59 protein-coding genes (1 of these 59 running past the window's edge) are annotated in these 55472 nt (G+C 59.5%); 40 read left to right on the plus strand and 19 right to left on the minus strand.

Annotated features, from left to right (window positions below; genetic code table 11):
- Positions 1–47: 47 nt before the first annotated feature.
- A complete protein-coding gene (gene rnt / locus L8I05_RS09005) occupies positions 48–719 on the minus strand; it encodes a ribonuclease T (protein ID WP_010564138.1) in 672 nt (223 codons plus the stop codon).
- Positions 716–1762 carry a dihydroorotase gene (gene pyrC, locus L8I05_RS09010; protein WP_242168439.1) on the minus strand — a complete coding sequence of 349 codons (1047 nt, stop codon included), beginning with the start codon at positions 1760–1762 and terminating at the stop codon, positions 716–718. Before pyrC ends, rnt begins: the two co-directional genes overlap by 4 nt.
- A gap of 156 nt (positions 1763–1918) precedes the next feature.
- On the opposite strand from pyrC, the gene L8I05_RS09015 reads away from it, so the two are divergent.
- The 3 genes from L8I05_RS09015 (at position 1919) to L8I05_RS09025 (ending at position 5444) form a co-directional block, all read left to right on the plus strand.
- Positions 1919–2827, plus strand: a complete 909-nt coding sequence (locus tag L8I05_RS09015) for an OmpA family protein (RefSeq protein WP_242168441.1) — start codon at positions 1919–1921, stop codon at positions 2825–2827.
- Between the two features lie 129 nt (positions 2828–2956).
- Positions 2957–4174 (plus strand): argininosuccinate synthase, encoded by a 1218-nt coding sequence (locus L8I05_RS09020; protein WP_159954499.1) that lies wholly within the window; start codon positions 2957–2959, stop codon positions 4172–4174.
- 637 nt (positions 4175–4811) lie between these two features.
- Positions 4812–5444 carry a response regulator transcription factor gene (locus L8I05_RS09025; RefSeq protein ID WP_053254650.1) on the plus strand — a complete coding sequence of 211 codons (633 nt, stop codon included), beginning with the start codon at positions 4812–4814 and terminating at the stop codon, positions 5442–5444.
- 83 nt (positions 5445–5527) lie between these two features.
- Here the strand turns inward: L8I05_RS09025 and L8I05_RS09030 are convergent, their stop codons facing one another.
- The 4 genes from L8I05_RS09030 to metG all read right to left on the minus strand — a co-directional run bounded on the left by L8I05_RS09030 (position 5528) and on the right by metG (position 10046).
- Entirely contained in the window at positions 5528–5707 is a 180-nt protein-coding gene (locus L8I05_RS09030; RefSeq protein WP_242168443.1) for a hypothetical protein, read from the minus strand.
- 107 nt (positions 5708–5814) lie between these two features.
- The gene (gene nth / locus L8I05_RS09035) at positions 5815–6453 is read right to left on the minus strand and encodes an endonuclease III (RefSeq protein ID WP_197624630.1); all 639 of its coding nucleotides are present in this window, start codon (positions 6451–6453) and stop codon (positions 5815–5817) included.
- A 102-nt stretch (positions 6454–6555) separates the two neighbouring features.
- On the minus strand, positions 6556–7719 hold the full coding sequence (gene rsxB / locus L8I05_RS09040; protein ID WP_242168445.1) for an electron transport complex subunit RsxB: 1164 nt from the start codon (positions 7717–7719) through the stop codon (positions 6556–6558).
- Between the two features lie 275 nt (positions 7720–7994).
- Complete coding sequence (gene metG, locus L8I05_RS09045; RefSeq protein WP_159954502.1) at positions 7995–10046, minus strand: methionine--tRNA ligase; 2052 nt, start codon at positions 10044–10046, stop codon at positions 7995–7997.
- Positions 10047–10218: 172 nt separating this feature from the next.
- On the opposite strand from metG, the gene apbC reads away from it, so the two are divergent.
- Complete coding sequence (apbC, locus tag L8I05_RS09050; RefSeq protein WP_159954503.1) at positions 10219–11313, plus strand: iron-sulfur cluster carrier protein ApbC; 1095 nt, start codon at positions 10219–10221, stop codon at positions 11311–11313.
- Positions 11314–11811: 498 nt separating this feature from the next.
- Here the strand turns inward: apbC and fdxA are convergent, their stop codons facing one another.
- From fdxA to L8I05_RS09065, 3 genes are all read right to left on the minus strand, one after another.
- A complete protein-coding gene (fdxA, locus tag L8I05_RS09055) occupies positions 11812–12135 on the minus strand; it encodes a ferredoxin FdxA (protein ID WP_159954504.1) in 324 nt (107 codons plus the stop codon).
- Positions 12136–12277: 142 nt separating this feature from the next.
- A complete protein-coding gene (gene mutS, locus L8I05_RS09060) occupies positions 12278–14869 on the minus strand; it encodes a DNA mismatch repair protein MutS (RefSeq protein WP_177016322.1) in 2592 nt (863 codons plus the stop codon).
- Positions 14870–15211: 342 nt separating this feature from the next.
- Positions 15212–15493 (minus strand): DUF3077 domain-containing protein, encoded by a 282-nt coding sequence (locus L8I05_RS09065; RefSeq protein ID WP_069552179.1) that lies wholly within the window; start codon positions 15491–15493, stop codon positions 15212–15214.
- Between the two features lie 720 nt (positions 15494–16213).
- Between L8I05_RS09065 and L8I05_RS09070 the strand changes: the two genes are divergently transcribed.
- The 24 genes from L8I05_RS09070 to recX all read left to right on the plus strand — a co-directional run bounded on the left by L8I05_RS09070 (position 16214) and on the right by recX (position 33454).
- Positions 16214–16576 (plus strand): DUF1413 domain-containing protein, encoded by a 363-nt coding sequence (locus L8I05_RS09070; RefSeq protein ID WP_242168447.1) that lies wholly within the window; start codon positions 16214–16216, stop codon positions 16574–16576.
- A 101-nt stretch (positions 16577–16677) separates the two neighbouring features.
- Entirely contained in the window at positions 16678–16899 is a 222-nt protein-coding gene (locus L8I05_RS09075; protein ID WP_242168449.1) for a hypothetical protein, read from the plus strand.
- Positions 16900–17948: 1049 nt separating this feature from the next.
- Positions 17949–18692 carry an XRE family transcriptional regulator gene (locus L8I05_RS09080; RefSeq protein WP_242169341.1) on the plus strand — a complete coding sequence of 248 codons (744 nt, stop codon included), beginning with the start codon at positions 17949–17951 and terminating at the stop codon, positions 18690–18692.
- A 600-nt stretch (positions 18693–19292) separates the two neighbouring features.
- On the plus strand, positions 19293–19631 hold the full coding sequence (locus L8I05_RS09085; protein ID WP_159954583.1) for a phage holin family protein: 339 nt from the start codon (positions 19293–19295) through the stop codon (positions 19629–19631).
- A gap of 23 nt (positions 19632–19654) precedes the next feature.
- Complete coding sequence (locus L8I05_RS09090; RefSeq protein ID WP_177016318.1) at positions 19655–20170, plus strand: hypothetical protein; 516 nt, start codon at positions 19655–19657, stop codon at positions 20168–20170.
- Positions 20171–20173: 3 nt separating this feature from the next.
- Positions 20174–20782 carry a phage baseplate assembly protein V gene (locus L8I05_RS09095; protein WP_242168452.1) on the plus strand — a complete coding sequence of 203 codons (609 nt, stop codon included), beginning with the start codon at positions 20174–20176 and terminating at the stop codon, positions 20780–20782.
- 12 nt (positions 20783–20794) lie between these two features.
- The gene (locus tag L8I05_RS09100; RefSeq protein ID WP_028619075.1) at positions 20795–21127 is read left to right on the plus strand and encodes a phage baseplate protein; all 333 of its coding nucleotides are present in this window, start codon (positions 20795–20797) and stop codon (positions 21125–21127) included.
- The gene (locus tag L8I05_RS09105; protein WP_242168455.1) at positions 21124–22119 is read left to right on the plus strand and encodes a baseplate J/gp47 family protein; all 996 of its coding nucleotides are present in this window, start codon (positions 21124–21126) and stop codon (positions 22117–22119) included. The genes L8I05_RS09100 and L8I05_RS09105 overlap by 4 nt, the downstream gene beginning before the upstream one ends.
- A complete protein-coding gene (locus L8I05_RS09110; protein WP_242168457.1) occupies positions 22116–22754 on the plus strand; it encodes a phage tail protein I in 639 nt (212 codons plus the stop codon). Before L8I05_RS09105 ends, L8I05_RS09110 begins: the two co-directional genes overlap by 4 nt.
- Positions 22751–23281, plus strand: coding sequence for a hypothetical protein (locus tag L8I05_RS09115; RefSeq protein ID WP_242168459.1), 531 nt, complete (start codon positions 22751–22753; stop codon positions 23279–23281). Before L8I05_RS09110 ends, L8I05_RS09115 begins: the two co-directional genes overlap by 4 nt.
- A 51-nt stretch (positions 23282–23332) precedes the next feature.
- Complete coding sequence (locus L8I05_RS09120; protein WP_242168460.1) at positions 23333–24175, plus strand: hypothetical protein; 843 nt, start codon at positions 23333–23335, stop codon at positions 24173–24175.
- Positions 24176–24186: 11 nt separating this feature from the next.
- Positions 24187–24507: a tail fiber assembly protein gene (locus tag L8I05_RS09125; RefSeq protein WP_242168462.1), complete on the plus strand. Its 321-nt coding sequence runs from the start codon at positions 24187–24189 to the stop codon at positions 24505–24507.
- Between the two features lie 8 nt (positions 24508–24515).
- Positions 24516–24767, plus strand: a complete 252-nt coding sequence (locus tag L8I05_RS09130) for a hypothetical protein (protein ID WP_242169372.1) — start codon at positions 24516–24518, stop codon at positions 24765–24767.
- Between the two features lie 2 nt (positions 24768–24769).
- The gene (locus L8I05_RS09135; RefSeq protein WP_242168464.1) at positions 24770–25936 is read left to right on the plus strand and encodes a phage tail protein; all 1167 of its coding nucleotides are present in this window, start codon (positions 24770–24772) and stop codon (positions 25934–25936) included.
- Positions 25936–26442 (plus strand): phage major tail tube protein, encoded by a 507-nt coding sequence (locus tag L8I05_RS09140; protein WP_242168466.1) that lies wholly within the window; start codon positions 25936–25938, stop codon positions 26440–26442. The genes L8I05_RS09135 and L8I05_RS09140 overlap by 1 nt, the downstream gene beginning before the upstream one ends.
- Positions 26443–26623: 181 nt before the next feature.
- Entirely contained in the window at positions 26624–27196 is a 573-nt protein-coding gene (locus L8I05_RS09145) for a phage tail assembly protein (RefSeq protein ID WP_242168469.1), read from the plus strand.
- A gap of 127 nt (positions 27197–27323) precedes the next feature.
- Positions 27324–29027: a phage tail tape measure protein gene (locus L8I05_RS09150; RefSeq protein ID WP_242168471.1), complete on the plus strand. Its 1704-nt coding sequence runs from the start codon at positions 27324–27326 to the stop codon at positions 29025–29027.
- Entirely contained in the window at positions 29027–29410 is a 384-nt protein-coding gene (locus L8I05_RS09155; protein ID WP_242168473.1) for a phage tail protein, read from the plus strand. Before L8I05_RS09150 ends, L8I05_RS09155 begins: the two co-directional genes overlap by 1 nt.
- Positions 29403–29615, plus strand: a complete 213-nt coding sequence (locus tag L8I05_RS09160) for a tail protein X (RefSeq protein WP_159954595.1) — start codon at positions 29403–29405, stop codon at positions 29613–29615. The genes L8I05_RS09155 and L8I05_RS09160 overlap by 8 nt, the downstream gene beginning before the upstream one ends.
- Before the next feature lie 9 nt (positions 29616–29624).
- Complete coding sequence (locus L8I05_RS09165; RefSeq protein WP_242168475.1) at positions 29625–30635, plus strand: contractile injection system protein, VgrG/Pvc8 family; 1011 nt, start codon at positions 29625–29627, stop codon at positions 30633–30635.
- A gap of 22 nt (positions 30636–30657) precedes the next feature.
- Positions 30658–31215 carry a glycoside hydrolase family 19 protein gene (locus L8I05_RS09170; RefSeq protein ID WP_242168477.1) on the plus strand — a complete coding sequence of 186 codons (558 nt, stop codon included), beginning with the start codon at positions 30658–30660 and terminating at the stop codon, positions 31213–31215.
- Positions 31216–31335: 120 nt separating this feature from the next.
- Positions 31336–31836, plus strand: a complete 501-nt coding sequence (locus tag L8I05_RS09175) for a CinA family protein (protein WP_242168479.1) — start codon at positions 31336–31338, stop codon at positions 31834–31836.
- 83 nt (positions 31837–31919) lie between these two features.
- Positions 31920–32978: a recombinase RecA gene (recA, locus tag L8I05_RS09180; protein ID WP_003189042.1), complete on the plus strand. Its 1059-nt coding sequence runs from the start codon at positions 31920–31922 to the stop codon at positions 32976–32978.
- Between the two features lie 8 nt (positions 32979–32986).
- Positions 32987–33454 (plus strand): recombination regulator RecX, encoded by a 468-nt coding sequence (gene recX / locus L8I05_RS09185; protein ID WP_242168481.1) that lies wholly within the window; start codon positions 32987–32989, stop codon positions 33452–33454.
- 205 nt (positions 33455–33659) lie between these two features.
- Here recX and L8I05_RS09190 read toward each other — a convergent pair whose 3' ends face one another.
- On the minus strand, positions 33660–34772 hold the full coding sequence (locus L8I05_RS09190) for a TIGR00730 family Rossman fold protein (protein ID WP_242168482.1): 1113 nt from the start codon (positions 34770–34772) through the stop codon (positions 33660–33662).
- Between the two features lie 377 nt (positions 34773–35149).
- Positions 35150–35590, minus strand: coding sequence for a PA3611 family quorum-sensing-regulated virulence factor (locus L8I05_RS09195; protein ID WP_159954600.1), 441 nt, complete (start codon positions 35588–35590; stop codon positions 35150–35152).
- A 199-nt stretch (positions 35591–35789) separates the two neighbouring features.
- On the opposite strand from L8I05_RS09195, the gene L8I05_RS09200 reads away from it, so the two are divergent.
- The 3 genes from L8I05_RS09200 (at position 35790) to L8I05_RS09210 (ending at position 37850) form a co-directional block, all read left to right on the plus strand.
- On the plus strand, positions 35790–36509 hold the full coding sequence (locus L8I05_RS09200; protein WP_242168484.1) for a tRNA-uridine aminocarboxypropyltransferase: 720 nt from the start codon (positions 35790–35792) through the stop codon (positions 36507–36509).
- A 252-nt stretch (positions 36510–36761) separates the two neighbouring features.
- The gene (gene erdR / locus L8I05_RS09205) at positions 36762–37412 is read left to right on the plus strand and encodes a response regulator transcription factor ErdR (RefSeq protein WP_242168486.1); all 651 of its coding nucleotides are present in this window, start codon (positions 36762–36764) and stop codon (positions 37410–37412) included.
- 75 nt (positions 37413–37487) lie between these two features.
- Positions 37488–37850, plus strand: a complete 363-nt coding sequence (locus L8I05_RS09210; RefSeq protein ID WP_094949927.1) for a diacylglycerol kinase — start codon at positions 37488–37490, stop codon at positions 37848–37850.
- 3 nt (positions 37851–37853) lie between these two features.
- On the opposite strand, the gene L8I05_RS09215 is transcribed toward L8I05_RS09210, so the two are convergent.
- Positions 37854–38780 (minus strand): LysR family transcriptional regulator, encoded by a 927-nt coding sequence (locus L8I05_RS09215; RefSeq protein ID WP_057012105.1) that lies wholly within the window; start codon positions 38778–38780, stop codon positions 37854–37856.
- 124 nt (positions 38781–38904) lie between these two features.
- Here L8I05_RS09215 and fpr point away from each other — a divergent pair, with 124 nt between their 5' ends.
- Positions 38905–39684, plus strand: a complete 780-nt coding sequence (gene fpr / locus L8I05_RS09220) for a ferredoxin-NADP reductase (RefSeq protein ID WP_003189055.1) — start codon at positions 38905–38907, stop codon at positions 39682–39684.
- Positions 39685–39834: 150 nt separating this feature from the next.
- Here fpr and tsaA read toward each other — a convergent pair whose 3' ends face one another.
- The 6 genes from tsaA to L8I05_RS09250 all read right to left on the minus strand — a co-directional run bounded on the left by tsaA (position 39835) and on the right by L8I05_RS09250 (position 44441).
- Positions 39835–40530 carry a tRNA (N6-threonylcarbamoyladenosine(37)-N6)-methyltransferase TrmO gene (tsaA, locus tag L8I05_RS09225; RefSeq protein WP_242168489.1) on the minus strand — a complete coding sequence of 232 codons (696 nt, stop codon included), beginning with the start codon at positions 40528–40530 and terminating at the stop codon, positions 39835–39837.
- A gap of 3 nt (positions 40531–40533) precedes the next feature.
- Positions 40534–40995, minus strand: coding sequence for a DUF1456 family protein (locus L8I05_RS09230; protein ID WP_005785469.1), 462 nt, complete (start codon positions 40993–40995; stop codon positions 40534–40536).
- 69 nt (positions 40996–41064) lie between these two features.
- Positions 41065–41775 (minus strand): rRNA pseudouridine synthase, encoded by a 711-nt coding sequence (locus L8I05_RS09235; RefSeq protein ID WP_242168491.1) that lies wholly within the window; start codon positions 41773–41775, stop codon positions 41065–41067.
- Between the two features lie 239 nt (positions 41776–42014).
- The gene (locus L8I05_RS09240; protein WP_159954605.1) at positions 42015–42482 is read right to left on the minus strand and encodes a GNAT family N-acetyltransferase; all 468 of its coding nucleotides are present in this window, start codon (positions 42480–42482) and stop codon (positions 42015–42017) included.
- A gap of 101 nt (positions 42483–42583) precedes the next feature.
- Positions 42584–43912, minus strand: coding sequence for a 30S ribosomal protein S12 methylthiotransferase RimO (gene rimO, locus L8I05_RS09245; protein WP_174245668.1), 1329 nt, complete (start codon positions 43910–43912; stop codon positions 42584–42586).
- A gap of 193 nt (positions 43913–44105) precedes the next feature.
- Positions 44106–44441: an addiction module antidote protein gene (locus tag L8I05_RS09250; protein ID WP_242168493.1), complete on the minus strand. Its 336-nt coding sequence runs from the start codon at positions 44439–44441 to the stop codon at positions 44106–44108.
- Between the two features lie 309 nt (positions 44442–44750).
- On the opposite strand from L8I05_RS09250, the gene L8I05_RS09255 reads away from it, so the two are divergent.
- From L8I05_RS09255 to L8I05_RS09265, 3 genes are all read left to right on the plus strand, one after another.
- Entirely contained in the window at positions 44751–46652 is a 1902-nt protein-coding gene (locus L8I05_RS09255) for a potassium transporter Kup (RefSeq protein ID WP_242168496.1), read from the plus strand.
- 126 nt (positions 46653–46778) lie between these two features.
- Complete coding sequence (locus tag L8I05_RS09260; RefSeq protein ID WP_177016296.1) at positions 46779–47885, plus strand: NADH:flavin oxidoreductase/NADH oxidase; 1107 nt, start codon at positions 46779–46781, stop codon at positions 47883–47885.
- A gap of 341 nt (positions 47886–48226) precedes the next feature.
- Positions 48227–48412: a hypothetical protein gene (locus tag L8I05_RS09265; protein ID WP_242168498.1), complete on the plus strand. Its 186-nt coding sequence runs from the start codon at positions 48227–48229 to the stop codon at positions 48410–48412.
- A gap of 149 nt (positions 48413–48561) precedes the next feature.
- Here the strand turns inward: L8I05_RS09265 and L8I05_RS09270 are convergent, their stop codons facing one another.
- Positions 48562–50187 (minus strand): glucan biosynthesis protein D, encoded by a 1626-nt coding sequence (locus L8I05_RS09270; RefSeq protein ID WP_242168500.1) that lies wholly within the window; start codon positions 50185–50187, stop codon positions 48562–48564.
- A 304-nt stretch (positions 50188–50491) separates the two neighbouring features.
- On the opposite strand from L8I05_RS09270, the gene L8I05_RS09275 reads away from it, so the two are divergent.
- From L8I05_RS09275 to L8I05_RS09295, 5 genes are all read left to right on the plus strand, one after another.
- The gene (locus L8I05_RS09275) at positions 50492–51199 is read left to right on the plus strand and encodes a tellurite resistance TerB family protein (RefSeq protein WP_242168502.1); all 708 of its coding nucleotides are present in this window, start codon (positions 50492–50494) and stop codon (positions 51197–51199) included.
- Positions 51200–51414: 215 nt separating this feature from the next.
- Complete coding sequence (locus tag L8I05_RS09280; protein WP_242168504.1) at positions 51415–53037, plus strand: methyl-accepting chemotaxis protein; 1623 nt, start codon at positions 51415–51417, stop codon at positions 53035–53037.
- Positions 53037–53549, plus strand: coding sequence for a chemotaxis protein CheW (locus L8I05_RS09285; RefSeq protein WP_242168506.1), 513 nt, complete (start codon positions 53037–53039; stop codon positions 53547–53549). The genes L8I05_RS09280 and L8I05_RS09285 overlap by 1 nt, the downstream gene beginning before the upstream one ends.
- Complete coding sequence (locus tag L8I05_RS09290; RefSeq protein WP_242168508.1) at positions 53546–54829, plus strand: protein-glutamate O-methyltransferase CheR; 1284 nt, start codon at positions 53546–53548, stop codon at positions 54827–54829. The genes L8I05_RS09285 and L8I05_RS09290 overlap by 4 nt, the downstream gene beginning before the upstream one ends.
- Positions 54826–55472, plus strand: partial view of a chemotaxis protein CheW gene (locus tag L8I05_RS09295; protein ID WP_159954616.1) — the 5' portion only. It continues 55 nt past the right edge of the window; 647 of the gene's 702 nt are visible here — the first part of the coding sequence; the start codon lies at positions 54826–54828; the stop codon falls past the right edge of the window. The genes L8I05_RS09290 and L8I05_RS09295 overlap by 4 nt, the downstream gene beginning before the upstream one ends.

The raw sequence follows: 55472 nt of genomic DNA on the forward strand, positions 1-55472 counted from the left end.
GGCTTGCCACAATGAGCCCGTTCGCCACAACAGCGTTCGGGCAAACCTCAGTCGTTGAAATCTTCCCAGCCGCCCATCTGCTTCCACCGATTGACGATGCCGCAGAACAGCTCGGCCGTTTTCTCGGTGTCGTAGCGAGCCGAGTGGGCCTCGCGGCCGTCGAAGTCGATACCGGCCGCCTGGCAGGCTTTCGCCAGCACGGTCTGGCCATACGCCAGGCCTGCGAGGGTGGCGGTGTCGAAGCTGGAGAACGGGTGAAACGGGTTACGTTTCATGTCCAGCCGCGCCACGGCAGCGTTCAGGAAGCCCAGGTCGAAGCTGCTGTTGTGCCCGACCAGGATCGCGCGTTTGCAGCCATTGGCTTTTAACGCCTTGCGCACACCGCGGAAGATATCGGTCAGCGCCGCTTCTTCACTCACTGCCATGCGCAGCGGGTGATCCAGTTTGATCCCGGTGAACTCCAGGGCCGCTGCTTCAATGTTCGCGCCTTCAAACGGCTCAACGCGGAAGAAGTGAGTGTGTTCCGGGAACACAAAACCCTGCTCGTCCATGCCGATGGTAGTCGCGGCGATTTCCAGCAAGGCGTCGGTGGCGCAATTGAAACCACCGGTTTCTACGTCGATGACAACCGGCAGATAGCCGCGAAACCGCTCGGCCATCGGGTGACGGGAACCGCCACCACTGTGCTCGTGTTCGTCATCGTAATGGTCTTCACTCACTTGCTTTCCTCCAGCAGGCGCCAGCGCAGTGTTTCACCGGCGCGCAGCGGGATAACGGTCAGCTCGCCAAACGGCAGGCTGGCAGGGGCGGTCCAGTCTTCACGGACCAGGGTAATGCGGTCGGTATTCGCCGGCAGGCCGTAGACACGCGGGCCATTGAGGCTGGCGAAGCCTTCGAGCTTGTCCAGGGCATTGCGTTGTTCAAACGCTTCGGCGTACAGCTCGATCGCCGCATACGCGGTGTAGCAACCGGCACAGCCACATGCCGCTTCTTTGGCGTGTTGGGCGTGAGGTGCGGAGTCGGTGCCGAGGAAGAACTTCGGGCTGCCGCTGGTGGCGGCATCCAGCAAGGCCACCTGGTGGGTGTTGCGCTTGAGGATCGGCAGGCAATAGAAGTGCGGCCGAATCCCGCCCACCAGCATGTGGTTGCGGTTGTAGAGCAGGTGATGCGCGGTGATGGTCGCGCCCACGTTGGCCGAAGCCTCGCTGACGAACTGCACGGCGTCGGCGGTGGTGATGTGTTCAAACACCACTTTCAGCGTCGGGAACAGCTCGACCACACGGCGCATGTGCTCGTCGATGAAGACCTTCTCGCGATCGAACACATCCACGTCGCCACGGGTGACTTCACCGTGAATCAGCAGCGGCATGCCGACTTCAGCCATGGCTTCGATGGCCGGCAGGATCTTGTCGATACTGGTCACGCCGGAATCGGAGTTGGTGGTCGCGCCGGCCGGGTAGAGCTTGGCGGCGTGCACGAAGCCGGTCGCTTTGGCAGCGCGAATTTCTTCAGGCTGGGTGCGGTCGGTGAGGTAGAGCACCATCAGCGGTTCGAAGCGGCTGCCGGCCGGTCGTGCAGCGAGGATGCGCTGGCGATAGGCGTCGGCTTCAGCGGCATTACGCACCGGAGGCACCAGGTTAGGCATGATGATGGCGCGGCCAAACGTGCGCGCTACATCGGCCACAGTTTGGGGTAACGCAGCACCATCGCGAAGATGAATATGCCAGTCGTCGGGACGCAGCAGGGTCAGGCGGTCGGACATTGGGGATTCCAGGCGGGTCAATCTGGTGGGAATGCTACCGGAAAAGACTCTTGCAGGCACTCGCTATCAAGTTTTGCAGGACGCTACCGATATCCCTGGGTATGCCTTAACGACGTATGACGCTTTGAAGTGTTGTAGAAACCAGTGGAGCCTCCCGTGCGCCAGCATTATCTAGCCCTGCTCAGTGTGTTCGCCAGCCTGCCTGCGATGGCCCTCACGTTCCAGACACGTCTGGAGAATATTGAGTGGAAGGTGGAAGGCGACCAGTTTGAGTGCCGCCTCACCCAGCCGATCACCGATTTCGGCTCGGGCGAGTTCGTGCGCCGGGCCGGCGAGCAGGCTACATTTCGCCTCAAAGCCTACAACGGTGCGCTGGGCGCGGGCTCGGCAACCTTATTGGCGGCCGCCGCACCCTGGCAGCCGGGCCGTGGCGATATCAACCTTGGCGCCGTGCGTGTCGGCAGTGGCGACGTCTTGTTCAACAGCTCCCAGGCCCAGGCCGGGCGGCTGTTCACCGGTTTGCTCGAAGGGCGCAGCCCGACCGTGCGGCATTACGGGCGTGAAGGCGGCTACTCGGAAGTTCGCCTGTTGCCGGTCAAGTTCAACAAGGCCTTCAACGACTATCAACTGTGCACCACCAAGCTGCTGCCGATGAATTACGACCAGGTCAAACAGACCGAAGTCGGCTTCCCAGGCGGTGGTATCGAGCTGGACGCAGCGGCGAAGAAGAAGCTGGACGTGATTCTCGCGTTCATGAAAGCCGACCCTACCGTCAACCACATCGAGTTGAACGGCCATTCGGACAACAGTGGCAACCGCCTCACCAACCGTGACGTCTCGCGCCGTCGGGCGCTGGCGGTCACGGACTACTTCAAGGCCAATGGCATCCCGGAATCGCAGATCACCATGCGTTTCCACGGCGAAAGCTACCCGCTGGCGCCGAACACCAATGCCGCCAACCGGGCGCGCAATCGGCGTGTGAACATTCAGCTCGAACGCGTCGCAGTGCCTGAGAAGCCGGCGCCACAGGCCACTGCGCCAAGCAACGCCGCCCACACATCCTGAGGTGCGACCATCGGTCGCCCGCTCGACATAATCTGTCGCTTTATCTTCATTTGCTGTCGCGCCTCTGTAAATTCACGGTTTTGGTCGGTAGAATCGACGGCTTTCCGTACAACCCCGTGGAGTGATGGCATGGCCGACGTAAACAAGGTCGTTCTCGCGTATTCCGGCGGCCTGGACACTTCGGTGATCCTCAAGTGGCTGCAGGATACTTATAACTGTGAAGTGGTGACCTTCACCGCTGACCTGGGTCAGGGCGAAGAGGTCGAACCTGCACGTGCCAAGGCGCAAGCCATGGGCGTGAAAGAGATCTACATTGACGACCTGCGCGAAGAATTCGTCCGCGATTTCGTCTACCCGATGTTTCGCGCCAACACCGTCTACGAAGGCGAGTACCTGCTGGGTACTTCCATCGCACGTCCGCTGATCGCCAAACGCCTGATCGAAATCGCCAACGAAACCGGCGCCGACGCCATTTCCCATGGCGCCACCGGCAAGGGTAACGACCAGGTGCGTTTCGAACTGGGTGCCTACGCGCTCAAGCCAGGCGTGAAAGTGATTGCTCCTTGGCGTGAATGGGACCTGCTGTCGCGCGAAAAGCTGATGGATTACGCTGAAAAGCACGCCATCCCAATCGAGCGTCACGGCAAGAAGAAGTCCCCGTATTCGATGGATGCCAACCTGCTGCACATCTCCTATGAAGGCGGCGTGCTGGAAGACACCTGGACCGAACACGAAGAAGACATGTGGAAATGGACCGTCTCCCCGGAGAACGCTCCAGACAAGGCCCAGTACCTGGAACTGACCTACCGCAACGGCGACATCGTCGCGCTGGACGGCGTTGAGATGACGCCGGCCACCGTGCTGGCGACCCTGAACCGTATCGGTGGCGAACACGGTATCGGCCGTCTCGACATCGTCGAGAACCGTTACGTGGGCATGAAGTCCCGTGGCTGCTACGAAACCCCAGGTGGCACCATCATGTTGCGCGCCCACCGCGCCATCGAGTCCATCACCCTGGACCGTGAAGTCGCTCACCTCAAAGACGAGCTGATGCCCAAGTACGCCAGCCTGATCTACACCGGCTACTGGTGGAGCCCTGAGCGTCTGATGCTGCAACAGATGATCGACGCCTCCCAAGTCCACGTGAACGGTGTGGTTCGCCTGAAGCTGTACAAGGGCAATGTGATCGTCACCGGTCGCAAGTCCGATGAGTCGCTGTTCGACGCCAACATCGCCACCTTCGAAGAAGATGGCGGCGCCTACAACCAGGCGGATGCTGCGGGCTTCATCAAGTTGAATGCGCTGCGCATGCGCATCGCGGCCAACAAGGGTCGCAAGCTGTTCTGAGTGATCCCCTCGCTGTGAAAAAGTGGCCCCTGTTTAAGGGGCCATTTTTTTTTGCTTGAATATTCAAGGCACTAGCCAGAAGTACGGCGTGATGTTTAAAAGCGTTTGGTAAATGTTTATGGTCTGTCAGTGAAAAAGTTATGGACTGTGTTTTTGTTTTGGAGTTTTATTTTTTACGTCGGTGAATGATTTTTTAACACCTGCCTAGGAACTATGTCTTACAGAAGATTCACTATATAAGTGCGAATGGTATGTAAGACTAAGAAAATTCTGTAGGAATTAGGGATGTTAGAAAATATGTGGAATGGAACTAAAAGAGTCGGAATTTTCTCACCTGTTCACTCGCCTGACGGCGCCGCGCAATGGGCATTTCCTGAAAGTCTTGTGCGGCACGTTTACCTTGATCCCCTTATACGGCGGATATTTCACTCAAGATATGTATGCCCACGGAAAGGTCTGAAAGTCTGCATAAAATCGGACGCGTCTGGGTTAATGTTTTTTTGTAGGTTAATTCCTATATCGTTGTGGGTTGGGTCTCTGCTTGCTGTTGCTTGGGGGGGAGCGCTATGCCAACTAGGAAACGACTAGGCTATTGTGCTTGCTCTAAATAATTCGAACAGCGAAATTGGACTTTCTCATGAATAAAGTGCTGATCGTGGATGATCATCCCGTCATTCGTCTTGCTGTGCGCATGCTCATGGAGCGTCATGGTTATGAAGTCGTTGCGGAGACTGATAACGGCGTCGATGCGTTGCAACTTGCACGCGAGCATGTGCCGGACATTGTTATATTGGATATCGGAATTCCCAAACTCGATGGCCTGGAGGTTATCTGCCGCCTGGCCTCCACCAAGCAACCTGCGCCTGTGAAGGTGTTGGTGCTGACGTCCCAGGCGCCCGGGCATTTTTCCATGCGCTGCATGCAGGCGGGCGCGGCGGGCTACGTGTGCAAGCAGCAGGACCTGACTGAGTTGTTGAGCGCCATCAAGGCGGTGCTCTCCGGCTACAGCTATTTCCCCAACCAGGCGCTCAACTCCGTGCGCTCCACCATGGGTAACGCCAGTGAGGCGGACATGGTCGAACGCTTGTCGGGGCGCGAAATGATGGTGTTGCAGCAACTGGCGCGTGGCAAAACCAACAAAGAGATTGCTGATGGCATGTTCCTCAGCAACAAGACCGTGAGTACCTACAAGACGCGCCTGCTGCTCAAGCTCAATGCGCGTTCCCTCGTCGACCTGATTGAGCTGGCCCAACGCAACGGCCTGGTATAACGGCGGCGGGCGTCCCGCAGGCGCTCGTAGAACCGGCAAAAAAAAGCCTCCGTCAGGGAGGCTTCCGGTCGAAGGCGGCTCGATCAGAGATCGAAGTCGTAATCGGCCAGCTGTTTTTGCAAGCGTCGCTCTTCCAGAAGGTTATCGATAGTGCGGCGTTTGCTCAAATTGGTCTTGGCCACCTCAACAACCGGGGCTTCCCCGTCGTCGTCCGCATCAACGAGCTCGTCGTCTACTTCCAGTTGTTCTTTGCCAGTGCTCATAAGGTTAACTCCAGGCTAAGACTGCCATTGGCGCTCCTTATAACGATAAACCACGACAGGGTAAAAAAGATTTTTTCAATCGACTGATCGAGAAAACCAATGAACCCTCAATCGTCTGACGTCTTGTCCTTGTATTCGCACAGGTCTTCGATGCGGCAACTGCCGCAGCGCGGTTTGCGCGCCTGACAAACGTAGCGTCCGTGAAGGATCAGCCAGTGATGGGAGTCGAGCAAATACGGCTTGGGCACGAACTTCATCAACTGCTTTTCCACTTCCACCACGTTCTTGCCGCGCGCGATGCCGGTTCGGTTGCTGACGCGAAAAATATGCGTGTCCACCGCCATGGTCAGTTGCCGGAACGCGGTATTGAGCACCACATTCGCGGTTTTACGCCCCACCCCTGGAAGCGCTTCCAGTGCCTCGCGGGTCTGTGGGACTTCGCCGCCATGCAACTCGACGAGCAGGCGGCAGGTCTCGATAACATTCTTGGCTTTGCTGTTGTACAGGCCGATGGTCTTGATGTATTCCGACAACCCCTCCACGCCCAAGGCATAGATGGCCTGCGGCGTATTGGCCACCGGATACAGTTTGGCCGTGGCCTTGTTGACGCCAACGTCCGTGGACTGGGCTGACAGGATCACCGCAATCAGCAATTCGAACGGCGACGAGTAGGCCAGCTCGGTTTTGGGTTCCGGATTGTCTTCGTGAAGCCTGCGGAAAATTTCCAGGCGTTTTGCGGCGTTCATGGGGCAGGCATTTCCTTGCGGGCGGTCAGCGTGAGGGGCAACGTAGGGCCGAGCGTTGCAGGATAAACCATCGTCACCGTGCCCGGCAGCGCCGGTTGCGGCTCAAGCGCCGGTATGGGCATCGACTTGGCGCTGCGCTTCGTCCAGTTTGAGTTGTGCGGCGTTCAGTTCATCCGCGCTGACGTCCGACTGGCGTTGCAGCTTGCTGACATCGGCGCGGGCATAGGCCAGGGCGGTTTTCAACTGACGCAGTTGGGCGTCGACGGGGCGTTTTTCCACGCGCTGCAAGTCGGGCCGGGGCTGTTCGCTGATCGCCTCGGCGTCATGCAGCGCCTGTTCGGCGTTGGACAGTGCGGCGCTCAGCGTTGCCAGTTGCTGCTCGTCGGCATTCAGGTCCTGAGCTTTTTTCAATTCGGCGCGGCGCATGGCCAGCTGGATTTTTGCGCGCTTGAGCTCAGGGTCTTTGGTGGTTGGAGGTGGCGGCGGGCTGTTGACTTCCAGCGCCGCAAGCGCCTGCTCCGCCGCTTCGAACTGCTGCTGCAGGGCAACCAACTGCGACTGCTGCTCAAAGGTCGGCGGGTGGCCGAACGCTTTCAGGGATTTGTGCAGTTGGGCGCGACTCATGGCGACCGTGATCTTGGCTTTCTTGACGGCGGCGTCCCTGGCGGCCGCGGCGGAATCGGCCAGCACGGGCGCAATCGGCGCCGAGCGTTTGGCCCGCGCCAGGCGTTCAGCGAGCTTATGCGCTTCTTCGCGCTGCAAGCGTGCGTTGCGCTGCTCATAACGCCGGCGTGCGCGGTCGCGCTTGAGGCCGCGTTCATGGCGCTGGCGATCGTTGGCCGCCAGGCCGCCCACAATCGGCAGCACGGTGGTCGCAGGGCGCATTTCGATGCAGTCAACAGGGCATGGCGCGACGCACAGGTCGCAACCGGTGCACTCATCGATGATCACCGTGTGCATCAACTTGGCCGCGCCGACAATCGCATCCACCGGGCAGGCCTGGATGCACTTGGTGCAGCCGATGCACTCGGCCTCGCGGATATAGGCGACTTGGGCGGGGGCTTCACCCCGGCTGGTGTCCAGTTCTAGCACCGGCACGCGCAGCAACTGCGCAAGGCCTGCGATGGTTTCCTGCCCACCGGGCGGGCACTTGTTGATCGCCTCGCCCTGAGCGATGCCTTCGGCGTAAGGCTTGCAGCCCGGGTGCCCGCATTTGCCGCATTGGGTCTGCGGCAGCAGCGCGTCGATACGTTGAATCAGGTTCATGGGGTGATCATTGGCGTGCCGGTTAAACAAACAGGACCTGTCGCGGTAAGCAGGCTTGTTGTGGTGAGCGGGCTTGTTGTGGCGAGCGGGCTTGCCCCGCGTTGGGGCGCGCAGCGGCCCTAGACCAGGCGCCTCGTTCTACCTGTAAAAACGCGGTGGTCCTGGTGGGGCTGCTTCGCAGCCCAACGCGGGGCTAGCCCGCTCGCCACAACGAGCCCGTCCACTACAACAGGCCAACTCACTTCAACAAGCCCGCGCCACTCAGCCAGACAGGCTTACTTGATCCGCTGACCCGGCTTGGCGCCGCTGTCAGGGCTCAACAGGTAGATCTCTTCGCCACCAGGGCCTGCGGCCATCACCATGCCTTCAGAGATGCCGAACTTCATTTTCCGTGGCTTGAGGTTGGCGATCATCATGGTCAGGCGGCCATCGAGCTTGGACGGGTCCGGGTAAGCGCTCTTGATGCCGGAGAACACGTTACGTTGCTCGCCGCCCAGGTCCAGGGTCAGGCGCAGCAGCTTGTCGGCACCTTCCACGGCTTCGGCTTTGACGATCAGCGCGACACGCAGGTCCACGGCAGCAAAGGCGTCGAAATCGATTTCGGCCGAAATCGGGTCCTTGTCCAGTTCGCCGTTGCCGGCCGGTGCTGCGTCGCCGGTGTCGGTCTGGCTGGCGACCAGGTCTTCTTTCGAAGCGTCGGTCATCGCCTGCACCTTGACCGGGTCGATACGGGTCATAAGCGGCTTGAACTCGTTCAATTGATGGTTGCTGAGCAAGGTGGCGTGGTCGTTCCAGGTCAGCGGCGCGACGTTGAGGAACGCCTCGGCGTCAGCCGCCAGCAATGGCAGCACCGGCTTGAGGAAGATCACCAACTGCCGGAACAGGTTGACGCCCGTGGCGCAGATCGCCTGGACTTCAGCCTGCTTGCCTTCCTGCTTGTTCAGCGACCACGGTGCCTTGTCGGCGATCCAGGCGTTGGCACGGTCGGCCAGGCCCATGATCTCGCGCATGGCGCGGGCAAAGTCGCGGGCTTCATAGGCGTCGGCGATGCTCGGCGCAGCGGCCAGGAAGGCTTCGGTCAGTTCCGGTGCGGCGTTTTCCGCTACCAGCACGCCGGCATTGCCTTTGTGGATAAAGCCGGCGCAACGGCTGGCGATGTTGACGACTTTGCCGACCAGGTCCGAGTTGACCTTCTGTACGAAGTCTTCCAGGTTCAGGTCGAGGTCGTCGACGCCACGGCCCAGCTTGGAGGCGTAGTAGTAGCGCAGGTATTCCGGCGACAGATGGTCCAGGTAGGTGCGCGCCTTGATAAAGGTGCCACGGGACTTGGACATCTTCTGGCCGTTGACCGTCAGGTAGCCGTGTACGGCAATGCCGGTTGGCTTGCGGTAGCCCGAACCTTCGAGCATCGCCGGCCAGAACAGCGCGTGGAAGTTGACGATGTCCTTGCCGATGAAGTGGTACAGCTCGGCGGTGGAATCCTTGGCCCAGAACGCGTCGAAATCCAGCTCCGGCGTGCGGTCGCACAGGTTCTTGAAGCTGGCCATGTAGCCGATTGGCGCGTCCAGCCACACATAGAAATACTTGCCCGGCTCGTCCGGAATCTCGAAGCCGAAGTACGGCGCATCGCGGGAAATGTCCCACTGTTGCAAGCCGGCATCCAGCCATTCGGCGATCTTGTTGGCCACGGCGTCTTGCAGGGTGCCGCTGCGGGTCCAGGTTTGCAGCATTTGCTGGAAATCCGGGAGCTTGAAGAAGAAGTGCTGGGAATCCTTGAGCACCGGAATGGCGCCGGAAATGGCCGAGCGCGGGTTCTTCAGGTCAGTCGGGGCGTAGGTGGCGCCGCACTTCTCGCAGTTGTCACCGTACTGGTCCTCGGTGCCGCATTTCGGGCAGGTGCCCTTGATGAAGCGGTCGGCCAGGAACATTTTCTTTTCCGGGTCGAAATACTGCGTGATCGAGCGCGTGGCAATGTGCCCGGCGTCGCGCAAGCGCGTGTAGATCTGGCTCGACAGCTCGCGGTTTTCGTCGGAGTGGGTCGAGTGGAAGTTGTCGAAATCGACCAGGAACTCGGCAAAGTCGGCGCTGTGTTCAGCCTGCACATTGGCGATCAGTTGTTCCGGAGTGATCCCTTCCTTTTCGGCGCGCAACATGATGGCCGAACCGTGGGCGTCGTCCGCGCAGACATAAATGCATTGATTGCCGCGATGCTTCTGGAAGCGCACCCACATATCGGTCTGGATGTACTCAAGCATATGGCCAAGATGGATAGAACCATTGGCATAGGGCAGGGCGCTGGTGACGAGGATCTTGCGTGGCTCGGACATGGGGCTCGGCTACTTGATGAAACGGAGGTCGGCCACTATAAAGCGCCGGGAAATTTATTTCACCCCGTGAGGCTGTTTCAACCACCCCCCAACCTTCGAAAGCATGCCGCTGGGCGGCTGGAACGGTTAGGATAGCCGCCTGTTTCAGTCAGTCTTTTTTCGGGAGTAGCCCATGAGCGCCGTCAATCGCGCAGCGGTGGAAGCCGTTCTTCGCCAATACACCGACCCCTATTTGAACCAGGACCCGGTCAGTGCCGGCTGTGTACGCGCCATCGAGGTCCAGGGCGACACGGTGTCGGTCCAGCTGGAGCTGGGTTATGCCGCCGGTCTGTTCAAGAGCGGTTGGGCGCAGATGCTGCAAATGGCTATCGAGGGTCTCGACGGCGTGGGTTCCGCCAAGGTCGACATCCAGTGCGTGATCGCCGCGCACAAGGCCCAGGCGCAAATCCCTGGCCTGGCCAACGTCAAGAACGTCGTGGCCGTGGCGTCGGGCAAAGGCGGCGTGGGTAAATCCACCACGGCGGCCAACCTGGCGCTGGCGCTGGCCCGTGAAGGTGCGCGCGTGGGGATTCTCGACGCCGACATTTATGGCCCAAGCCAAGGTGTGATGTTCGGCATCGCCGAAGGCACCCGGCCGAAGGTCAAGGACCAGAAGTGGTTCGTGCCGATTGAGTCGATGGGCGTGGAAGTCATGTCCATGGCCTTCCTCACCGATGACAACACGCCGATGGTCTGGCGCGGGCCGATGGTCTCCGGCGCCTTGCTGCAACTGGTCACCCAGACCGCCTGGGGCGACCTGGATTATCTGGTGATCGACATGCCGCCAGGCACCGGCGATATCCAGCTGACCCTGGCGCAGAAAGTCCCGGTGGCCGGTTCAGTGATCGTGACCACGCCGCAGGACCTGGCGCTGCTCGACGCGCGAAAAGGCGTGGAGATGTTCCGCAAGGTCAACATCCCGGTGCTGGGCGTGGTGGAAAACATGGCGGTACACATCTGCTCCAACTGCGGGCATGCCGAGCACCTGTTTGGCGAAGGCGGCGGTGCGAAGCTGGCCACCCAATACGGCGTTGAAGTGCTGGCCTCGTTGCCACTGGCGATGGAGATTCGCGAGCAGGCTGACGGCGGCAAACCCACCGTGGCCGCCGAGCCCGATGGGCAGATCGCTCTGATTTACCAGGAGCTGGCGCGGCATGTGGGCGCGCGTATCGTCCTTCAAGAAGCGGCTGCGCCGGCAATGCCGACGATTACGGTCAGCGACGACTGATCCGCCTGAAGGAAAACAAGCCTCGACTGGGTCGGGGCTTTTTCTTGCCTGCGAATAGGTCAACAAGGTGTTACTGCGCTTTTACACAATTGCGCGTGTAAGCATTCGCTTACTTTTCCGTAAGTGTTTGGGTTTTTTGCCGGGGCGGGACGTCTCGAATTGACGAGAGTATTTTCTATCCTGTTGAAATATAACAATTATTTATATTTGTTTGAGCGTTCAAGTCTGTCAGCCCGCCGCTTGGATCCCGTTGAACTTACGTTGGAAGTCTCTAAGATCAGCCCTGTGTCCACGGATTGACACAGCCATCAAGGAACGATGGTTGAAGGAACGTCGCAGGATGCGATTCATCAGGACGATGAAAAGGAATACAGGGACTAGGGAAAAAATGTGGGCGGGTCATACCGCCCCTTTTTTTTGCCTGCAGAAAAGTGAAACCCGCCACACAGAAACGCAAAAAGGCCCGCAAGGGGCCTTTTTTATTGGGCGGCGGCGCTGTTAGCGCTCCAGGTCTGCAAGCTTGCCTTTCTTGCCATCCCACTGCGCTGCATCCGGCATCGGATCCTTGCGCTCAGTGATGTTCGGCCAGATTTCCGCCAGCTCGACGTTCAACTGAATGAATTCCTGCATCTCTGCCGGGACTTCGTCCTCGGAGAAAATAGCGACGGCCGGGCACTCTGGTTCACACAGGGCGCAGTCGATGCACTCGTCCGGGTGGATAACCAGGAAGTTCGGGCCTTCGTAGAAGCAGTCCACCGGACACACTTCGACGCAGTCGGTGTACTTGCACTTGATGCAGTTGTCGGTAACGACGAAGGTCATTTCTAATTTTCTCCTCAGGCGGCGGCAGCGAAACCCTTTGTGGCAGGGCTCGCGAGGTTCGGGAGCGATAGTCTGCAGGCCAGGCTAAAAGCCTGCAGCATCCCAAACCGCGCGAGAGTCTACCAGCTTGCAAGCGTCTGCGTTATATCCGAACTTGCAGTGCATATAACATTTCTAGCGCTTTTCGCGGCGTCAATCCGTCCAGATCAAGTTTGGCCAGCTCATCCAGCACCGGATGCGGCAGGCTGGCGAACATGTCGCTCTGGTGCGGCGCGGCGGGTTTGCTGCTGGCTTTGGCCGGGCTGGCCACGGGAATATCGTGGGGCAGCGCGGTTTCTTCCAGGCGGCTCAAATGCTCGCGGGCACGGGTGATGACCTCGCTCGGCACACCCGCCAGCTGCGCCACGGCCAGGCCGTAACTCTGGCTGGCCGGCCCCGGCAGCACGTGGTGCAGGAACACAATGCGCTCGTTGTGCTCGGTGGCATTGAGGTGCACGTTGGCCACCAGCGGCTCGCTTTCCGGCAGTACGGTCAGCTCGAAATAGTGCGTGGCGAACAGCGTATAGGCACGCAAATGCGCCAAACGCTCGGCCGCCGCCCATGCCAGCGACAAACCGTCGAAGGTGCTGGTGCCGCGACCGACTTCGTCCATCAGCACCAGGCTGCGCTCGGTGGCGTTGTGCAGGATGTTGGCGGTTTCGCTCATTTCCACCATAAAGGTCGAACGGCCACCGGCCAGGTCATCGCTGGAACCGATCCGCGTGAAAATGCGGTCCACCAGCGACAACTCGCAACTGGCCGCCGGCACAAAGCTGCCGATATGCGCCAGCAACACGATCAAGGCGGTCTGGCGCATGTAGGTGGATTTACCGCCCATGTTCGGACCGGTGATCACCAGCATGCGGGTGTCGTCATCCAGCGACAGGTCATTGGCGACGAACGGCGTGGTCAACACCTGCTCCACCACCGGGTGACGGCCTTGCACGATGCGCATGCACGGCTCGCTGACAAACCGCGGGCAGTTCAAATCAAGGTTCAGCGCGCGCTCGGCCAGGTTGCTCAACACATCCAGTTCCGCCAGGGCGGCGGCGGTGTCCTGCAACGGCGCCAAGCGGCTGATCAAGTCTTCGAGCAGCGCTTCATAAAGCATTTTCTCGCGCGCCAGAGCGCGGCTCTTGGCCGACAGCGCCTTGTCTTCAAACTCTTTCAGCTCCGGCGTGATGAAACGCTCGGCACCTTTAAGGGTTTGACGACGCTGATAGTCGATCGGCGCCGACTCGGCCTGCTTGCTCGGCAACTCAATAAAGTAGCCGTGCACGCGGTTGTAACCGACCTTCAAGTTGGCTAGGCCGGTGCGGGCCTTTTCGCGGGCTTCCAGATCAATCAAGAACTGCCCGGCGTTTTCGCTCAGGGATTGCAGCTCATCCAGCTCGGTGTCGTAACCGGTTTTCAGCACGCCGCCGTCACGGATGATCGCCGGCGGGTTGTCGATAATGGCTTTTTCCAGCAGCGCCGCGAGGTCCGGGTAAGTACCGGCGGTCACGGCCAGCTGTTGCAGGTGCGGCGTATCGAGGTGGGCCATCGCAGCCTGCAATTGCGGCAGCGCGCTCAAGGCATCGCGCAGGCGCGCCAGGTCACGCGGCCGCGCATTGCGCAGGCCGATGCGCGCCAGGATGCGCTCGATATCGCCGATTTCTTTCAGCTGCGGCTGCAGCGTTTCAAAGCGATAGCCATCCAGAAGGCAGGTAATAGACGTCTGGCGCGCTTGCAGCACAGTCAAGTCGCGCAGCGGGCGGTTCAGCCAGCGGGTCAGCAAACGGCTGCCCATGGCAGTCTGGCAACGGTCCACCACCGATTGCAGCGTGTTATCGCGGCCACCGGCCAGGTTAGTGTCCAACTCCAGGTTGCGACGGCTCGCGCCATCCAGCACCACGGTATCGTCCAGGCGTTCATGGCGCAGGCTGCGCAAATGCGGCAGGGCGGTGCGCTGGGTTTCCTTGGCATAGCCGAGCAAGCAACCGGCGGCGCCGATGGCCAGGGTCAGGTTTTCGCAACCGAAACCTTTGAGGTCTTGCACCGAGAATTGCTGGCACAGACTTTTCAGCGCCGAATCACGCTCAAAATCCCACGGCGCACGACGCTTGGTCCCACGACGCTTTTCTGCCGGCAAATCCTTTGGCCAATCATCCGGAATCAACAACTCCACCGGGTTAATGCGCTCCAGCTCCGCCAGCAGGTTCTCCCAGCCCTTGATCTCCAGCACACTGAAATTGCCGCTGGTGATATCCAGCACCGACAGGCCGAACAAACGCTCATCGCCCAACACCGCCGCGATCAGGTTGTCACGACGCTCATCCAGCAGCGCCTCATCACTCACCGTACCCGGCGTAATAATGCGCACCACCTGACGTTCAACCGGCCCCTTGCTGGTCGCCGGGTCGCCGATCTGCTCACAAATCACCACCGACTCGCCCAGCTTCACCAGCTTGACCAGGTAGCCTTCCAACGAATGGTAAGGAATCCCACACATTGGAATCGACTGCCCCGCCGACTGCCCGCGCGCGGTCAAAGTGATGTCCAGCAACTTGGCGGCCTTCTTCGCGTCTTCATAGAAGATCTCGTAGAAGTCGCCCATGCGATAGAACATCAACTGATCAGGGTGCTGGTTTTTCAGACGCCAGTACTGCTGCATCATCGGCGTGTGGGAAGACAGATCGGACGTGTTTTTACTCATTGGATAGTAGGCAAATTCGTTGAAAGTGATGGGGCAAAGGGGGCGCTTGGTCCAGTGTCGATCAGTTGCGCAGCGCAGGTTTCCAAACGACGCAGGCCGAATGTGGGAGCTGTCGAGCCTGGCAGGCCGCAGCCCCTGCATCGCTGAAGTTCGAAAGCTCAACATCGTGCCCAGTCGTGGTCGCTTAACTGATCGGCATTGGGCGCTTGGCCCAGCATTTTTGCGATGGGCGCAAGGTTAACACGCGAAGTCGGGGCTTCGCAGGTCGCAAACGGTTAGGTAAAACACAAAAAAGGGCGGTGCATTTAACTAAATGCGCCGCCCCTTTCTTTCTTCCGGCTGTTACTGAAGGTTACCGGGCGAATCCAACACCTTCACCACATCATCCACCACCGCCTTCACCATCTCCTGCAAGTAATGCGACGCCCAGGCGTAACGATCCGTCTCCTTGGTCATCGCCGCATCTTCTGCGAGCTGCTTGGCAACGTGAAGGAGGTCGGATGCGTGATGCAAGGCTTCGTGCAGGGAAACACCGCTGTTGACGCGGAATAGAGGTTGGTCGGAGTGGAAGGAGAAGGGGGTGACGCCGAGGGTGGTTAACGCAGACGGATTTGTAGCGGTCATCGGTAAAACTCCCATATCAATTGAGAGCTACCACATTCGTTATCAGGCGAATTGGGTGGCAGCTGTGCGCAGGCTGATAAACCGGAGATACAGGAACCCGGCAGACCCGAAGGTCTCCCACGCACAGCCGCCATTGCACGAAATGAAAGGCGAAAAAAAACGCCTGCAAATCGGGTTTTGGGGGCGCTTGGTGCGCCTGCATCTTGCCGGGTTATCAGGCCCGGTCGCTGAATTGGCAGCGACGGAGGGAGGGTAGCGTGGTGGTGGGGTGGGTGCAACTGGGAAAAAGGGGACTCTCTTTGCTTTGCCAGCTGCCAACGGACCCATGCAGGAGGATGTGCCCAGGAAATGATCACCTAAAGATGTAAGACCCCTGGTCAGTGGCTCAAAGGTGAAGGCAGCTTTCGGCCAAGAGCGGCCGGTCGATTCTACAAATAAATACGTCCCCACCTTTTTTCCTCTGTGGTGGCCAGGCTGATGGTGGCAACTGGCTATGTTGAGACAGTGACACCCAACCTTGGCCAAGCCTGTCTTGATCAGGGCAAGCCCAACTTGACTGCCGATCAAGCGGCGATTCGTTAGGTATTTGAGTCACCATTTTTTTATACGGTAGACCAGGGGAAAGATCATCCTTTAGTATTCATTGTTGAAATGAGTTGCGTTCATTTTAACGCTCATTTATATTCATGTTTAAAATAATCTCGATGAGGATCCCCGAAAATGCTAGTCAATATCCAGATCAAAGAGGATTTACTCCTCGCGTTACTCACTCTAGCTCGAAAGAACGGCTCAACGGTTGAGGTCGCTATTGACGACATATTGCGGGAAGCCCTCGATGACCCTGATTTAGAAAGCAAATCGCTTGGTGCCTTCCTTCACGTGGCGATACGTGGGGTAGAAGCAATCGAAAAAAACGCTGAATTTACACTCGATGACGTTTTGGGTTATGAGGATTGGAATCGTCTGAGTGGTGGTGACCGTAAATCGCTTGGCCGAAGTTTCCGAAAAGAGGTTGAACGCTTGGAAATCGCCGTGTGGTTGCGCCGCAATAGCGCGAACAAGGCCATTTACTTGAAGCGGTAAACAGGAAATTTCGCACCGCTGTGCCCAAGCCCTGGACCTAAAAATCCGGGGCTAAGGACGTAGATGAGCACGATGATCGTGCTCAGCCCAGAGATATCGATATGGAAACTGTTCGCAAGTCTGCGCTTGATGACGAAACGCTAGAGAACATGGAATCTGTTTTGAGGGAAGCACTTATAGCTGTCAGCGAAGGGCGGTTAAAGGTAGACGATGCTTTAGGGGACATCCTCTATTTGGTTTCCAGCATTGATCACGGGGAACCCAGCGAAATCCAGACCTGGACAGCACCAGGTGCGCTAGTTAAGAAAATCACACGACTCTAGGGGCGTTCAGTTGGCCCTAGCCCCGGCCTCAATGAACTCGGGCCACGACACTTAAGAGATGCTGTTTTCGCGTTTTTTGAACAAGGAAATCATATGATCAGCTTCACACTAGGTCGCAACTACAAATTCGTTCTCAGTGACGGAAGAAATATCGTCCTTCGTTTCGATGGCCTCGGTGCCCACATGCGGCAAATTTGGATTGAGCCTCAATCTGGCACCGTGGTAAATCTGCTTCCTCCGTACGTAAGCGTTGAACCAGCCTAGGAAATTCGTTTTGCGTTAATTCAAGCCCGGTCGCAAGCCGTGGCAGGGTACTAAGAAGGGACACTTTCGCTCCCTAGGAACGAACAAAAAAAGGATAAATCCGTCCCTTTTGAAGGTCCCGAATGTCTGCTTCTGGCCGATTTCTGCCTGATATGATTGACCGACATTGACCCACTCGACCCAGTCGTGACAGGTAGACCCCAGCCATGAGAGTGCGAACTGTATGGCACCCAAATGTGTGGAGAAAATTGCTGTGCGAGTAAGGAATGAGCAAAGCATTTGTGAATGGCAGGGGGTTACCCCTGATCGACCACAATCAGGGTCAAAAATCGGAATAGCGTTGGGGACTCTGGGGCTTCAGCCCATAAATGGGTTAAGGGTTAATCCGGATAACGGTACGAACGGTTGGTATCTGTGGTGCGGTATGGAGTGGTCTGAGGCTGACGATTTTTTTTCACCCCTGCATGTAGACCACATCACGGACTATCTACCGGAAGTTGTCGAATATCTTGATTTGCCGCCAGGCTATCGTTTTTACATCGACGACAATAATTTTGAAGACGTTTGGCTTGACCCAGAGTTGGTACGCACTTGACTCGCCCGGTGAATTGACCTGAGTTTTCATAGACACATTGAATGAGTACTTCTGGTCGATAGCAGCCTCTCAGATTTTGAAATTGACTAGTGCCTAGACCCCGTTGCTTACTGATGTGTCGCCTAACGCTTCCCGAATTTGCATAATTTATGCAAATTAGCATTTGCCAACCCCAAAATCCCCCGTCATCATCCCCCTTATGCAAAAACGCAACGTTTCAACCGTCTTAAGAGAACTCCTAGACCGCGACCGGATCTCCCCCACGGAGCTTCACCGGCGTACTGGCGTGCCTCAATCCACACTCTCGCGGATCCTCAGCGGCAAGATCGTTGATCCGTCGGACAAGCATATCTCGCGCATCGCCGAGTACTTCCGTGTCAGCACCGACCACTTGCGCGGGCGCGCGGCGGTGGGGGCTTTGCGGGATGACGGGCGCGACCCGATGCATTCGGAACTCAGGGATATAAGCCTGTGGGATGACGACACGCCCGTTAATGATGACGAGGTGTCGATCCCCTTTCTGCGTGAGGTTGAATTGGCTGCTGGATCAGGAAGATTCGTCATCGAGGAAAGCGAGAAGGCCAGCTTGCGTTTCGGCAAGCGCAGCCTGCGGCATAACGGTGTGCAGTTTGACCAGGCCAAGTGTGTAACGGTGCGCGGCAACAGTATGTTGCCGGTGCTGCGAGACGGCGCGACGGTCGGGGTGAACGCAGGCAAGAGTGGCATTGGCGATATCGTCGATGGCGACTTGTATGCCATCAACCACAACGGCCAACTGCGGGTGAAACAGCTCTATCGCCTGCCTTCCGGGATTCGCCTGCGCAGTTTCAATCGCGATGAGCACCCTGACGAGGACTACAGCTTCCAGGATATCCAGGATGAGCAGATCAGCATCCTCGGTCATGTGTTCTGGTGGGGCATGTACGCCCGTTAACCACCTTACGTAAGACAAAGCCCGCCAGTGCGCGGGCTTTTTTTCGCCTGTAGAAAACCGCCAAATCCTTAGCCCACAAGGCCGAAAATGCACTCGTGCATTTCATTGCGGAAAATAAATGCATTTGTGCATTGACTGTATATGCATACATGCATATTCTTCATCTCAAGCCAGCCAACAAGGCCTGGTGGAGGCGGCAAGGATGCTGCCAAGGAAGACAAGGAAGGCACGCAACATCGGCAAGGACGCCATCGAAGCGATGGCAGGGAAGCCAGGCAACACCGGCAAGGATGCCGACGCTCTTTAGTTGTACCGCTTCAAGAAAACAGGCAGCGATGAACCGGCCTTAACGGTTCAGAGGGTTGGCAACTGACCCGGGTGTGCAGCGTAAAGCACCAGAAGCAGTTATCCGGCAGACAGGGATCGTGGTCGGAAAAACATCTTAGGAAAGAACCGTACCGCGCCAGTAGCGCCGAACGTTCGAATCTGGACCGCATTACTGAAAAGCCCGGGCCACCGGGCTTTTTGGAATGCCTACCTATAAATGGATTTACCCAAACACCGGCCCGTCGCCGGTAATGCTCAGCCAGGAGGCGTGACATGACAAACGAGCAGCAAGCGTTAGCGGAAATGCCTATCTGGCTGGTGATCGTACTGGCGCTGATCGGCGGTGTATCCGGCGAAATGTGGCGCGCCGACAAGGAGGGCGCCCGTGGTTGGTCGCTGATTCGGCGCCTGGCCCTGCGGTCCGGAGCGTGCATGGTGTGTGGGGTTTCTGCCCTGATGCTGTGCTACGCCGCCGGTATGTCGATCTGGACGGCCGGCGCCATTGGTTGCCTGACCGCCATGGCCGGCGCCGACGTGGCCATCGGCCTCTATGAACGCTGGGCCGCCAAGCGTATCGGCGTTAACCAGGGCTCCGGCCAGGACCCGCAATAACCGTTGCAAGGACGCTGATCAAAATGGACCTTATCGAAAAACCCTCCCAATTGCCCCAAGCCATTGGCGACGCATTGCACGCCGCCTTCCCGGACTTGAAGGTCGGTAATCATCAGGACTTTCAAGGCACCGGGGATAAAACCGGCGTGCTGATCACGGTCGAGGGCAACGGCCCGGGCATTCGCTCTCGTGAGGGCCGTAAAGCTCACGCCTTGTCGATTTCGCTCAAGGCCATGGTCGCGCCGGGTGCATTGCCGTTCGATGCCTGCGACCTGGCCAGCCAACTCATGGACCTGGTGCTGGATAACCGCTGGAACCTGCCACGGGCTCAGTGTGATTTGCCGACCTCTATCGTTGCGGCTCCCTCACTGCGTGCCACCGCAGAAACGGACTACGACACCTGGACCGTTTCCTTCACGCAAACCCTTTATCTCGGACCGGTGCTGCTCAACGATCCCACAGGCCAACCGCTGTTTGCCCGCACCTGGGAAGTGTCGAACATCAACGACCCCGATCAATACAAACCACTGGCGGAGTAGCCCATGTTCGACGCGCTGTTACGCATGCAACTGGGGCCGATCATCGAGCGGTTGGCGGAGATGGAAACCCAGCTCGAAGACCTGTATCGACGCGCTGAAAGTTTCTGTCGGATTGGCACCTGCCAGGCAGTCGATGCCGCCAGCAATACCTGCAAGGTCAGTCACGGTGACCTGCTCTCGCCATCGATCCGTTTTTTCAACCCCAGCGCGGGCGCGCAAAGCGAAACCCGCATCCCATCGGTGGGCGAGCAATGCCTGTTGCTCAACTACGGCGGCGGAGAAGGTGGCGCGCAGTCTGTGGCCTTGTTCGGTCTTAACAGTAGTCTGTTTCCGCCGGTTTCCAGTGTTGCCTCGCTGACCCGACGCCGCCACCAGGACGGCACCCAAAGCGACTACGACGACGCCAGCCACACCTTCAACTGGGTCAACGGCCCCACCACCTTCAGCGGCTCCCGCGAACAGGTCGACGTCAAGGTCGGAGCCGCCAGCCTGACGATCAATGCCCAGAGCATCACCCTGCAAATCGGTGGCACCCGCCTGTTGCTGGACGCCGGCGGCGCGCACTTCAGCGGCCCGGTGGTGGACCACCAAGGACGCGTCATCAGCCCCTGATAAGGACATCCCATGATCGGAATCGACAGGAACACCGGGGCAGCCGTCGATGACTGGCTGCAATTCGTGCAGCGCGCCACCCGAGCGCTGACCACCCCCGTAGGCACCCGCCAGAAACGCCCGCTGTACGGCTCGCTGATCCCGCAATTGCTCGGCCAGAACCTCGGCGACGACCTGCTGATCCTCGCCCAAAGCCACGCCGCGCAAGCGTTCTACAACACCCAGAACGGCATCGCCGACTTTCAACCCCAGGTCATCGTCGCCACCCGCCAAGGCGCCGGCCTGTTGCTGCGTTTTGCCGGCACCTGGAAAAACCGCCAACAAACCTTCGAGGTCGTGACATGAGCATGCTGATCCCCGGCCAGAACCAACTGGCCGAACCGGCCATTATTACGGTGGATGAGTTCGAGCCGTTGCTGGCGGAATTCAAGGCGTTCGTGGTCGATTACGTCGCCACCCGCGCGCCGCAAAGCGCGGCCAAACTCAAGGTCAGCCTCGACAACGAAAGCGAGTTGCTGACCCTGGCCCTGGAAGCCTTTTGCGTGCGGCTGCAAACCCATGAACGCAAATACAACGCCCGCATCAAGCAGATGCTGGCGTGGTGGGCCACCGGCAGCAACCTGGATGCCCGCCTGGCCGATATGGGCCTGGAGCGCCAAGTACTCGACCCCGGCGACCCGGCTGCGTTTCCACCCGTACCGCCGACGTTGGAAAGCGATGACGACGCTCGCCTGCGTTATTACCTGGCGCCACATGCCCCTGCCGCAGGTTCGCGGATGCAGTATCGGCGTGAGGTTTTCACTCTAGGCGAGCGGCCGTCGGTGAAAGTGCAAAGCGCCACGCCCGGCGTGGTAACCGTCAGCTACACCTTTGACCCGGATGGCTATGCGGCGCAGGTCAAGGACGGCAATGGGCGTCGAACCGCGCCCGGCGAAGTGATGGTGACTGTGCTTTCAAGGGAAGGGAACGGCACACCGTCCGCCGATTTGCTTGACGGTGTACGTCGCCATTTCGCACGGCCGGATGTACGACCGGAGACTGACCTGGTCAGCGTACAAGGCGCGCAAATTTTGCCTTACAAAATCCGAGTGGTCGCAAAGATCAACGCCGGCCCGGATTCGGGGCTGACGCAAGTCGCCGCGCAGAAGCTGCTTCAGGACTACGCAGAGTCCTGTCATCGCCTGGAAGGGCGGGTTGATCCGAGTTGGATTGACTATGCGATTCACAGTGCAGGGGCTGCGCAATTGCAGATCCTTGAGCCACTCGCGCCGATCATCTGCACCGCGTTCCAGGCGCCTTATTGCACGGGGGTTGAAGTGGAGGTGCATACGCTATGAGTGAGCCTAAAGCGAGTTTGTTGCCGGCCAACAGCTCACCGCTGGAAAAGGCTTTGGATTTGGGTTTTGGCAAGTTATTGGACCGCGTGATGCCGCCGTTTCCGGCGTTGATGAATCCGCTGCAAACCCCCGTTGAGTTTCTTCCTTATCTGGCCGCCGATCGTGGCGTCAGCGAGTGGGATGCGCAAGCCAGCGAGGCGGAAAAGCGGCTGACCGTGGCCTTGTCCTGGCAGATCCAACGCCAGGCGGGCACGCCCAAGGCTTTGAATCATGCAGTGGAATCGCTGGGGTTCACCCCAAACATCAGCGCCTGGTATCAACAGCGACCGTTGGGGCTGCCTTACACCTTCGATGTGCAGGCCATCATCGGGCGCAGTTGGTCCAGCGGCGACCACAACCGATTGATTCGGCGTATCGATGCGGCGAAAAGCGAGCGGGACCAGGCGACCATCACCATCGTGCATGAAACGGACGGCGGGCTTGCGTTCACTCAGGTGCTACATGCACCGCTAAGCGATGGCGAGCTTTGCCTGCACGGCGCACTGCCTGAGCTGGGCTTGATTGCGCGATTTAACAGTGCCGGTGTTGCCCGGCACTACACCATTAACGACTACGACCTCAGGGCGCAGCCATGACAGATGACATTACGCGCCTGGTGCGCTTCACCTCCAAAGGTTTGGATGAAGTACTGCAGGCAAAGAACCAGGGCTTGAAAGGCGAAATCACCCACGTTGGTGCTGGCACCGGCCGCTACAACCCCGATGGCACAGAAGTGGCCCTGCGTGATGAGCGCCAACGGGTCGCCATTGTGGATTATGAGGATTTGGGCGACCGGCAACTCAGGATGGCTGCGCTGTTCGATGGCGAGGCTGAGTATGAAATTGGCGAATTTGGTTTTTATCTCGCCAGTGGGACGTTGCTGGCGGTGTATTCCGTGGCGGGGAAGTTGCTGACGTATAAAGCGGCGGCGGCTCGAGTGCTTCAACGATTTACGTTAGATATTTCGCCTTTGCCGTCGGACAGTCTGACGGTGGTAGTGGGCAATGAAAACCTCAATGTCTTGATGACTGAGGAGTTTGCGCAGCTTGCCGCGGCGAGTGTCGACAACATGGCGCGGCATGTGGGGGTGTTGTTGCGGGTCATGAGCATGGAAGTCAAATAGCCAATGTCTTTGGGTGTTGGGAAAAACGACGTTTTACAAGGAGCGTAAAAGATGAGTTTGGAAACGGTAATCGCCGGTTTGGTGTCGGCGTGCAATGCACTAACGGATACAGTAACTAAAAAGATATCACTGATCGACCAGAAAGTAATAACGGCAACTGAGCAGGTGCCAGCGGCTGTACGAGCTGAAGTTAACAAGGTCCTGTATGTGGACTCCTCCAGTGGCCTGGACACTAATAGCGGGCTTACGCAAGATAAGCCACTTAAGACCATCGCTGCTGCGGTTGGCAGGGTCATGTTGTGCGGCTCCGCAACTATTTTTCTGCGTCGTGGAAAGGTCTATGAGGTAGGTCGTGGCTTGGGCGGAACCAATGTTGACAATATGTCGCTTCTATTCATTCCGTATGGTACAGAGGCTTCTAAACCAATCGTTCGAGGCGCGTTGGTGCGCTTTTCTGAATCGAATGTCTACGTATGTGGTGGCTTCTCCGCTATTACGGAAATGTCGATTAAGTTCACCGACTGCCGAATAGAAACCGGCCTGGCGAATGGCGTTTCACAATATGGTCCTGATTATGGCGGCTTGTTTTCTCGCGATGGAGGGGTGGGCGAAAGTGTCAGTTTTAAGTTGTTCTTTCATAAATGTGAGGTCGTGGTTCAGGACGTTCCACTGTTCAGCACGTACTACGGGTTTATTCAGCTAAGTCTCGCGCAAACGACCATTACCAAAGGCGGAGCCCAGACGACAATCGTCAATGTTGGTGTGCCCAAAATGGTTGATATCAGCACGGTGTCTATTGTTGGTTTCGGCACTGGGGCGACACTTGATAGTTTGCTTACCTTGGCGCCAGGTTCCTACACGGCCCGTCAAGCCTATACGACTATTTCCGCATAAGGAGCATTTAAGTGAGAACAGTGAATTACAAGGGCTCGATATACGTCAATCCAGATGCAGAGAGTCTGGAAGGGATGGGTTTGTCGGCTGAAGATGCAGCTGAGGTTATGGCACGACTGGTGAGTAACGAAGCCATGCAGCGTCGAGACGAACTGTTGCAAATCGCGGCGATACGTATCGCCCCCCTGTTGGATGCACAAGACTTGGGAAAGGCAACCGATGACGAGGGCGCACGGCTGCAAGCCTGGAAGCTATATCGAATCGAATTGAACCGCATCGATAACCAGGAAGGTTTTCCGGCCTTAATCAATTGGCCTGTAGCGCCAGTCTAAGAACTGACATGACCGCGAAAGCGGTTTTTTTTCGCCCAATGAATTCCCTGCTTAAGGGGCATTTTTGCATCTGGAGAAATTTACATATGGCCAACCGCCAAACCTACACCGTCCTCATCCCATTCCCCATCGGAGGTGGCCATTGGTCCACCGCCGGCGAGGAGCTGGAACTGCTCGACGTCGAAGCATCCGCGCTACGCACCGCTGGTCGCCTGGAACTGACCAGCGTCCTTAACTCCACCCCCAAGAAGGCTGACTAACCATGGCTGAGGTTCTTAACTTCGAGCACAACGGCATCACCGTGAATGCCACCGAATCCCCCGAGGCCATGGGTGGCCTTGGCGACAACGTCATCGGGCTGGTCGGCACTGCGCCGAATGCCCATGCGTCGATTCCGAAAAACGCGCCGTTCCGTATCAACAGCTTCACCACCCAGGCGCTGCTGGACCCCACCGGCGCCGAGGCGGGCACGCTGTTTCAGGCGGTGTACCAGATCCTCAAAGTGGTGAAGGTGCCGGTCTACGTGGTGATCGTGGAGGAGGGCGCAACCCCGGCTGACACCATCAACAATGTGATCGGCGGCAATGAGCCGACCACCGGCCGCAAGCTGGGCCTGGCTGCCTTGAGCAGCGTGCCGGAAGACCTGACCATCATCGGCGCTCCCGGCTTCACCGGCACCAAGGCCGTGGCCGGTGAGTTCGCCTCTTTCGGCAAGCGCATCAAGGCCCGTGTGGTGCTGGATGGCAAGGACGTTTCGGTCGCCGACCAAGTGACCTACAGCGGCGAGCTGGGCGGTGCCGACCTCGGTTTTGACCGTTGCCTGGTGGTGCACAACATGCCGTCGGTGTATTCCAAGGCGGCGAAGAAAAACGTGTTCCTGTCGCCATCCTCGTTGGCCATCGCCGCGTTGGCCAAGGTCAAGCAGTGGGAAAGCCCAGGCAACCAGGTGACGTTCGCCGAGGACGTTTCCCGTGTGGTTGAGTACAACATCCTCGACACCTCCACCGAAGGCGACCTGCTCAACCGCTACGGCGTGAGCTACTACGCCCGCACCATTCTCGGCGGCTTTTCGCTGCTGGGTAACCGCTCCATCACCGGCAAGTTCATCAGCTACGTCGGCCTGGAAGATGCCATCAGCCGCAAGCTGGTCAAGGCCGGCCAGAAAGCCATGGCCAAGAACCTCACCAAGTCCTTCATGGACCAGGAGGTCAAGCGCATCAACGACTGGCTGCAAACCCTGGTCGCCGACGAAACCATTCCTGGCGGCAGCGTGTACCTGCACCCGGAACTCAACAGTGTCGAGAAGTACAAGAACGGCACCTGGTTCATCGTCATCGACTACGGCCGCTACGCGCCGAACGAACACATGATTTATCAACTCAATGCCCGCGATGAAATCATCGAGCAGTTCCTGGAGGACGTTCTCTAATGTTTACCAACCGTGTAAGACAGGCCATTGCGGCCACCCTTCAAGGCCTGCCGTTGTCCGCGACCGTGGAGGAGTTCACTCCGCCGAAGATCGAGTTCGACATGGAACCCATGTCTGGTGGGCGCTTCATCGCCGAAGAAATGGCCAAGAGTGGCCAGGTACTCGGCGCAACCCTGGTGCTGCAAGGTGCCGGCCCGGAAATCATGTTGGCCCTGGGCGTGCGCTTGGGTGACGACATTCTGCTGAACGTGCGTGAAGCCGGTCAGGATCAGGACGGCAAAACCTACTTCACTTACCACACGGTCGGCGGCAAGCTCAAATCCCTGGAGGAGGCGAAGCTGAAAATGGGCGAGAAGGCCACCACCACCCTCGTGCTGTCCTGCCGCACCTACAACCGCCTGGAAAACGGCATTCCGGTAATCGACATCGACGTGCGCACCCAGAAGTTCGTGCTCAACGGTGTCGACATTCTCGGCGACGCCCGCCGCGCGGTGCTGATGCCGTAAGGACGACCGTGGTTTGAAGTGGGCACAGTCATGTGGGAGCCGGGCTTGCCCGCGATGCAGGCGACTCGGTGTGCCTGGTGTACCCAGGTGATGCCATCGCAGGCAAGCCAGCTCCCACATTGACCGCGCTCAGCTTTAGATCTGCGCTGCTTTTCAACAACGTTCAACAAGGAATTGCCCCATGGCCTGGATGCCACCGCTGCATATTCTGCTGTCCCCGATCACCGCCGATACTGGCGCGACGATCCAGCAAATTCAACTCAAACCGCTGTTCTACGCCGCGCAGAAAGCCGCGCTGGCCCGGGCCGGTGATGACGAGGATGACCAGTTTTTTGAACTGGCGAAACTCGCCACCGGCCTGTCGGAAAAAGAGCTCGACCAGCTCAAGCGCCCGGACTACGTGAGCATCGCTCAGTACGTACACGAAATGTCGACACGCCCTGCGTCGTTCTTCCTGGATGCGCACGAAGAAGCGTCCCACGACCAACCGGTCCAACTACTTTTGCCCCTCGACGCAGCCGGTCGCACCCTGACCGAACTGCCCCTGGAAATGCCCGCCCTGCGCGCCACCAAGGTGATGAAAAAACTCGCCACCAACAAAGAACGCGCCGAGTTCATCACCGCGCACTGCAGTGGCTTGATGCTTCCCGACCTGGCCGGCCTGACCGTGCCCGACTGGACGCAACTGCAGGAGCGCATCGACGATTTTTTAAATCAACCGGCGGACTTCTTTCGGAGCGCGACATCGAAGTAATCCTCGATGTAGTGCCGCTGATTTACTCGGTCAATGAGGCGGAAATCCTCGACTGGGACGCCGGAAAAGCATTGCGCCGCTACGACATTGCGATCTCTCGCCTTGGCGTCAAACAGGAGTAAGCGGGATGCAAAACAAGTATTCGCTGGCGAATGCCATGGTCAAGGATGGCCGTGACATCTTCGCAGGCGCAGACGGCGCAAGTGATGCCGATGATATTAGTCCAGGTGCTCTGGGACCTGAAAGTCCCGAGGGTACAGCGGTGCTGGCGCCGCTATCCGGGATGGTGTTGGCGCTCGCCAATACAGATTTGAAGTTGGGTGAACTTGCCCAGTCGCTGGGCGGATTGCGCGAAAGTGTGGATTCACTTGGCACCTCTTTATCGTTGCTGAAGGCGGCTGATGCGCAGCCGTTGAAAACGCAGGCGAACAGCGAGACGACGAAGGTGGCTGAGTTCAAATCGACTCAGTCTGAAGATCGACGCATTACTCGGGAAGCCATGACGGTGGGTGCCGCGCAACCTCTCGACCCGGTAACAGCCCTTCGAAACTCGAATGCCAACCTTTCGTTCGACACAAAGGCGACTTCGCAGAAGTCGGTAACGGTGCTTCGGGAGGTATCCACTGAAAGTGAGAAGCGCCTCTCCAAAACGTTCGAGCCTACGCCGATCTTCTTGGAAGAAACCTGGCTGAAAACCAAAACCGCGGTGATGGACGGTACCAACGATTTGGCCAAAGACTCACCGCTGGCCGCCGAAGCGATCAAAACGGCTGAGGCCGTGATCGCGCCGATGGTTTCCGGCTTTGTTTCCGAGTTGGGAGAAACCATCAAAACCCGAGTTGCTGCCAACGCGGTCGATGTGACGCTTGGCAAAATACCCGTAATCGGCAAGTTGTTCCGCGAAGGCGGCTTTGATAAAGACAAGGGCGGTGGCAATAGCAAGAGTTGCTGCTGCCCGGCTGAGGTCGAGATTCCACGAGGGCGTGACCGTTTTGGCCCGGGAGGCGGGGGCGGGAAAAAAACTTCCTCTGCGCCGAAGTCTACAAGTTCGCAGAGCACATCAAAAAAACCAGCTAAAAAAACCGGTCGCTTCGCCGGTGTTGCCCGTAGTCTGTTCGATTGGGCCATCAAGCCATTGAGTGGCTCGTCGATTGGGGGCCGTCAAGGTTTACAGCCGCCTGCAGCGAGTCTGAGCGGCCGGTCGCCAAGTACTCCAAACAACGCGCCAAGTTTGATCCAGGCATTGGATCGAGGATTTGTTCACAGGCTTTCTTCGTCACCCAGCTCGTTGACACTGCCCACCATCGGCTTATTGGGCACGATGAGCAAACTTGAATCGTCCGCCGCCCGCCGCCTGGGCCCTTTGAAGTATGTCGACACCGCCATGGAGGTGGCCCAGGGCATACGCAACGGAGACGCCAAAGCCGTCGGTGCCGGCCTCACCACCGCCGGTGGCGCCTGGGCTGGAGCCTCTGCTGGCGCCGCGATCGGCACGCTGATCTTTCCCGGCGTCGGCACCGCTGTCGGTGGCGCAATCGGCGGTTTGCTCGGCAGTGAGGCGGGCAGTTGGCTGGGCGATAAAGTGTTCGGCCAAAGTGATCGCTTGCCTGCGCCGACTGCGGTGAGCAAAGAACTTAATAGTGCGCGCGCGGACAGCGTGCAAGTCACCCTCGCCCCGAGCATCCAGATCACCGGGGTCAACCCCGCCGATGCCCAGCAGGTCGTCAACCAAGTGATCCAGGCCCTGCAATTCCAGTGCATGCCGATGGTCACTGACGCCCTCGGTATCCGGCGCAACGTGGCACTGGCCGATCCTTCAGGAGGTGATTGATGCGACAGCAAATGGTCCTCGGCAACTTTATCTTTGGCCTGTCTCGAGGCTTTGCCTATTCGTCGCTGGTGCGTACCAACGACGGCGGCTGGAGTGATTTGACGATTATTGCCAGCAAGCCTCAGTCGCGCCAGAGCGGTCAGAAGCTGGAAAAGCTCACGTTCAGCGGCACGGCGATGTACGCCGTGGGCATGCAACGCCTGGACGAATTGCGTGCACTGCAAAATGCGCGGGCGCCGCTGCCCCTGGTTGATGGCGTCGGCCGCAACTGGGGCCTGTGGCGGATCAATTCGGTGGTCGAAACCCAGAGCAATGTGATCGATGACGGTACCGCCATGGTCATGGCCTGGACCCTTGAACTGGAGGAATTCGTCAATGCGTAGAGTGCGAAGTATTGCCGGTGATTCGGTCAACCTGCTGCTCTATCGCGAGTTGGGCCGATGTGATGACGCGGCGGAAGAGACCCTGTGGCGCCACAACCCTTTGCTTGCCGAATATGGCCCGGTGCTGCCGGCGGGTGTGTGGGTGATCGTGCCGGAAATGCAAGCGCGGCCCGCTGCCGTGCGACCCATTCTGGCCTGGGATTAAGGAGGCTGCATGGCACAGGGATTTACCCCGATCGTGGAGTTTTATGGCGCCAACGCGGCGCTGCTCAATCAACGCCTGATGCACTGGAGCCACACCGACGCTGCGGGCATTGAGGCTGACCGGCTGGAGCTGACGCTCAATATCGAAGGGCTCGAGGGTTTGCCCAGCCTGAACGGCAAGATCGGCCTGCGTGTCGGTTATGTGGAATCAGGCTTGGTGGAAAAGGGCGAGTTTGTCGTCAGCCAACGTACGCCAGTGCTGTTTCCCATGCGCTTGATGGTCGTGGCCACTGCCGCGCCCTTCAGCGTTGCGGACGCAAGCGGCTATCGCCAGCGTCGGTCAGCCAGTTACGGGCCGACCACGCTCGGCGCACTGTTTCGCCAGCTGGTCAGCCGTCACGGCTATTCACCGCGTGTGGCGCCGGCCCTGGAGGGCATTGCCATCGCGCATATCGACCAGTCCAACGAAAGCGACATGGCGTTTATTTCGCGTCTGGCCAGGCTCTACCGTGCAGTCACCAAACCGATTAACGAACTGTATGTGTTGGCCGAAGCCGGTCGGGTCAATTCGCTCTCCGGCCAGCTACTGCCGGACGTGAAGCTGTCTGTCACCCAGGACAACCGCCCCGGTGAGCAGAGCTTCATCACCGCCAAACTCGACGAAAAGTCCCGCGCAAAATACGAAGGTTGCCGCGCCAGCTGGTGGGATGCCGCCGCCGGCAAGCAGCGCGTGGTTCAAGTCGGCAATGCGCCGTTCAAAACCTTGCGCCAACGCTACCAGAACGAAGCCGAGGCCCGCGCCGTGGCCGAAGGCGAGCTGCGTCGTGTGGGGCGTGAAAAGCTGCAATTGCTGATCGATTGCCCAGGCAATCCATTGTTGGCCGCCGAAGGTCTGTTAGTGCTGGATGAGAGCTGGCCGTCTTATATGCAGGGGCGCTGGTCGATAAAACAAGTGGTGCATGTTGGCGATCCAGCCACGGGATACCGCAGTTCGATCACGGCGAGCGGGTTGTCGAAATAGATAATTTTCCAGAGTAGAGCCAATGCTGATAACACTCCCTCAACTGCTGGGTGTGATGCCGGGAGCCCGCCTTAGCGCGGGCGTTTTTTTAGCCCCCTTGAATGCAGCGTTTGCGCGTTACGCGATTAACACGGCCAAACGCGTTGCCGCCTTCCTCGCCCAGGTCGGTCACGAGTCCGGCGAACTGCGCTACGTGCGCGAGTTGGGCAGCGCTCAATACCTCAGCAAATACGACACCGGCACCTTGGCCGCACGCCTGGGCAACACCCCCGAGGCGGACGGCGACGGCCAGCAGTATCGGGGCCGGGGGCTGATCCAGATTACCGGGCGGCGCAATTATCTGGCCTGCAGCCAGGCGCTGTTTGGCGACGATCGGCTGTTGCGCCAGCCCGAGCTGTTGGAGCAGCCGCAATGGGCATGTGAATCCGCGGCGTGGTTCTGGCAGAGCAACGGTTTGAACGAACTCGCCGACAAAGACCAGTTCATCACCATCACCCGGCGCATCAATGGCGGGCTGAACGGGCTGGAGGACCGTCTGCAACTATGGACACGGGCCAAGGTGTTGTTAGGCGTTTCTTAGCTTGCCTGCCAGGCGTACGTGCGCGCCGTCGGGCGTTAGCATCTTGATCCAGTCTGTCGCTTGCGTGTGGGAATTGCTCCTGTAGGGTAGGCAAATCCCCGCCTACTTCTGGAGACGACCGTGAAGGAAATCACTCAACTGGCCGCTGAACTGGGGCGCCGCTTGCAGGTGCTCAATGCCCACGTCACCACCGCAGAGTCCTGCACCGGCGGCGGTATCGCCGAAGCGATCACGCGGATTCCGGGCAGTTCGGCCTGGTTTGAAGCGGGCTATGTCACCTACTCCAATCGGCAGAAGACCCGGCAACTGGGGGTGCCAGAGGCGCTGTTCGCCAAAGTCGGCGCCGTCAGCCAGGAAGTGGTGGAGGCGATGGTGCGAGGCGCGCAGGAAAAAAGCCTGTCGCGTTTTGCCGTGGCGGTCAGCGGCGTCGCAGGGCCGGATGGCGGTTCGCCGGACAAACCGGTCGGCACCGTCTGGCTGGCGTTTGGTGTGGGCGAGGAGGTAACCACCGAGCTGGCGCACTTCCCCGGTAACCGCGACGAGGTCCGCCGACAAACGGTAAAAGCCGCCTTGGAGGGCTTGTTGCGACGAGCTGCAGCAGAAATAGACAATCAGGGGTAGGCGATCTTCAATCTTTGTGGAACAATACTGTCTACTTATACAGGTGTTGGCCGTCAGGCCTTATTGATTACGTGAGGACTTTAATGGACGACAACAAGAAGAAAGCCTTGGCTGCGGCCCTGGGTCAGATCGAACGTCAATTCGGCAAGGGTGCCGTAATGCGTATGGGCGATCACGACCGTCAGGCGATCCCGGCTATTTCCACTGGCTCTCTGGGTCTGGACATCGCGCTCGGCATTGGCGGCCTGCCAAAAGGCCGTATCGTTGAAATCTACGGTCCTGAATCTTCCGGTAAAACTACCCTGACCCTGTCGGTGATTGCCCAGGCGCAAAAGATGGGCGCCACCTGTGCATTCGTCGACGCCGAGCACGCCCTTGACCCTGAATACGCCGGCAAACTGGGCGTCAACGTTGACGACCTGCTGGTTTCCCAGCCGGACACTGGCGAGCAAGCCCTGGAAATCACCGACATGCTGGTGCGCTCCAACGCCATCGACGTGATCGTGGTCGACTCCGTGGCGGCCCTGGTGCCAAAAGCGGAAATCGAAGGCGAAATGGGCGACATGCACGTGGGCCTGCAAGCCCGCCTGATGTCCCAGGCGCTGCGTAAAATCACCGGTAACATCAAGAACGCCAACTGCCTGGTGATCTTCATCAACCAGATCCGTATGAAGATCGGCGTGATGTTCGGCAGCCCGGAAACCACCACCGGTGGTAACGCGCTGAAGTTCTACGCTTCGGTCCGTCTGGACATCCGCCGTACCGGCGCGGTGAAGGAAGGTGACGAGGTTGTTGGTAGCGAAACCCGCGTTAAAGTCGTGAAGAACAAAGTGGCTCCGCCATTCCGTCAGGCCGAGTTCCAGATTCTCTACGGCAAAGGTATCTACCTGAACGGCGAGATGATCGACCTGGGCGTGCTGCACGGTTTCGTCGAGAAATCCGGTGCCTGGTATGCCTACAACGGCAGCAAGATCGGTCAGGGTAAGGCCAACTCGGCCAAGTTCCTGGCGGACAACCCGGATATCGCTGCCACGCTTGAGAAGCAGATTCGCGACAAGCTGCTGACCGCCGCGCCGGACGTGAAAGCTGCCGCCAACCGCGAGCCGGTTGAAGAAGTAGAAGAAGCCGACACTGACATCTGAATTAAACGATGACAGTTGTACTGGATACACTCGTCGCCGTTCGGCGCACTGCAATGGACCTGCTCGCTCGACGCGAGCATGGTCGAGTCGAGCTGACGCGTAAACTGCGTCAGCGCGGCGCAGAGCCCGAGATGATCGAAACTGCCCTCGACCGTTTGACGGAAGAAGGGTTGCTTTCGGAAGCCCGTTACCTCGAAAGCTTTGTTTCCTATCGAGCGCGCTCCGGCTATGGCCCCGCGCGAATTCGCGAAGAGCTGAGCCAACGTGGCCTGCAACGCGCCGATATCGAGCTCGCCCTGCGTGAGTGCGGCATCAGTTGGCAGTCGCAGTTGGAAGACACCTGGCGCCGCAAGTTTGCCGGCCATCTGCCGATTGATGCCAGGGAGCGTGCGAAGCAAGGCCGCTTCCTGAGTTATCGGGGGTTTTCGATGGACATGATCAGCCGCCTATTAAGCGGCCGGGATATGGACGACTGAGCTTTCGAACTGCTGGAATTTAAAATCGAGCTGGCTTGTGTGGGAGCTGGCTTGCCTGCGATGCAGACACATCGGTTCTTCAGTTGAACCGCGGTGATGCCATCGCAGGCAAGCCAGCTCCCACAGTAAATCTACAGCGGATAGAGCTTGGTAAAACAAAAAGGCCCACTATGAAAATAGTGGGCCTTTTTTTTTGCCTAAAAAATCACGCCGTCTCAGGCGTCACTCGCTGCTGCGCCTTGCCCTGAGCGTGTGCCCAGTTTTCCGGCAAATTGATGTAGTCCACCAACTCCCGCAGCCGGCCCTGATCACGGCCATTGAAGTTGAACACCAGCCGCGTCAAATGGCTGAACTTCGGTTCATCATGTTCCTCGCCGGTATAGGCCTGCTGCTGGAACTCCCCACTCAGTCGCAGGCTGGCAAATTCGCTCTGCAAATGGGCGAGGGCACGCTCACTCAGCGGGTGGTTCATGCGCACCACAAACTCACGCTTCAACCAGCGTGTGGAATGGAAGTTGGCATAGAACTGGTTGATTTCATCCACGGCTTCTTCAGCGCTGTGCACCAGGCGAACCAATTTGAGGTCGGTGGGCAGGATATAGCGGTTGGCTTCCAGCTGGCTGCGGATAAAATCCAGGGCGCCCTGCCAGAAACCGCCGCCTGGTGCGTCCAGCAGTACCACCGGCACCAATGGGCTTTTGCCGGTCTGGATCAGTGTGAGTACTTCCAGCGCTTCATCCAGGGTACCGAAACCGCCAGGGCACAGTACCAGCGCATCAGCTTCCTTGACGAAGAACAGCTTGCGGGTAAAGAAGAAGTGGAAAGACAGCAAGTTCTCGGTGCCGTCGATGGTCGGGTTGGCGTGTTGTTCAAACGGCAGGGTAATGTTGAACCCCAGGCTGTGTTCCAGGCCTGCTCCCTCATGGGCGGCAGCCATGATGCCGCCACCGCCGCCGGTGATGACCATCAAGTCCGACTGCGCCAGCAATGCGCCGACTTCTCGGGCCAAGGCGTACAACGGGCTTTCTACCGGTGTACGCGCCGAGCCGAACACGGTCACCTTGCGGCGGCCCTTGAACTGTTCGAGCACGCGAAAAGTGTTGTCCAGTTCGCGGATGGCTTGCAGGGTGATTTTGGCGTTCCAGCGGTTGCGGTCGTCCTGGGCCATGCGCAGAACGGTGAGGATCATGTCGCGATAAAGGGGAATGTTCGGGCTGTTGGGAGCGATCAGCTGGAGTTGCGCGTCGACCTGCTGTGTGAGGTCGGTCCCGTGTTCTTCAAAATGCCGGAGCAGAGCGTCATTCGATTCGTAAGGCATTCAACTTCTCCTTCTTCACAGAACCTGGGCCATCGGCGAGAGATTCGTCCGGGCCGCGACACTGCGTGTGTCGCTGCATGCCAGAGGCTGTGCACGGTGTTCGCCAAGCGGCAAAGCGGGTTCTGTATGTTCCTTGTGATTTAGAAACCTTTGCACTGCAAGTCGCAGAAGGGCAACCCTCTTTTGCCCTGAAAATGTTACAGAACGGCGTGGAACACGCACGGGAAGGGTTACCGGGATGACTTGATCATGAGCCGAGAAACCCTTGGCTGGCAACCGGTTATTGGCCACACATCATGGAGTTTAGCTGTCGGCAGGCAACTGCAGCGGGGCAAGTGCGCGCCACTGGACAGCAGCGCGCGACGGTCGAGCAACGGTTACTTTTTCTTCTTGGCAGCCGCAGGTGCCGGGCAATCCGCTTCTACAAACTTGACCGAGGCCACGGGGCGGTTGGTCTTGTTCTCGGTAATGTCGTAGCGCATCACGGCGCCCTTGGCCATCAGCTCGCGGTAGCCCTTGTTCAGGCACACGCTTTGGCCCAGCTGGAAATACACGGCCTTGGGGTTGGCGCGCATCTGTTCGGCCCGATCAGGTTGCACACTGAGGTGGTCGATCAGTTGCATGCCTTCAACGGTGTAGGCCACTTCCAGGGTTTTTTCATCGATTTCCCGGGGCAGGTCTTTGTTGCTTTCAGCCGCGACGCTTTGCAGCTTCCTGTTCATTTGAGCCTCCAGCAGCGAGGCCGCGTGGGCGCTCATAGGCAGGACCAGCGCAAGGGCGACGGATGGGGCAACAAGGCGCAGCATGGAACGCAGCATGAAACTCTCCTGATTCGGTTACTGGTGCATAGACCAGCCACTGCGCTGTGCGTTCAGTGGCGCGTAATTATAGGGGAGCGCTTGCCACTACAGCCAGGCGTATCGCTCAGAAGTGCCAGTGGCTCTGTTAAACTGCCGCCACTTAAAGCCTGCCCCGAGTTTCCTCAGTGTCGATTTCTCCTCCTACGGCGTGTACCCGATGAGCCACGCCGTCTCCCGTTTGCGCACTCAGCGCCTGGCGCGGGCCGTGCGGCCTTTTCTCAACCGGGGTTCGCGCGCCGAACGCTGCCCCGGCTGCCGGGTGATTCCCGCGTACTGCCTGTGTGCCTGGCGCCCGCAGGTGCAGGCCCGCTCGGCCATGTGCCTGCTGATGCACGATGTCGAACCGATGAAACCCAGTAACACCGGCTGGCTGATCGCCGATGTCATCGACGACACCACCGCATTTGCCTGGTCGCGCACCGAGGTCGACCCCGAGCTGCTGACCTTGCTGGCCGAGCCGCAGTGGCAACCCTATATTGTATTCCCCGGCGAATTCGTCGCGCCCGAGCGGGTTGTCAGCGAGGTGAAGGTGGAGGAGGGCAAGCGCCCGCTGTTCATCCTGCTGGACGGTACGTGGAGCGAAGCGCGCAAGATGTTCCGCAAGAGTCCCTACCTGGAGCACTTGCCGGTGCTGAGCCTGGCGCCCGAGCAGTTGTCGCGCTACAAATTGCGCCGTTCCAAGCGCGATGACCATTTCTGCACCGCCGAAGTCGCGGCGCTGTGTCTGGAACTGGCGGATGATCAAGTTGCCAGCGAAGTGCTGGACGCTTACCTCGACGTATTCAGCACCCATTACTTGGCGGCCAAGTTCCTGCTGCCGCTGGACCCGACGGACAGCGTGCATACGCGTCTCTCGCCGCATATCCCGGCGGTATGACCAGACGACGTTTGCATGATGGCACCGTAAACCCGCAACCCGTTAAAATGCCCGCGGGCGTAGCGCTTGACCCCCCAGGCTACGCTGGGCATGCTGGGCGCCGATTGGGGCGTAACCGTGAATTTTCAGCGTCGTTGCAGGTGTTTTTGGCGTTGAGCGTGCCCTGTGGCGATGGCTGCCTGGCTGTTGCCTTGTGTACTGGCGAACCCCGAACCCATCGGGGCTGCCATAAAAAACAGGATCATTTAATCAATGGCCACATACGAAATCCTGATAGCCGATGACCACCCGCTGTTTCGCAGTGCGCTGCATCAGGCCGTAACCCTTGGTCTTGGTCCCGACGTGCGGCTGGTTGAAGTGGCCAGCATTGCCGAGCTGGAAGCCCGCCTCGGCGAAAAATCCGACTGGGACCTGGTGCTGCTCGACCTCAACATGCCGGGCGCCTACGGTTTTTCCGGGCTGGTGCTGTTGCGCGGGCAATACCCGCAAATCCCGGTGGTAATGGTCTCGGCCCAGGAAGAAGCTGACGTGGTGGTACGTTCCAAGGAGTTTGGCGCCAGCGGGTTCATTCCCAAGTCCAGCTCGATGGAAGCGATTCAGCTAGCCGTGCGCACCGTACTGGACGGCGATGTGTCCTGGCCGCCGCAAGCGTTTGAAGAAATCAATGTGTCTGACGAAGCCAAGGCCGCCCGTGATGGCCTCGCCAGCCTGACGCCCCAGCAGTTCCGCGTGCTGACCATGGTCTGCGAAGGCTTGCTGAACAAACAGATTGCCTACGAGCTGAGTGTGTCGGAAGCGACCATCAAGGCCCACGTGACGGCGATCTTCCGCAAGTTGGGCGTGCGTACGCGCACCCAGGCGGCGCTGCTCTTGCAACAACTTGAGTCAATTTCGCAGCATTAAGTTGTTACTGGTTCACGCTTTTTTGACTTTGCGTCATCTAGTTTCCCCACTCCTTTGGTTCAGTTGCCTACATCTATGTCGCCTTTCAAGGGTCAAACCGGTATCAAACGTATCTTCAACGCAGGGGGCTATTCCCTGGATGGCCTGCGCGCGGCTTTCACTGGCGAGGCGGCGTTCCGTCAACTGGTGTTGCTCAACGTCATCCTGATCCCGTTGAGTTTTTTCCTGCACGTGAGCCGGGTCGAACGCGCCTTGCTGATCGCGGTGTGTCTGCTGGCCTTGATCGTCGAGTTGCTCAACTCCGCAGTGGAAGCCGCCATCGACCGGATCTCGCTGGACCTGCACCCGCTGTCGAAAAACGCCAAGGACATGGGCAGCGCCGCGCAATTCGTGGCGCTGACCATGATCACCCTGGTGTGGGCCGTGATCCTGATCTAACGCTCAGGCGATGCTTGGCAGCACGATCTCGTCGCTGCGCTGCACCCCGGCGGTAAAGGCGCGGCACAGTTCCAGGAACTCGCGCATCGCCGAGGTCTGGTACTTCTGTTTATGCCAGATGAAGTAGAACTGCCGGGCCAGGTCCAGGTCCGGGGTTTCCACCGGCACCAGGCTGCCACGGCGGAACGCATCGCGCAGCGCCAGCCGGGAAATACAGCCAATCCCCAGCCCAGACTCCACCGCACGCTTGATCGCCTCGGTGTGTTCCAGCTCAAGGCGGATATTCAGCGCGCTGCGGTGATGCCGCATGGCCTGGTCAAAGGTCAGGCGTGTGCCGGAGCCTTGCTCACGCAGGATCCACGCTTCATGGGTCAACTCTTCCATGCTCGCCACGCCGCGTTTAGCCAAGTGATGTTGCGGTGCGCAAAACACCACCAGTTCGTCCTCCACCCAGGTTTGCACTTCGATGTCCGGGTGGCTGCAGTCGCCTTCGATTAGACCCAGGTCAATTTCGTAGTGCGCCACCTGATGCACGATATGCGCAGTGTTCTGCACATGCAGCTTCACCTGGCTTTCGGGGTGCTGCTGCATGAAGCTGCCGATCAGCAGGGTGGCGAGGTAATTGCCGATGGTCAGGGTGGCGCCGACGGCGAGCGAGCCGAAGCCGGACTTGCCGTTGAGCAGGTCTTCGATCTCCTTGGCCTGGTCCAGCAGCGCCACGGCCTGGGGTAACAGCTGATGGCCGAGGGCGTTGAGGCTCAGGCGTTTGCCCGCGCGGTCGAATAATTGGCAGCTGGATTGACGCTCCAGCTCGGTGATCGAGGTGCTGGCGGCGGATTGAGATAAGGCCAGAAGGCCAGCAGCGCGCGAGACGCTTTCCTGCTGGGCGACGGCGACGAAAACTTGCAGTTGACGGAGAGTAAATCGCATATCGATATAACCGATAACCCTTATCTTAATAATCCAGTTAACAGATATTGTCGCCGCCATTAGAATGCTGTGCAATTGCGCATCTCAATCTTGGCGCAGACCCATTTCCAGGAGTCCCCCGTACATGAGCAACATGAACCACGAGCGTGTCCTCAGTGTTCATCACTGGAACGACACTCTGTTCAGCTTCAAGTGCACCCGCGATCCGGGCCTGCGCTTCGAGAACGGTCAGTTCGTGATGATCGGCCTGCAACAGCCAAATGGCCGCCCGCTCATGCGCGCTTACTCCATTGCTAGCCCGAACTGGGAAGAGCATCTGGAGTTCTTCAGCATTAAGGTGCCCGATGGCCCGCTGACTTCCCAATTGCAGCATTTGAAGGAAGGCGACGAGATCATCATCAGCAAAAAACCGACGGGCACCCTGGTGCTTGACGATTTGAAGCCGGGCAAGCATTTGTACCTGCTCAGCACCGGTACTGGCCTGGCTCCATTCATGAGCGTGATCCAGGACCCGGAAACCTACGAGCGTTTCGAAAAAGTGATCCTGTGCCACGGCGTGCGTTACGTCAACGAAGTCGCCTACCGCGAATTCATCACCGAGCACCTGCCGCAGAACGAATTCTTCGGCGAGGCCCTGCGTGACAAGTTGATCTACTACCCGACCGTGACCCGTGAGCCGTTCGAAAACGAAGGCCGCCTGACCGACCTGATGCGCAGCGGCAAGCTGTTCAGCGACATCGGCCTGCCGCCGATCAACCCAGAAGACGACCGCGCCATGCTGTGCGGCAGCCCAAGCATGTTGGACGAAACCAGCGAAGTGCTGAACAGCTTCGGCCTGAAGGTTTCGCCGCGTATGCGTGAGCCGGGTGATTACTTGATCGAGCGTGCGTTCGTCGAGAAGTAAGCAGTCGATACAAAAAAATGTGGGAGCTGGCTTGTGTGGGAGCTGGCTTGCCTGCGATGCGGATACCTCGGTCGTTCAGTTGAACCGAGGTGACGCTATCGCAGGCAAGCCAGCTCCCACATAAGTCGCTCCCACATTTGGTTTGCGGTTTCAGTCAGTTGGAACCACTTCAAGCACGCAAATGACCCCAGCCTCGGGATAGTGCCAACGCACATCCACATCCCAGAACTGCACGCCGTATTCACGTTCCGGCCCAGGCGTCTGATACGCCGGCCGCGGATCCTGCGCCAAACATTGCTCGATCAACGCCACCAATGGCTCATCAAGGCGCTCAGCATGGCCTTGCGCCTGGAACAGCGCCGTCTTCAGCCACTGCACCGCAATCAGCTGCGGCGCGCTGCTGGCGATGTCGTTGGTGGCGGTGTCAATGATGTCGGCGTACGGCACATATGGCTTGATATCCAGCACGGGCGTGCCATCAAGCAGATCAATCCCGGAAATCCACAACCGCCCTGGCTCGACCTTGTCCAGCTTCACCACCGACTGGCCGATGCCGTTGGGCCGGTGCGTCGCGCGGGTGGCGAACACGCCCATGGACGTGTTACCGCCCAAACGTGGCGGTCGCACTTTCAGGCGCGGCTTGTCTTCCAGGGCCTGGTGGAACAGAAACAGCAACCACACATGGCTGACCTGCTCCAGGCCCTGCACCGCCTCACCTTGATCGAACGGCGCCACCAGTTCCAGCACGCCACGGGCGGCCGGTGCCAATTGTGGCTGGCGCGGGATGGCGAACTTCTCCTTGAAGCAGGAGCGCACAAAGCCGACGGGCGAGACGTTGTAACTCATGGCTTACGCACGAACCCGCAGGGTCAGGCCCTTGAGGAAGTTGCGCAGCAATTGGTCACCACAGGTGCGGTAGTTGGTGTGGCCGAATTTGCGGAACAGCGCGCTCAGCTCCGGCTTGGACACCGGAAACTCGGCGGCCTTGAGGATCGCGTGCATGTCGTCTTCCTTCAGCTCGAAGGCCACGCGCAGCTTCTTGAGGATGATGTTGTTGGTCACCGGCGTTTCGATCGGCTGCGGCGGACGGCTTTCGTCCTTGCCACGCTTGAAGATCACCAGGCCATCGAGGAAGTGCGCCATGACTTCGTCCGGGCAGAACACAAAGCCTTCTTCCTCATCTTTCTTGAGGTAAGTCAGCAGGTCTTCCTTGGTCACGTCCATGCCGCCGAGCTTGATGATCTCGACCATCTTGTTGTCGCTGATGTCGAGCATGTAGCGCACGCTGCGCAGTACGTCGTTGTGAATCATTGGGCAATCCTGGTATTCAACTGAGGGCACCGCGCAAATGTGCCGGTGCCGATAAAAAAGGGGAACGGCTTAGAACTTCTCTTTGCCGGACAGGTAGCGCCATTGGCCGACCGGCACTTTGCCGATGGACACGCCGCCGATGCGGATGCGCCGGATGGCGATGACTTTCAAGCCAACGGCCTCGCAGAACAGGGCGATCACGCCCGGTTGCGGGTTCTTCATCGCAAAGCGCAGACGGTTTTCGTTCTGCCAGCTGGCCTTCACGGCCGGCAGCTCTTTGCCTTTGTAGGTCAGGCCGTGGTTCAGGCGGTTGAGGCCGTGGGCAACCATTTCGCCTTCAACCTCAACCACGTATTCCTGCTCGATCTTGGCGGCATCGGCGGTTAACTTGCGCAGAATCTTCCAATCCTGGGTGAACACCAGCAGGCCGCTGGCCTTGGCTTGCAGGTCGGCACTGGCGGTCAGGCGCAGGAAGTGGCCTTTGAGCGGGCGTTTGCTGAAGCGGTGTTCTTCGGACAGGGTCTCGGCGCTGATCAAGGCCATTGCCGTTTCGGCATCCACACCCACCGGCGCGTGCAGCAGAATGGTCACTGGCTCCGGCGCAGTGGCTTTCGCCTCTGGGTCCAGCTCGACCTTCTGGGTGGTGACCTTGAACTGCGGTTCGTCGATCACTTCGCCGTCCACCGAGACCCAGCCGCCTTCAATAAACAGCTCAGCCTCCCGACGGGAGCAACCGACCAGTTCGATAAGGCGTTTGGAGAGGCGTATGGGGTCAGTCATGACAAGGGCCGTAGCAAAAGGGGGCAGCTATTGTACCTGCCTGGCGCCGGTTAATCCCGGCCCCATTTCAGCGCAGGGGCTTTTTGTGGGAGCTGGCTTGTGTGGGAGTCGGTCTTGTGTGGGAGCTGGCTTGCCTGCGATGGCATCACCTCGATTCCAAATGCACGACCGAGGTGTCTGCATCGCGGGCAAGCCCGACTCCCACACAAGCCAGCTCCCACATTTTATTCTGTGCTGGGTCAGCCTCTGCGCAGTTGCTGCTGGCGCAAACGCATGTGCAGCAATGGATACGGCTGGCCTAGCCCATCATGCTCCGCACGGCCGATCACCTCAAAGCCCTGCTTGAAGTAAAACCCCAGGGCCTGCGGGTTCTGTTCGTTGACGTCCAGGGTATCGGCGTTCATGTGTTCGATGGCATACCGCAGCAGTTGCCGGCCAAGGCCCTGGCCACGGTGTTGCGGGTCGATAAACAGCATCTCGACCTTGCCCGCGGCCACCCCGGCAAACCCGGTGATGCGTTGGCGCGCGTCCTTGGTACAAATCAGCATCACCGAGTCCAGGTAGCGCGTCAGCACCAGTTCCTTGAGCAGCACGATGTAGCTGTCCGGCAAGAAATCGTGGGTCGCCCGCACCGAGTCTTCCCAGAGCTGCGCCAAGTGCGCGAAGTCGCTGAGTTTGGGTGTATGGATAACCGAAAGCTGACGCATGCCCGCTGCTCCTTGACTGGATCTTCGCCAATGCGCAAACGATAGACCGAAAAAAGCCCCGCATCTTGTCCAGAAACGGGGCTTTTTAAGTTTTTACAGACTTAGTCGCGCTTTACGGCCCACAGGTCGTATTCGTCGGCGTCGGTCACGGTGCACCAGACCTTGTCGCCCGGCTTCAAACCGCTAGCGTCGTCGATAAACACGTTACCGTCGATTTCCGGCGCATCGAAGAAGCAGCGGCCTACGGCGCCTTGCTCGTCGACTTCGTCGATCAACACTTCGATTTCTTTGCCGATGCGCAGTTGCAGGCGCGCCGAGCTGATCGCCTGTTGGTGCGCCATGAAGCGCTCCCAACGGTCTTGCTTGACGTCGTCCGGCACGATGGCCGCGTCCAGCAGGTTGGCCGGCGCGCCTTCAACCGGCGAGTACTGGAAGCAACCGACGCGGTCCAGCTGCGCTTCGGTCAGCCAGTCCAGCAGGTACTGGAAGTCTTCTTCTGTTTCGCCAGGGAAGCCGACGATGAAGGTGGAGCGAATGATCAGTTCCGGGCAGATCTCGCGCCAGTTCTTGATGCGCGCCAGGGTCTTGTCTTCGAAGGCCGGGCGTTTCATCGCCTTAAGGATTTTCGGGCTGGCGTGCTGGAACGGGATGTCCAGGTACGGCAGGATCTTGCCGGCGGCCATCAACGGGATCAGCTCGTCCACGTGCGGGTACGGGTAAACGTAGTGCAGGCGCACCCACACGCCCAGGCTGCTGAGGGCTTCGCAGAGTTCGGTCATGCGGGTTTTCACCGGCGCGCCGTTCCAGAAACCGGTGCGGTATTTCACGTCGACGCCGTAGGCGCTGGTGTCCTGGGAGATCACCAACAGCTCTTTCACGCCGGATTTGACCAGGCGCTGGGCCTCGTCCAGCACATCACCGACCGGGCGGCTGACCAGCTTGCCGCGCATCGACGGGATGATGCAGAAGCTGCAGCTGTGGTTGCAGCCTTCGGAAATCTTCAGGTAGGCGTAGTGGCGCGGGGTCAGCTTGATGCCTTGCGGCGGCACCAGGTCGATCAGCGGGTTGTGGTCCTGACGCGGCGGCACCACGTCGTGCACGGCGTTGACCACCTGCTCGTACTGCTGCGGGCCAGTCACGGCCAGCACGCTTGGGTGCACGTTGCGGATATTGCCTTCTTCCACGCCCATGCAGCCGGTCACGATAACCTTGCCGTTTTCCTTGATGGCTTCGCCGATCACTTCCAGCGACTCCGCCTTGGCCGAGTCGATGAAGCCGCAGGTGTTGACCACCACCACGTCCGCGTCCTGATAAGTGGACACGACGTCATAGCCTTCCATACGCAGTTGCGTGAGGATGCGCTCGGAGTCGACCAGAGCCTTCGGGCAACCCAGGGATACAAAGCCGACCTTGGGGTTGGCTTTTGCGATGGTGGTGGACATGTCTAACCTCGGTATTGAATGGCGCCGCCAGTCGGGCACGACACGGCGGTAGACGGGCGCTTGGTGCGCCTCTGATCAAAAAGTGCGCAATTCTATCGATGGGCAACGCACTTGACCAGCTTTATGCAGGGAAATGCGACGAGTGCTGTGGTGACTGCTTCGCACAGACCTTACCAGGCTCTTAAGCCCGGACGTCTTGCTCGGCGCGGTGCGCTACAACTTTAGACATGCCCACACCTAAGGCCTGAAGCACTTTCAGGAGGGTAGAGAGCTTTGGGTCGCCGCCGACGGCGATGGACCTGTAGAGATTTGCCCTATTCAGCCCTGTGTTCTGCGACAAGCTGAGCATTCCGCCACGTGCTTCCGCTACGCGACGGATAGCGACGAGGAAGGCGTCCTCGCCACCCGCTTCATCGATTTCCTCAAGCGCGACAGACAGATATTCGAGGGCGAACGCTTCGTCGTCTCGAAGCATTTCTAGAACGCTGTCTTCATGAGAACGCGTATCAAGGGTCATTTATGCTGCACCTTGTAAGATTTCCAGAAAGCATTGCTGAGCCGGGCCGAAAATATACGATTGGCCGTAAATGTGATCAATGCAGGCAAAAAGGCTCCAAATTGCCTTTATCTCTGTTACTGACTGCATTACCTGAAGCACTTGAGCAGGGAAATGCGACGAGTGCTGCGCTATGCTTCGCGCCGTTGCACATGGGTAAAACCCTTGGGTCAATAAAACGTCTGTTACGAGAAGTAAAACAGCGCATGCTACGGTCAGCTTAGGCGCGTTGTTTATAAAAGACCTCAGGTCAAAGGGCAGGAGTGGTTGATGGGTCAGGCAAATAGTCAGGCAGCAGGTGCCGAGCATTCCAATGCAAAGCCGATTGGCATGCTGGTGGCGGCAGTCGGGGTGGTTTACGGCGATATCGGTACCAGCCCGCTCTATACCCTTAAAGAAGTGTTTACTGGTGGTTACGGGGTTCAGGTCAACCATGATGGTGTGCTGGGGATCCTGGCGCTGATCTTCTGGTCGCTGATCTGGGTGGTGTCGATCAAATACATGCTGTTCGTGCTGCGCGCCGACAACCAAGGCGAAGGCGGCATCATGGCGCTGACGGCGTTGGCGCGACGAGCGGCCGGGGAGCGCAAGAAGTTGCGCAGTTTCCTGGTGGTGTGTGGCTTGTGCGGCGCGGCACTGTTCTACGGCGACAGCATGATCACCCCGGCGATTTCGGTGTTGTCGGCGATTGAAGGCCTGGAGTTGGCGTTCGATGGCCTCGACAAATGGGTCGTGCCGATCGCACTGGTGGTACTGGTGGCGCTGTTCCTGATCCAGAAGCACGGCACCGACCGCATCGGCAAGCTGTTCGGGCCAGTGATGGTGACGTGGTTCCTGGTGCTCGGCGGCCTCGGTGTGTATGGCATCACCCTGCACCCTGAAGTGCTCAGCGCATTGAATCCGATGTGGGGCGTGCGTTTCTTCGAGGCGCACCCTGGTATTGGTGTGGCGATCCTCGGTGCGGTGGTGCTGGCATTGACCGGCGCCGAGGCGTTGTACGCCGACATGGGCCACTTCGGCCGCAAGCCCATCGCTCGCGCCTGGTTCATTCTGGTGCTGCCCGCGCTGGTGCTGAACTATTTCGGCCAGGGCGCCATGCTTTTAGGCGATCCGGAAGCCGCGCGTAACCCGTTCTACCTGCTGGCCCCGAGCTGGGCGCTGATCCCGCTGGTGGTATTGTCCACCCTGGCCACGGTGATTGCCTCCCAGGCGGTGATTTCGGGGGCGTTCTCGTTGACGCGCCAGGCGATCCAGCTGGGTTATATCCCGCGCATGCACATTCAGCACACCTCCAGCGCCGAACAGGGCCAGATCTACATCGGCGCGGTGAATTGGTCGCTGATGGTCGGCGTGATCCTGCTGGTGATCGGCTTCGAGTCCTCCAATGCGCTGGCGTCCGCGTACGGCGTAGCGGTGACCGGCACCATGCTGATGACCACCATCCTGGTGTCGGCGGTGATGCTGCTGTTGTGGAAATGGCCGCCGATACTCGCCGTGCCGGTCCTGGTTTGCTGCCTGTTGGTGGACGGTCTGTACTTTGCGGCCAACGTGCCGAAGATCATTCAGGGCGGCGCCTTCCCGGTATTGGCGGGGATCGTGCTGTTTGTGCTGATGACCACCTGGAAGCGCGGCAAGCAATTGCTGGTGGACCGCCTCGACGAAGGCGGCCTGCCATTGCCGATCTTTATCAGCAGTATCCGCGTGCAGCCGCCCCATCGCGTGCAGGGCACCGCGGTGTTCCTGACCGCGCGGCCCGACGCCGTGCCCCACGCGCTGTTGCACAACCTGCTGCATAACCAGGTGTTGCATGAGCAGGTGGTGATGCTGACGGTGGTCTACGAAGATATCCCGCGCGTGCCGGCGTCGCGGCGCTTCGAGGTGGACGCCTATGGCGAAGGCTTCTTCCGCGTGATCCTGCACTTCGGGTTTACCGATGAGCCGGACGTGCCCGAAGCGCTGAAGCTGTGCCATCTGGACGACCTGGATTTCAGCCCGATGCGCACCACCTACTTCCTCAGCCGCGAAACGGTGATCGCCTCGCGCATCAAGGGCATGGCCCGTTGGCGCGAAAGTTTGTTTGCCTTCATGTTGAAGAATGCCAACGGCAACCTGCGCTTCTTCAAACTCCCGGTAAACCGAGTGATCGAGCTGGGCACCCAGGTCGAAATGTAAGCTGCTGCGACACGGGAGCCGGCAATCGGCTCCCGTTTTCCGTCTGAACCCTGTGCAAGCTACCGTTGTCGACTAGGCTCTAAGCACTGTTTGAATAGTGCCCACAGAACCCAGAAGAGGTGCGCCATGAGTCAGCTGCTCGAACCCTACACCCTCCGTCAATTGACCCTGCTCAACCGCATTGCCGTGTCGCCGATGTGCCAGTATTCATCCGACGATGGCCTGGCCAATGACTGGCACTTGGTGCACCTCGGCAGCCGCGCGGTGGGCGGCGCCGGGCTGATTTTTACTGAAGCCACCGCCGTGACCGCCGATGGCCGCATCACCGCCCAGGACCTGGGCCTGTGGAACGACGCACAGATCGAACCGCTGCAGCGCATTACGCGTTTTATCGCCGCCCAAGGCGCGGTGGCGGGCATCCAATTGGCGCATGCCGGGCGCAAGGCCAGCACCCATCGGCCGTGGATCGGCAAGCACGGCAGCGTCAAGCCGGAAGATGGCGGCTGGGTGCCGGTGGGCCCATCGCCCATCGCCTTTGACCCCAATCACACCCAGCCCAAGCCGCTGGACGAAGGCCAGATCCAGCAGGTGATCGCCGACTTTGTCGCCGCCGCCAAGCGCGCCCTGACCGCCGGTTTTGAAGTGGTGGAAATCCACGCCGCCCACGGTTACCTGCTGCATCAATTCCTCTCGCCCATCAGCAATCAGCGCCAGGACCACTACGGTGGCTCGTTTGAAAACCGCATTCGCCTGGTGCTCGAAGTGACCCAGGCCGTGCGCGAAGTCTGGCCCCAGGAGCTGCCGCTGTTCGTGCGGGTGTCGGCCACCGATTGGGTCGAAGACGGCTGGAACCCGGATGAAACCGTGGAACTGGCGCGCCGCCTGAAAGACTTGGGCGTCGACCTGATCGACGTGTCCTCAGGTGGCACCGCCGCCAATGCCGAGATCCCCACCGGCCCCGGTTACCAGACACGCTTTGCCGAGCGTGTGCGCAAAGAGTCAGGCATCGCCACCGGCACCGTGGGCATGATTACCGAGCCGGCCCAGGCCGAGCACATCCTGCGCACGTGCCAGGCGGATATCATCTTCCTCGCCCGTGAGCTGTTGCGTGACCCTTACTGGCCGCTGCACGCCGACGATGACCTGGGCGGGCGCAAGGCGATCTGGCCAGCGCAGTACCAACGGGCGACTCATCGGGATCAGCCGATCCATGAGTCTGATCTGAGGGATTGATCCTGCGTGTGAACCCTCGAAGCCCACCCTGACCCGGTGGGTTTTTTGTTGCTCGCGTTTAACGCAATACAAACCTTAAGTGACACAGGCGCACGCGCCGCATGACATTTACCGCCATCGGTTGCTGCGTACGAAATGTCTGTAGGTCTTTGTTACCGAAGTGTTTTTTTAAGTTAATACTCTAAAAAAATCCCACACGTGAGCAGATTGTTTCTACGCTTAGGGTAAGTCTGATTTCCGGCCCAGAGAGTCAGGCTGTTGGTTCCGCGAAGGTCTTGCGCCTCACGGAAGGCAGGCGATGGGCACCAGGAGTCTTAGATCGATATCAGGAGAAGCAGTCCATGGCCAAATCCTATGGTGTTGCGGGTGCGGTGGTGAGTTTTCTGACCCGCAGGATGTCTTTGCGTGGCAGCCGGTTGAGTTCGGACGAGGCCGAATTGCTGGCGCAGTATCGCGCCCTGACCGAAAGCGATCAGGTGGCGATGCGGTACTTGATTGGGGCGATGAAAAGCGTGTCGCGGTTCTGAGCCGATCGTTCCCACGCTCCGCGTGGGAACGCATCCCGTGACGCTGCGCGTCATCTCGCGCAGTCTTCAAATGTTGCGGGAGTGGCGGGACGCGGAGCGTCCCAGGCGGTATTCCCACGCAGAGCGTGGGAACGATCAGACGGCTGAGATCAGGTGTACTTACGCGCCTCTGGCGCAGGCGGGAAGTACTGGTACAGCCAGGTTTCACTCAAGGTGCGGTCCTGGGTACGGATAAACAAGCGCAGTTCTACCGGCTCCACGCTGTCGCTGGTCGGGTACCAGTCGAACAGAATGCGATAGCCCTTGATGTTGTCGAGCACCAGCACGCTGAAATCTTTGACTTCACCGTGGGAGCAGGTCACCACCGGTTCGATGCCGGTGCCGGCGGGCAGGCGATCGAGGCCGCCGCCTTTGAAGTCCACGGCAAACCGACGGGCCCACACTTCGGGGTAATGCTCGCCCGGTGCCCAGCCTTCGGTGAAACCACCCATGCCGGAACGGGTGGCGTCGACTTGCGCCAACGGCGTGCTCACGGGCGGCAAAGCGCTCCAGTACAGCTTGTAGCCATAGTTGAGCGAATCGCCGGCAGCCACGGGCTTTTTCGGGGTCCAGAAGGCCACGATGTTGTCGAGGGTTTCGCCGGTGGTCGGGATTTCCAGCAGGTCGATCGAGCCTTCGCCCCAGGCCGTCGTCGGTTCCACCCACAGGCTCGGGCGCTTGCTGTACCAGTCCACGGTGTCCTGGTAGCTGGCGAACTCATGGTCGGTCTGCACCAGGCCGAAGCCTTTCGGGTCGGTGTCGGCGAACGCGTTGAATTGCAGCTTGGCCGGGTTGTTCAGCGGGCGGCAGATCCACTCGCCGTTGCCGCGCCACATCGCCAGGCGATCCGAGTCGTGGATTTGTGGGTGGATGGTGTCGCACATGCGGCGCTCGTGGGTGCCGCAGCTGAACATGCTGGTCATCGGCGCGATGCCCAGTTGCTCGATGGTGGTGCGCGCGTTGATATTCGCGTCGATGGCCATCACCACCTGATTGGCTTGGCAATCGATGTCAAAGCGGTAGGCGCCGGTGGCGCTTGGCGAGTCGAGCAGGGCGTAGACCACAAAGCGCGTGGCGTCCTTGGCCGGGGTTTCGAACCAGAACTGGGTGAAATCGGGGAACTCCTCGCGCTTTTTCGCGTAGGTATCAATCGCCAGGCCGCGTGCGGACAGGCCGTACTGGCCGGTGGAATCTACCGCGCGGAAGTAGCTGGCGCCGAGAAATGACAGCACGTCATGGCGATCCAGCTCCGGCGCCTTGAACAGCTTGAAGCCGGAGAAACCCAAGTCGCCGGTCAGTTGCTTGGTGTCGACCGTGGTCTTTTCATAGTTGAACAGCGACGGGCGGAAATGCACCTCGCGCGCCTCGCGGGTCTTGGGGTCGACGCTGTGCATGCGCACCGGCGTCTTGAACCCCATGCCGACGTGGAAGAACTGCACGTCGAGCTGGCCGTTCAATTCCTTCCACAACGAATGGTTGCCGTCGTAGCCGATGGCATTGAAATTCTGCGGCGTCATGGTCGCCAGGGTCGGCGGTAGCACCTGCTTGGTGTCTTTGTACGCAGTGCCGGCGAGCTGCTTGGCCTGGGCTTTCAGCGATTCAAAATCAAACGCCACGGCCTTGCCATCGGCGGCACGGTTGCCGGCCCAGGCCTGCGCAGCGAGCAGGCCGCTGGCCGATAAACCGGTGTAAGCCGCAATGGCCATGGACGCTTTGAGCAAATTCCTGCGGTGCATAGAGACAACCTGTCGTGAGCAAATCCCGCGCCTTTCCTGGCACGTAGCGGATCAGAAATAACGGTTCGGACATGCCTTCGGCCAAACGCAACGGACTATAAACAGACGCCGGATAGCTTAAGCGGTTCGGTGACGTAGGAAAATTGATTGATAGCGGCGTGATCGCGTCGCATGTGAAACAAGACGTTTCCAGGATTGGCCGGCTACGTTACAACTCGAAGCACTCTAGACATGGGCTTTTTGGCACTAAGTTTTACGCTGGGGGCCTATTGTTCCTACGAACCCAAGTGCCTGGAGGCTGCGAATGAATACCCGTGGATTGCTCGATCAGTTGCTCAAATCTGGCCAGGACATGCTGCAGAACAAGGCGGGTGGCCAGCCTAAGTCAGGCGACAAGGGCGCCCTCGGCGGGCTGCTCGGCAGTGGCGGCCTTGGCAGCCTGCTCGGTGGTGCAGGTGGCGGCGCCCTGGCAGCGGGTGCCATGGGCTTGCTGCTGGGGAATAAGAAGGCGCGCAAATTCGGCGGCAAGGCCCTGACTTATGGCGGCTTGGCGGCGTTGGGCGTGATTGCCTACAAGGCGTACGGCAATTGGCAGGCGCAACAGGCCAACGCGCCCCAGGGTGAACCGCAGACTATCGATCGGCTGCCACCGGCCCAGGTCGAGCAGCACAGCCAGGGCATTCTTAAAGCGCTGGTCGCGGCAGCCAAGGCTGACGGGCATGTGGACGAGCGCGAACGCGCGCTGATCGAAGGCGAGTTCACCAAGCTGGACAATGACCGCGAGCTGCAAAGCTGGCTGCACGCCGAACTCAACAAACCCCTGGACCCGGCCGATGTGGCGCGCGCGGCAGGCACCCCGGAAATGGCCGCCGAGATGTACATCGCCAGCGTGATGCTGGTGGACGAAGAGAATTTTATGGAAAAGGCCTATCTGGATGAGTTGGCGCGCCAGCTGAAACTGGAACCCGGCTTAAAGGCCGAGCTGGAAAAACAGGTGCGACTTAACGCATAAACACGAGCTGTACACACATCCAAGTGTGGGAGGGGGCTTGCCCCCGATAGCGGTGTATCAGTCAGCTTATCGCTAGCTGACTCACTGCTATCGGGGGCAAGCCCTCTCCCACCTTTATTTGCATTCTGTGCACGCTACATCAAAACCCATTGATAAATGAGGCCATAGGCTCAGCTATACTCCCCTCCATTTGAATGGCCCTTCGAGGAAATACTGTGAAGAACTGGACCTTGCGCCAACGGATTTTGGCGAGCTTTGCGGTCATTATCGCGATCATGCTGTTAATGGTTGTGGTCTCTTATTCACGGTTGCTGAAAATCGAGGTCAGCGAGACGGCTGTCCGTGATGATGCGGTGCCGGGGGTTTACCTCAGCTCGATGATCCGCAGCGCCTGGGTCGACAGTTACCTGCAAACCCTGGAATTGCTCGGTCTGCGTGACGACAAGGGCCTGACCGACGCCGACAAGGCCGACTTCAAATCCTTCGAAGGGCGCATCCTGACGCAGATGGCCAACTACCAGGCAACCATCAACGGTCGCGATGACCAAGCCGAGTTCGACAAATTCGAAGGCATGCACCAGGCCTATAACAAGAGCCTGACCACCGTGCTCGACGCCCTGCAGCGCAATGACCTGGCCGCCGCGCGCAAGGAGTTCACCACCCACCTGACGCCCGCCTGGACGGCAGGGCGCATGAAGCTCAACGACATCATTACCGAGAACAAAGACGTCGCCGACCGTGCAACCACGGCGATTGATGACGCGGTGTCGGCGGCAAAAGTCAGCATGTTCGTGTCGCTGGCCCTGGCCATCCTTGCCGCCGGCCTGTGTGGCCTGCTGCTGATGCGCGCCATCATGGCGCCGATGCAGCGCATCGTGGCGATCCTCGGCACCATGCGTGACGGCGACCTGAGCAAGCGTTTGAACCTGGAGCGCAAGGACGAATTCGGCGCCGTCGAAACCGGCTTCAACGACATGATGACCGAGCTGACCGCCCTGGTGTCCCAGGCCCAGCGTTCGTCGGTGCAGGTGACCACCTCGGTCACCGAGATTGCCGCCACCTCCAAGCAGCAGCAGGCCACCGCCACCGAAACTGCCGCCACCACCACCGAGATCGGCGCCACCTCTCGCGAGATCGCGGCAACCTCCAAGGACCTGGTGCGCACCATGACCGAAGTGTCCACCGCCGCCGACCAGGCGTCGGTCGCCGCCGGTTCCGGCCAGCAAGGCCTGGCGCGCATGGAAGAAACCATGCACTCGGTGATGGGCGCCGCTGACTTGGTCAACGCCAAGCTTGCGATCCTCAACGAGAAGGCCGGCAACATCAACCAAGTGGTGGTGACCATCGTCAAGGTCGCCGACCAGACCAACCTGTTGTCGCTTAATGCCGCCATCGAGGCCGAGAAGGCCGGTGAATACGGGCGCGGGTTTGCCGTGGTCGCCACTGAAGTACGGCGCCTGGCCGACCAGACTGCCGTGGCCACCTACGACATCGAGCAAATGGTGCGCGAGATCCAGTCCGCGGTATCGGCAGGCGTGATGGGCATGGACAAGTTCTCCGAAGAAGTACGCCGTGGCATGTTCGAAGTGCAGCAAGTCGGCGAGCAGTTGTCGCAGATCATCCATCAGGTGCAAGCCCTGGCGCCACGGGTGTTGATGGTCAACGAAGGCATGCAGGCCCAGGCCACCGGTGCCGAGCAGATCAACCACGCACTGGTGCAACTGGGTGATGCCAGCAGCCAGACCGTGGAATCCCTGCGCCAGGCCAGCTTTGCCATCGATGAACTGAGCCAGGTTGCGGTCGGTCTGCGCAGCGGCGTGTCGCGTTTCAAAGTCTGATGAGCGACCTCGCGGCTAAACGCGGCGCCGTCCCGGCAGCGAAAAAGGCGTTGTTCCTGGTGTTCCACATCGGCGGCGAGCGCTTTGCCCTCAAGGCGACGGAAGTCGCCGAGGTGCTGCCGCGCCTGCCGCTCAAACCCATCGCCCATGCACCCGTTTGGGTGGCTGGGATCTTTGCCCACCGTGGCGCGCTGGTGCCGGTGATCGACCTGTGTGCGCTGACGTTCGGCACCCCGGCCCAGGCGCGCACCAGCACGCGGCTGGTATTGGTCAACTACCAGCCGCAGCCGTGGGTTGAAGCGCGCTGGCTGGGCCTCATCCTCGAACAAGCCACCGACACCCTGCGGTGCGGCCTTGAGGAATTCCAGCCCTGTGGGCTGGACAACCGCGAGGCGCCTTACCTGGGGCCGGTGCGTGAAGATGCCCTGGGCTTGATGCAGTGGATTGGCGTCAACGAGCTGCTCACCGAACCGGTGCGCACCTTGCTGTTTTCTGCCGAGCTGAGCGTATGAGCAACGACCCGCGCTTCTTTGCCTTCTTAAAGGAACGCATTGGCCTGGACGTCGCCTCGGTGGGCGAGGCGATTATCGAGCGCGCGGTGCGCCAGCGCAGCCAGGTCACGCAGGCGCAGACGCCGCAGGCTTACTGGCAGCACCTGATGAACTCCGACGATGAGCAGAAAGCGCTGATCGAAGCGGTGATCGTCCCCGAGACCTGGTTTTTTCGTTACCCCGAATCCTTTGCGACCCTGGCGCGCCTGGCCAAGGCGCGTCTGGACGAGATCAAGCAGATGCGCGCGCTGCGTATTCTGAGCCTGCCGTGTTCGACCGGCGAAGAGCCTTACTCGATCGCCATGGCCTTGCTCGATGCGGGCCTGGCGCCGCACCAGTTCAAGGTGCAGGGCATGGACGTCAGCCCGCTGTCGGTAGAGCGCGCCAAGCGCGGGGTGTATGGCAAGAATTCGTTTCGCGGCGGCGATATCGAATTCCGTGAGCGCCATTTCACCGAAGAGCCGGACGGTTATCGCATCGCCGACCGGGTGCGCGAACAAGTGCGCCTGAACGTCGGCAACCTGCTCGACCCGGGCTTGCTGGCGAATGAGCCGACCTACGACTTCGTGTTCTGCCGCAACTTGCTGATCTACTTTGACCAGCCGACCCAGAAGCAAGTCTTTGACGTGCTCAAGGGCTTGACCCACGTCGACGGTGTGCTGTTTATCGGCCCGGCCGAAGGCAGCCTGCTGGGGCGCCATGGCATGCGCTCGATTGGCGTGCCGCAATCCTTTGCCTTCAGCCGGCATGTCGAGCCGGTCAAGCCCGAGCCGGTGTTCGTGCCGATGCCCTCGCCCGCGCCGCAGCGCAGTGCGGCGCCGATTGCGCCCAAACCACGTCCGTTCAGCACCGTGAGTGCTCACCTAGTACCGATCAAGGCGCCGATCAAGGCGTCGATCAAGGCGCCGCACACCGACGCCGGCGACTTGCTCAGCCGCATCGCCACGCTGGCCAACGAAGGCAAAAGTGCCGAGGCCCGCGCCGCCTGCGAACAGTATTTGAGTAACCACCCGCCGGCGGCCCAGGTGTTTTACTGGCTGGGCCTGCTCAGTGATGTGGCCGGCAGTGCCCTGGAAGCCCAGGGCTATTATCGAAAAGCCTTGTACCTGGAACCGCAGCACCCGCAGGCCTTGATGCACCTGGCCGCGTTGCTCGAGTCCCAGGGCGACAGTGCGGGGGCGCGCCGCTTGCAAGCGCGAGCCGCGCGTAGCCAGCGAGCTGACAGTGAGTCCAAACCATGAGTAGCACCGACGCGCTCGACACTGCAGGCCTGGACCTGACCCTGGCCGACACCCAAGCCATCGACGACTGCTGGAACCGCATCGGCATCCACGGCGACAAATCCTGCCCGTTGCTGGCGGAGCATATTCATTGCCGCAACTGCTCGGTGTACTCCGCCGCCGCCACGCGTTTGCTCGACCGCTATGCCTTGCAGCAGAACGACCGGCGTCCGCAGGCGGCCACGGAGGTCGACAGCGATGTCGTCACGCGCTCGCTGTTGATGTTCCGGCTCGGCGAAGAATGGCTGGGTATCGCCACCCGTTGCCTGGTGGAAGTGGCGCCGCTGCAACCGATTCACTCACTGCCGCACCAACGCTCGCGGGCGTTGCTCGGCGTGGCCAATGTGCGCGGCGCCTTGGTGGCGTGCCTGTCGTTGGTCGAGCTGTTGGGGCTGGACGCGACCAGCAACGCCCCCAGCGGCGGGCGCGTGATGCCGCGCATGCTGATCATCGCCGCGCAGGATGGCCCGGTCGTGGTGCCGGTGGATGAAGTCGACGGTATCCATGCCATTGATGAGCGCACCTTGAGCGCCGCATCGGCCTCCGGCACCCAGGCCAGCGCGCGCTTCACCCAGGGCGTATTGCAGTGGAAAGGCCGCAGCCT

It is taken from the genome of Pseudomonas sp. MONT-RG-20F-20-E-7-02, assembly GCF_022662395.1.
Classification (GTDB): domain Bacteria; phylum Pseudomonadota; class Gammaproteobacteria; order Pseudomonadales; family Pseudomonadaceae; genus Aquipseudomonas.

What these genes read in the sequence shown, in the direction of transcription:
- L8I05_RS09250 (WP_242168493.1), bottom strand. Translation starts at nt 44,441, where the DNA reads ATGACCCTTGATACGCGTTCTCATGAAGACAGCGTTCTAGAAATGCTT.
- fdxA (WP_159954504.1), bottom strand. Translation starts at nt 12,135, where the DNA reads ATGACCTTCGTCGTTACCGACAACTGCATCAAGTGCAAGTACACCGAC.
- L8I05_RS09200 (WP_242168484.1), top strand. Translation starts at nt 35,790, where the DNA reads ATGAGCCACGCCGTCTCCCGTTTGCGCACTCAGCGCCTGGCGCGGGCC.
- erdR (WP_242168486.1), top strand. Translation starts at nt 36,762, where the DNA reads ATGGCCACATACGAAATCCTGATAGCCGATGACCACCCGCTGTTTCGC.
- mutS (WP_177016322.1), bottom strand. Translation starts at nt 14,869, where the DNA reads ATGAGTAAAAACACGTCCGATCTGTCTTCCCACACGCCGATGATGCAG.
- L8I05_RS09090 (WP_177016318.1), top strand. Translation starts at nt 19,655, where the DNA reads ATGGACCTTATCGAAAAACCCTCCCAATTGCCCCAAGCCATTGGCGAC.
- L8I05_RS09285 (WP_242168506.1), top strand. Translation starts at nt 53,037, where the DNA reads ATGAGCGACCTCGCGGCTAAACGCGGCGCCGTCCCGGCAGCGAAAAAG.
- L8I05_RS09210 (WP_094949927.1), top strand. Translation starts at nt 37,488, where the DNA reads ATGTCGCCTTTCAAGGGTCAAACCGGTATCAAACGTATCTTCAACGCA.
- nth (WP_197624630.1), bottom strand. Translation starts at nt 6,453, where the DNA reads ATGAACGCCGCAAAACGCCTGGAAATTTTCCGCAGGCTTCACGAAGAC.
- L8I05_RS09155 (WP_242168473.1), top strand. Translation starts at nt 29,027, where the DNA reads ATGCGACAGCAAATGGTCCTCGGCAACTTTATCTTTGGCCTGTCTCGA.
- L8I05_RS09190 (WP_242168482.1), bottom strand. Translation starts at nt 34,772, where the DNA reads ATGCCTTACGAATCGAATGACGCTCTGCTCCGGCATTTTGAAGAACAC.
- L8I05_RS09020 (WP_159954499.1), top strand. Translation starts at nt 2,957, where the DNA reads ATGGCCGACGTAAACAAGGTCGTTCTCGCGTATTCCGGCGGCCTGGAC.
- L8I05_RS09260 (WP_177016296.1), top strand. Translation starts at nt 46,779, where the DNA reads ATGAGTCAGCTGCTCGAACCCTACACCCTCCGTCAATTGACCCTGCTC.
- metG (WP_159954502.1), bottom strand. Translation starts at nt 10,046, where the DNA reads ATGTCCGAGCCACGCAAGATCCTCGTCACCAGCGCCCTGCCCTATGCC.
- L8I05_RS09165 (WP_242168475.1), top strand. Translation starts at nt 29,625, where the DNA reads ATGGCACAGGGATTTACCCCGATCGTGGAGTTTTATGGCGCCAACGCG.
- L8I05_RS09145 (WP_242168469.1), top strand. Translation starts at nt 26,624, where the DNA reads ATGGCCTGGATGCCACCGCTGCATATTCTGCTGTCCCCGATCACCGCC.
- L8I05_RS09265 (WP_242168498.1), top strand. Translation starts at nt 48,227, where the DNA reads ATGGCCAAATCCTATGGTGTTGCGGGTGCGGTGGTGAGTTTTCTGACC.
- L8I05_RS09085 (WP_159954583.1), top strand. Translation starts at nt 19,293, where the DNA reads ATGACAAACGAGCAGCAAGCGTTAGCGGAAATGCCTATCTGGCTGGTG.
- L8I05_RS09075 (WP_242168449.1), top strand. Translation starts at nt 16,678, where the DNA reads ATGGAAACTGTTCGCAAGTCTGCGCTTGATGACGAAACGCTAGAGAAC.
- L8I05_RS09130 (WP_242169372.1), top strand. Translation starts at nt 24,516, where the DNA reads ATGACCGCGAAAGCGGTTTTTTTTCGCCCAATGAATTCCCTGCTTAAG.
- L8I05_RS09160 (WP_159954595.1), top strand. Translation starts at nt 29,403, where the DNA reads ATGCGTAGAGTGCGAAGTATTGCCGGTGATTCGGTCAACCTGCTGCTC.
- L8I05_RS09065 (WP_069552179.1), bottom strand. Translation starts at nt 15,493, where the DNA reads ATGACCGCTACAAATCCGTCTGCGTTAACCACCCTCGGCGTCACCCCC.
- L8I05_RS09095 (WP_242168452.1), top strand. Translation starts at nt 20,174, where the DNA reads ATGTTCGACGCGCTGTTACGCATGCAACTGGGGCCGATCATCGAGCGG.
- L8I05_RS09110 (WP_242168457.1), top strand. Translation starts at nt 22,116, where the DNA reads ATGAGTGAGCCTAAAGCGAGTTTGTTGCCGGCCAACAGCTCACCGCTG.
- recA (WP_003189042.1), top strand. Translation starts at nt 31,920, where the DNA reads ATGGACGACAACAAGAAGAAAGCCTTGGCTGCGGCCCTGGGTCAGATC.
- L8I05_RS09070 (WP_242168447.1), top strand. Translation starts at nt 16,214, where the DNA reads ATGCTAGTCAATATCCAGATCAAAGAGGATTTACTCCTCGCGTTACTC.
- L8I05_RS09240 (WP_159954605.1), bottom strand. Translation starts at nt 42,482, where the DNA reads ATGCGTCAGCTTTCGGTTATCCATACACCCAAACTCAGCGACTTCGCG.
- L8I05_RS09270 (WP_242168500.1), bottom strand. Translation starts at nt 50,187, where the DNA reads ATGCACCGCAGGAATTTGCTCAAAGCGTCCATGGCCATTGCGGCTTAC.
- apbC (WP_159954503.1), top strand. Translation starts at nt 10,219, where the DNA reads ATGAGCGCCGTCAATCGCGCAGCGGTGGAAGCCGTTCTTCGCCAATAC.
- L8I05_RS09135 (WP_242168464.1), top strand. Translation starts at nt 24,770, where the DNA reads ATGGCTGAGGTTCTTAACTTCGAGCACAACGGCATCACCGTGAATGCC.
- L8I05_RS09230 (WP_005785469.1), bottom strand. Translation starts at nt 40,995, where the DNA reads ATGATTCACAACGACGTACTGCGCAGCGTGCGCTACATGCTCGACATC.
- L8I05_RS09235 (WP_242168491.1), bottom strand. Translation starts at nt 41,775, where the DNA reads ATGACTGACCCCATACGCCTCTCCAAACGCCTTATCGAACTGGTCGGT.
- L8I05_RS09025 (WP_053254650.1), top strand. Translation starts at nt 4,812, where the DNA reads ATGAATAAAGTGCTGATCGTGGATGATCATCCCGTCATTCGTCTTGCT.
- L8I05_RS09215 (WP_057012105.1), bottom strand. Translation starts at nt 38,780, where the DNA reads ATGCGATTTACTCTCCGTCAACTGCAAGTTTTCGTCGCCGTCGCCCAG.
- L8I05_RS09255 (WP_242168496.1), top strand. Translation starts at nt 44,751, where the DNA reads ATGGGTCAGGCAAATAGTCAGGCAGCAGGTGCCGAGCATTCCAATGCA.
- L8I05_RS09150 (WP_242168471.1), top strand. Translation starts at nt 27,324, where the DNA reads ATGCAAAACAAGTATTCGCTGGCGAATGCCATGGTCAAGGATGGCCGT.
- L8I05_RS09115 (WP_242168459.1), top strand. Translation starts at nt 22,751, where the DNA reads ATGACAGATGACATTACGCGCCTGGTGCGCTTCACCTCCAAAGGTTTG.
- rsxB (WP_242168445.1), bottom strand. Translation starts at nt 7,719, where the DNA reads ATGAACCTGATTCAACGTATCGACGCGCTGCTGCCGCAGACCCAATGC.
- L8I05_RS09195 (WP_159954600.1), bottom strand. Translation starts at nt 35,590, where the DNA reads ATGCTGCGTTCCATGCTGCGCCTTGTTGCCCCATCCGTCGCCCTTGCG.
- L8I05_RS09105 (WP_242168455.1), top strand. Translation starts at nt 21,124, where the DNA reads ATGAGCATGCTGATCCCCGGCCAGAACCAACTGGCCGAACCGGCCATT.
- L8I05_RS09290 (WP_242168508.1), top strand. Translation starts at nt 53,546, where the DNA reads ATGAGCAACGACCCGCGCTTCTTTGCCTTCTTAAAGGAACGCATTGGC.
- tsaA (WP_242168489.1), bottom strand. Translation starts at nt 40,530, where the DNA reads ATGAGTTACAACGTCTCGCCCGTCGGCTTTGTGCGCTCCTGCTTCAAG.
- L8I05_RS09030 (WP_242168443.1), bottom strand. Translation starts at nt 5,707, where the DNA reads ATGAGCACTGGCAAAGAACAACTGGAAGTAGACGACGAGCTCGTTGAT.
- L8I05_RS09140 (WP_242168466.1), top strand. Translation starts at nt 25,936, where the DNA reads ATGTTTACCAACCGTGTAAGACAGGCCATTGCGGCCACCCTTCAAGGC.
- L8I05_RS09100 (WP_028619075.1), top strand. Translation starts at nt 20,795, where the DNA reads ATGATCGGAATCGACAGGAACACCGGGGCAGCCGTCGATGACTGGCTG.
- pyrC (WP_242168439.1), bottom strand. Translation starts at nt 1,762, where the DNA reads ATGTCCGACCGCCTGACCCTGCTGCGTCCCGACGACTGGCATATTCAT.
- fpr (WP_003189055.1), top strand. Translation starts at nt 38,905, where the DNA reads ATGAGCAACATGAACCACGAGCGTGTCCTCAGTGTTCATCACTGGAAC.
- recX (WP_242168481.1), top strand. Translation starts at nt 32,987, where the DNA reads ATGACAGTTGTACTGGATACACTCGTCGCCGTTCGGCGCACTGCAATG.
- L8I05_RS09120 (WP_242168460.1), top strand. Translation starts at nt 23,333, where the DNA reads ATGAGTTTGGAAACGGTAATCGCCGGTTTGGTGTCGGCGTGCAATGCA.
- L8I05_RS09275 (WP_242168502.1), top strand. Translation starts at nt 50,492, where the DNA reads ATGAATACCCGTGGATTGCTCGATCAGTTGCTCAAATCTGGCCAGGAC.
- L8I05_RS09170 (WP_242168477.1), top strand. Translation starts at nt 30,658, where the DNA reads ATGCTGATAACACTCCCTCAACTGCTGGGTGTGATGCCGGGAGCCCGC.